The organism is Micromonospora humidisoli, from assembly GCF_016900955.1.
In the GTDB taxonomy this organism is placed as follows: Bacteria; Actinomycetota; Actinomycetes; order Mycobacteriales; family Micromonosporaceae; genus Micromonospora; species Micromonospora wenchangensis.
Genome location: NZ_JAFEUO010000004.1, coordinates 573,460 through 629,941, shown reverse-complemented (window position 1 = coordinate 629,941; position 56,482 = coordinate 573,460). Strand labels below are relative to the sequence as shown.

The following is a 56,482-nucleotide window of genomic DNA, read 5'->3' as shown; positions in this document are numbered from 1 at the left end:
GCTGCTGCTACTTTCCCGCCCCGGACGCCGTCAGCGCGGCGGGCCGACCGTCGCCGGGGACGGGCCGTCCGAAACCGGGCCGGCGGGCCGCCCGCAACCGGGTCGGCGGGTGCGGAGCACCTCAATACCGGCTTACCGGCGGCTTAAGTTTCGCTGTGCCGGTGAACGCCACGTCCCGTGACACGTACCGCCAAAGCGGTACGGCGGGGCTGCGGCCGGACACGTCGTCCCTGCTCGGGACGGTGCGGTCCGGCCGGGGTGGAACCACCCGGCCGGCACCCTCGCACAGCGGCACCTTAAGTGCCCCCGCCGACGGCCGTGACCAGCCTTGTCGGCAGCTCAGCCCTTGACTACCTTCCCGTGGCAACTCCTCCGGCAGCCGCCGCCGCACCCGCCCCCGGTCGCAGCGGTACGGCGCATCGAAAGAAAACGGGACCGGTACATGGCCGACCAGAACGTGCCACCGCATCGACCGCACACCCCCGGCGGACACACCCCGGCGTACGAGGTCCCGGCCGCGCCGTACGGGCCGCCGCCGGTGTCCCGGGGCCCGCAGTGGGTGGGGCCCGAGGGGTTGGGCCGGCAGGCGTTCCACCAGCCGGCCGGTACCGGACTGCCCCACCTGGACGACGACGGCGACGACCGCGACCGGGTCGGCCGGCGGCGCGCCCTGGTCGCGTTGGGCGGCACCGCCGCCGTGGTGGCCGGCGGCGCGGCACTGGCGCTGAGTCCCCAGGTGCGGGGCCTGTTCGGCGACGACGCCGCCGGGGACGCCACCGGCGCGACCACCACCGACGGCACGCCGGCCCGCCCGAGCGGCCAGCAGCCCAGCACGGTACGCACCTACACCGAGCAGAACGAGAGCTACATGGGCTCCCGGGCCGGTGCGGCGCTGAAGCGGAACTCGCCCAGCGGTGGCCGGACCTTCTCCGGCCCGGCCGACGCGGCGGCGCATACCCCGGTGACGGTGAAGACGGTGCTGGCCAAGGACCCGGTCCGGCACCTGGCCAGCCGGGCCACCTTCGGCGCCACCCCGAAGGTGCTCGCCGACATCCGTCGGATGGGCATCGACGCCTGGGTGCGTCAGCAGCTCGACCCGGAGAAGATCGCGCCGAGCGCCGCCGAGCTGAAGCTCGCCGAGCTGCCCACCCTCGCCCTGACCAGCCAGCAGGTACGCGACCAGCGGGAGCAGCTCAACGAGCGGGGCGCGCAGCCGGAGAAGGAGATGGTCGACGGCACGCTGGCCCGGCAGATCTGGTCGGAACGGCAGCTCTACGAGGTGATGGTCGACTTCTGGAACGACTTCCTGCACGTCGCGGCGGACTTCGACGGGGGTGAGGCGTACCGGAACTCGTTCGACCGGGACGTGATCCGCAAGCACGCCATGGGCAGCTACCCGGACATGCTGGTGGCGGCGAACAAGCACCCGGCGCTGCTGCTCTACCTCAACCAGAACGACTCCCGCGCCGACGCGGTCAACGAGAACCTGGCCCGGGAGAACCTGGAGCTGTACTCGGTCGGGGTCGACGGCGGCTACACCGAGAAGGACGTCCGGCAGGCCGCCCTGCTCCAGACCGGCCGGGGCGTCGACGACGGAAGGTACGTCTTCCGCCACGACCGGCACTACCGGGGCAAGGTGAAGATCCTCGGCTTCAGCCACCCCAACGACTCGACCGACCCGAAGAAGGCCGACCAGGTCATCGACGCGTACCTCACCTACCTCGCGCTGCACCCGTCGACCGCCAGGTACGTGGCCCGCAGCCTGGCCACCCGGTTCGTCTCGGACACCCCGCCGAAGTCCCTGGTGGACCGGCTCACCCAGATCTACATCGTCAACAAGGGCTCGGTGAAGCCGCTGCTGATGTCGCTGTTCAGCTCCTCGGAGTTCTGGGCGGCGGTCGGCCAGAAGGTCCGCCGGCCGATGGAGTACCTGGTCGCCACCTACCGGACGTTGGGCGTCGGACCGCAGGCCGGGCCGGGTTTCCGGCAGGGCGACAGCAAGCGCACCGCGTTCGCCCAGGGGCTGCGCCAGATCCACGACAAGCTGCGCGAGCTGGGCCAGTACCCGATGGGCCAGCCCACCCCCGACGGCTACCCGGACGTCTACGTCGCCTGGACGTCGGCCGGCACGATGGTCAACGGGTGGAACGAGGCCGCCGACCTGATCGCCGGCCGCCGCACCCAGTTCACCTACACCAGGCCGGAGAAGCTGGTGGCCAGGCCACCGTCGACCGCCGGGGCGTACGTGGACGCGTTGGCGCAGCGGCTGGTGCACCAGAAGCTGTCGACCCGGGAGCGGAACCTGATCCTCGGGGTGGCCGGCGTGTCCGCCACCGCCAAGGTCGACGCCACGTTCGACGGGGCGATCGCCGCCGTCGCGCGGGCGATCCTCGCGTCCCCCCAGCACCACCTGCGGTGAGGCAGACGATGGAGAAGCCGGTGACGCACCCGATGGAGAAGACCGTGCCCGCGTTCCCCCTGCACCCCGAGTGCCCCGACCTGCGTCGGCTCGCCGACGACCCGGCGCAGGCGCTGCTGCGCGCCGAGGCCGACATCGTCGCCGCCGAGAACGCCGCCGAGGCCGACCGCTACCGCCGACTGGAGGACCTGGAGGAGGCCCAGCAGGACGGGCGCGGGGTGACCCGACGGACCTTCGTCGCCGGGGCCGCCGCCACCGCCACCGCGCTGGCCACCGCCCAGTTCGTCACCACCTCCGCGTCGTTCGCGGCGACGAGGACCGGCACCCTGATCCACGTGTTCCTCTACGGCGGGCTGGACGGGCTGAGCCTGGTCGCCCCGGCCGACGACCCGGTGCTGGCCAAGGCCCGCCCCGACCTGCTGCTCGGCGACGACTCACTGGCCCTGGGCCGGGGCTTCAAGCTGACCAGCGCGTTCGCCCCGCTGGAGAAGTGGCTCAAGGCCGGCCAGCTCGGGTTCGTCCCGGCGGCCTCCGACGAACGGCTGTCCCGCAGCCACTTCCAGGCCGCCGACGCCTGCAACCTGGGCGGCCTGCCCAACGAGACCGGTGGCCGGGGCTGGCTGGACAGCCTGGTCGACTCCCTCGGCAAGGGCACCGCGTTCCGCAGCGTCGGCATCGGCAGCACCCTGCCCCGCTCGCTGGTCGGCACCAACGGCGCGCTGTCGCTCAACAGCGTCGGCTCGCTGCGGCTCAACGGCGACGACCGCTACCGGGCGGCCACCGAGAAGGCGATCCGGGGCCTGTTCACCGGGATCAACCACCCGGTGGAGGAGGCGGTGATCGAGGGGATGGGCGCGTTGTCGACCGCCCAGCAGCTCGCCGCGAAGCCGTACCAGCCGGCGGAGGGCGTGAAGTACGAGGGCGTCGGCTACGCCTTCGGGCAGCTCGCCCAGCTGATCAAGGGCGGGGCGAACGTCCGGGTCGCCACGGTCGGGATGGGCGGCTACGACACCCACGAGAACCAGGGCACCCGCTCCGGTGGCCAGTTGCACCGACGCCTCGGCGAGCTGGCCACCGCGATGGCCGCCTTCTTCACCGACCTGGGCGACCGGGCCGCCGACGTCACCATCATGGTGTCGAGCGAGTTCGGCCGTCGGGTCGCCTCCAACGGCGGCGGCACCGACCACGGCCACGGCGGGGTGGTCACCATCCTGTCCGGGCGTAAGCTCGCCGGCTCACTGCTGGGCCGCTGGGACGGGCTGGGCGATCTGGACTCGGGGGACGTCCCCGAGTACAACAACATGTTCGACGTCTACGGCGCGGTGGCGCAGGGCCGGTTCGGGCTGACCACCGCCCAGGTCGACCGGATCTTCCCGCGGCGCAAGTACACCCCGATGAAGCTCTACGCGTGACCTACCGGGACACGCACGCCGCCGGTCGGCGTACCCGGGAGCCGTCCCGGTACGCCGGCCGGCCGGCTGCGTCCGTATCCCCGCCGCCGGCCCGGCCCCGGCGTGGGTCCGCCGGCCGGCGGGTGCTGTCCGGGCTGTTCTGGGCCGGCCTGGTGGCCGCGGTGCTGCCGTGGTGGCTGGACACCCCGGCCGGCTCGCTGGCCGGCACCGCCGACGTGCTCACCGCCGCCGGTCGGGTCACCGGTCTGGTCGCCGGCTACCTGCTGCTGGTGCAGGTGCTGATGATGAGCCGCCTCGGCGTGCTGGAACGCGGGGTCGGCGGCGAGCGGCTGTCCCGGGTGCACCGGGATCTCGGCGCGACCCTGCTGGTGGCGGTGCTGGCGCACCTGTCGCTGCTGGTGGTCGGCTACGCGCGGACCCAGGGCAACCCGGTTACCGCCCAGCCGGGGGTGCTGCTGCGCGACTTCGACGACATGGTGTCCGCGTTCGCCGCGGCCGGCATCCTGGTGCTGGTCGGCGGCACCGGCATCCGGGCGGTCCGCCGGGCGCTGCCCTACGAACTCTGGTACCACCTGCACCTGACCAGCTACCTGGCGCTGCTGCTCGGCTTCGGCCACCAGTTCAGCAACGGCGCGCAGCTCTTCCCGCCCGGCCCGGTCCGCACCGGCTGGATTGCCGCATATCTGCTGGTCGCCGCCGCCCTGGTGTGGGGTCGGCTGGTCGCGCCGGTGCTGCTCAACCTGCGGCACCGGCTGCGGGTGGCCGACGTGGTGGCGGAGAGCCCGGACACCGTCTCGATCTACCTGACCGGCCGCCGGCTGCACCAGCTCGACCCGCTCGGCGGGCAGTACCTGCGCTGGCGGTTCCTGGCCCGGGGCTGCTGGTGGCAGTCGCACCCGTTCTCGCTCTCCGCCGCCGCGAACGGCCGCTGGCTGCGGCTGACCGTGAAGGTGGTCGGCGGGCACACCAGGGACCTGCGTGACCTCGACCCGGGCACCCGGGTCTGGGCGGAGGGGCCCTCCGGCACGTTCACCGCCGCGCACCGGACCCGGGACCGGGCCCTGCTGATCGCCGGCGGCAGCGGCATCGGCCCGTTGCGGGCGATGCTTGAGGAACTGCCCGCCGGCGCGGCCCTGATCTACCGGGCCCGCACCCCGGCCGACGTGCTGTTGCAGCACGAGCTGGACTGGTTGGCCCAGGCCCGGCGGACTGACGTCTGGTACGTCGTCGGCTCCCGCGACGACGCCGGTCCCCGCCAGGTGATGAACCCGGACGGGCTGCGCCGGCTGGTGCCCGACCTGACCCGCCGCGACGTCTACCTGTGCGGGCCGCAGGGGCTGGTCGACTCCTCGGTGCGGATGCTCCGGCAGGCCGGCGTGCCCCGCCGGCAGATCCACCTCGCCCCGTTCGAGCTGTAGGAGGACACCTGACATGCGTCGCGCGCTGCTCGCGATCACCGGGCTGGCCGCCGGCACCACCGCCCTGGTGGTGCTCAAGGGCGCACCGCAGGACCGCCAGGTCGCCGTGGACCTGCCAGCCGGTGCGCCGGTCGGCACGGCGGACCGCACCGACCCGGTCACCCCCGGTGCGACGCCGCAGCGGACCGCCGCGACACCCCGGCCGACCGGCCGGCCCGACGCCACTGTCAGCCCTACCCCGGCCACCCGACGGACCACCCCCGGCGGGGACGCCGGCGCCCGCCGCACCCCGGCCGCCGGCCGGACCACCGCGCCGAAGCCCACCACCCGTACGGTCACCGGCCCGGTGGTCTCCACCGAGTTCGGCAACGTGCAGGTGCGGATCACCGTCGCCGGCACCCGGATCGTCGACGCGGTGGCCCTGGAACTGCCCCAGGGCGGCCAGTCCGACCTGCGCAGCGACCGGGTCGACGCCGCCTACAGCGGCACCACCGGCGACGTGGTGCGCCAGCAGGACGCCAACCTGGACACCGTCTCCCAGGCGACCGCCACCAGCGACGGCTACCGGCGGTCGTTGCAGGCCGCCCTCGACCAGGCCCGCTAGGTGGGCGCGGCGTCGACCCGGCCCGGCCTGCGCCGGGTCGAACAGGTGATGGGTACGGCGATCAGCCTGGACCTCGCCACCGACCTGCCCGCCGCCACCCTGCGGGAGTTGGCCGACGAGACGTTCCGCTGGCTGCGGGAGGTCGACGCCCGGTTCACCACCTACCGCGAGGACAGCGAGGTGCGCCGCGTCGACCGGGGGGACCTGCCGCCGGCCGGGGCGTCGGCGGACCTGCGCGCGGTGCTGGCCCGCTGCGCCGACCTGTGGGCCGGCACCGACGGCTTCTTCGACGCGTACGCCACCGGCCGGCTGGACCCCTCCGGCTACGTGAAGGGCTGGGCCGCCCAGGTCGCCTCGGACCGGCTGGTGGCCGCCGGGGCGGTCGACCACTGCCTCAACGCCGGCGGCGACGTCCGGGTACGCGGGCACTCGTCGTCCGGGCTGCCGTGGCGGATCGGTGTGCGGCACCCGTGGGACGCGGACGCCACCTGCCTGGTGCTCACCGGCACCGACCTGGCCGTCGCCACCTCGGGCGTCTACGAACGGGGGCACCACGTGCTCGATCCGCGCCGGGGCGTACCGGCCCGGGGGTTGCGTTCGGTCACCGTGGTCGGCCCGGACCTGGGTGTCGCCGACGCGTACGCCACGGCGGCGGTGGCGATGGGCGTGGCCGGCATCGGCTGGCTCGACCGGCTCCCCGGCCACCTGCACGCGGTGGTCACCGACGACGGGCGGCTGCTGCGGTCGACCGCCCTGCCGCTGGCCGACTGAGGCGTCGACGTGGTGGCGGGGTCACCTGCCGGTGGGTGCGTTCACCGGGCCGTGCGGTGGGTGCCGGCCGGTCGGGAGCCGGTCGGCCGGGGGCGACCCGGGCGGGAGCCGGCCGGCCGGGTGTCCGACCAGTGGCGGGGCCGTCGCCGGTACGGCGGTTCGGTGCCGCCGGTGTGCCGCATCTCGTCCCTGGCCATGTCGTACCCCCGCTCCGGTGGCGCGTGCGCGCCGTCGTGGTGTGCAACGAGTCCGGCGTGGGCGGGGACGCTGGCGGGAACCCGACCCGGCCACGTCCCGCCGCCTGCGGCCGGCCGGTCAGCGGCCGTCCGTCCGGTGGCCGGCCGGTGTGGGGCTGGCTGGTCAGTGGCCGCGCCGGGGCAGGGGGAGCTGGCCGGGCAGCAGCTCCGGGGTCAGCGTCACCCCGTCGGCCCGCAGGGCGTCGATCAGGCTGTTCTGCAACAGGTACGAGTCGGGCAGCCGCCAGCGGGCCTGTTCCGGGGCGACCGCCCAGCGCACCGGGCCCTCGGGCAGCCGGGTGGGGGGCGCCGGGATCCACGAGCCGGTGCCGTGCCGGACGACGTGGAAGCAGTGTTCCAGCTCGGGGCGCAGCGGGTCGCCGGGGCGGACCAGGAACATCCACCGCCCGGTCGGGGTCACCACCACCGGACCCCGGACGCCCGGCCCGGCGGGGTGCCCGGGTACGGCGTCGAGCAGTCGCCGGCCCAGGTGCGCCGACACCTCCAGCACGTCGAACGCCCGGCCGGTGGGCAGCAGCACCCCGTGCGGGCGGCTGCGCCACCAGGTGGCCACCCGGGCCGGGTCGGTGCTCGCCCCCCGCTCCCAGTTCTCCAGCGCGGGGTGGCAGCCGACGGTGGGACAACCGGCCCGGCCGCACACGAAACGGCTGCGTGCCAGGCAGGCACCGGGGGTCACCTCCCAGCCGTGCACCGCGTACCGGACGGCGATCCGGCGCAGGCGCACCCGTTCGATCGGTGCCAGCTGGGCGACCCGTGGCCCGACGTTCCCCCACATGTCCCGTGCTCTCCTCTGGCTTCGACCGGTCACCGCCACCCCTCACGTCGAGCGCCGTCACTGTCGTGATCCGGGATCGTTTGACCTGACGAACGGCTCGTGCAACTTGCACGAAGGTATGAGAACTGGCTGTACGTGTGACGTACACGCTGTGCGACCAGCGGCAACCTGGGCGGACGGATCGGAGACGCCCGGCGTGGGGCGTCCGGAGCCCGACCGGACGACCCACGAGGGGGAGGAACGGCAGAAGATGGACGAGCTTCCGATCGGGCGACGGGTGGCCTACTGGCGCGGGCGACGCAAGATGTCCCAGCAGGTCTTCGCCGACCGACTCGGCAAGTCCAAGAGCTGGGTCGACAAGGTCGAACGCGGGGTCCGCCGGCTGGACAAGTTCTCCGTGCTGTACGAGATCGCCGTGATCCTGCGGATCGACGTGCAACTGCTGCTCGGCAAGGACCCGGAACGGCGTACCGACGCGATGAGCTGCATCGACCAGTTCGAGGTGCAGGAGATCCGGGCCGCCCTGGAGCAGTACTCCTCGATGACCGCGTACTTCGACGGGGTGTCGTACCCGCCGCCCCTGACCGACCTGCGCAAGGCCGTCACCCACGCCTGGCTCACCTACCAGTACGGCCGCTACGCGATGCTCACCCGGGCGCTGCCGAAACTGCTGCGCGACGCCCAGGCCGCCGACGCCGGCTACGGTGGCGAGCCGGGCCGCGACGCCGCCCACCTGCTCGGGCAGGTCTACCAGATCGCCTCCTCGGTGCTGCGCAAACTGGGCGAGTGCGAGCTGGCCTGGCTGGCCGCCGACCGGTCGATGGCGGTCGCCCAGCGCGCCGACGACCAGCTGCTGGCCGGTGTCGCCACGGCCCGGGTGTGCAACGCGCTGGTGGCGATGGGCCGGGCCCGGCCAGCGCTGGAGCTGAACCTCAGCATCGCCAACCAGCTCGCCCCCGGCGGCATGAACGACAGCACGCCGGACCGGCTCTCCGTCTACGGCATGCTGCTGTTGCAGGGGGCGATGGCCGCCGCCCGGTTCGGCGACTCCGACGCCGTCGAGGATCTGCTGTACGGGGCAGGCGAGGCGGCGCTGATGCTCGGCAGCGACCAGAACCACTACTGGACCTCGTTCGGCCCGACCAACCTGGAACTACACCGGGCCGCCGCCGCCGTGGAGCTGGGCGACGGCGGGCGGGCGGTGGAGATCCACCAGCGCATCCCCGAGCCGAGCTTCAACGGGCTGCTGCCCGAGCGGCGGGCCCACCACCTGCTCGACCTGGCCCGGGGCTACGCCCAGCTCGGTGACGTCGCGATGGCGGGGGAGATGCTGCTGCGCGGCGACCGGCTCGCCCCGTCCGAGATCCGCTGCCGACCCATCGCCCACGAAGTGATGACCGACGTGCTGCGTCGCACACGTGGTGCGTTGCCCGCGCCGATTGCGGAGTTGGCTGAGCAGATGGGAGTCGGAGTATGAACACGGCGGCGGCCGGATGAGCGGCAGCCCCCACCAGAGCAGTGAGCACCGCGGAGTGCTCTACGTCATCGCCTGCGGTTCGCCGCTGGCCCGTCACCTCGACCGACTCGTCGGCCTGGCCCAGGACGACGGCTGGGAGGTCTGCGTCGTCACCACGCCCGACGGGGCGAAGTTCGTCGACCGGGCCGCGCTGGCCCGGCAGACCGGGCATCCGGTGCGCACCCACTACAAGAACCCGGGCGACCCGGACCTGCTGCCCCCGGCCGACGCGATGCTGGTCTGCCCGGCCACCGTCAACACGGTCAACAAGTGGGCGGCCGGGATCACCGACACGCTGGCGCTGGGTCTGCTCGTCGAGGGGCAGGGCCGGGGCGTACCGGTGGTGGTGGTGCCGTTCACCAACGTGGCGATGGCCGCGCACCCGGCCTTCATCAGCGGCCTGCGCCGGCTGGCCGAGTGGGGCGCCACGGTGCTCTTCGGCGACGACGTCTACCCACTGCACCCACCCGGTACGGGGGAACGGCACCTGCACGCCTTCCCCTGGGAGGCGGCGGTGGCGGCCCTACCGGGCCGCTCCCGGGCCACCTCGGCGGCCTGACCCGGCGACGGGCGTGGGCGTGGCCGGCACCGTGCGCCGGTAAGCTGACCGGCCGTGAGCACAACCGCGTCCCCGCCGTCCGTCGCCGATGTGGTTGCCGAGCTGGATCGGCGTTACCCGCCCGCCTGGGCCGAGGAGTGGGACCGGGTCGGTCTGGTGCTCGGTGAGCCCACCGACCCGGTCCGCCGCGTCTTCGGCACGGTGGACGTCGTCCCCGAGACCGTCGCCGAGGCGCTCGCCGCCGGTGCCGACCTGATCGTCGCGCACCACCCGCTGCTGCTGCGCGGCGTCTCCTCGGTCGCCCCGACCACCTGGAAGGGGCGGATCGTGCACGACCTGATCCGCGCCGGGGTGGCCCTGTACGTGGCGCACACCAACGCCGACATCGCCGCGCCGGGCGTCTCCGACGCGCTGGCCGCCCGGTTCGGGCTGACCGGTCTGCGTCCCCTCGCGCCGTCCGCCCCCGGTTCCCCGTCCGCCGGTGGCGGCCGGGGCATCGGCCGCATCGGCGAGCTGCCCGCCCCGCTGACGCTCGCCGAGCTGACCGGGCACGCCGCCGCCGTCCTGCCGGCCACCGTCTGGGGGGTTCGCGCCGGAGGCGATCCCGCGCGTATCGTGCGTACCCTCGCGGTCAGCGGCGGCTCCGGCGACGGCTTCCTGGCCGCGGCGACCGCCGCCGGTGCGGACGCGTTCCTCACCTCCGACCTGCGGCACCATCCCGCCGGTGAGCACCTCGCCGCCGGTGGGCCCGCCCTGCTGGACGCCGCACACTGGGCGACCGAACGACCCTGGCTGGACGACGTGGCCGCCCACCTGCGGGCCGGCTTCGGCGTCGAGACCGTGGTGTCCGACCTGGACACCGACCCGTGGACCGTGCACGCCGCCGCACCCGCGATGGACGACAAGGAGCCCCGACCGTGAAGGCTGAACCCCAGGTCCAGCGCCGCCTGCTCGACCTCCAGGCGATCGACACCACACTCGCCCAGCTCGCTCACCGCCGCCGGTCGCTGCCCGAGCGGGCGGAGCTGGAGGGGCTGGCCCGGGAGCTGTCCGCCCTGGAGGACGAGCGGGTCCGCGCCCAGGTCGCCGTGGACGACCTGGACCGGGACATCGCCCGCCTGGAGAAGGACATCGACCAGGTGCGGGCCCGCAAGAGCAAGGACGAGGCCCGGCTGGCCAGCGGCAGCGGGCCGGCCCGGGAGTTGGAGGCGCTCCAGCACGAGCTGGTCTCGCTCAACCGTCGCCAGGGTGACCTGGAGGACGCCGAGCTGGAGCTGATGGAGCAGCGGGAGACGGCGCAGGCGACCCTCGACGGGATCGAGACCCGCATCGCCGAGGCCAGGGACCGGCGGGCCGCCGTCGAGCAGCGCCGCGACGAGAACCTGGCCGAGATCGCCAAGGAGGAGGAGTTCAAGCAGGGCGCGCGCAAGCCGCTCGCCGCCGACCTCCCCGCCGACCTGGTCACCCTCTACGACAAGATCCGTGAGGACACCGGCCTCGGCGCGGCGCTGCTCACCGCCGGCCGCTGCGGCGGCTGCCGGCTGGAGCTGTCCGGCGCCGACCTGGCCCGGATCCGCCGGTCGGCCCCGGACGAGGTGGTCCGCTGCGAGGACTGCCGCCGGATCATGGTGCGTACCAACGAGTCGGGGCTGTAGCCCGGTGGCGGTGCGCGCGGTCGTCGTCGAGGCCGACGGCGGGTCCCGGGGCAACCCCGGGCCGGCCGGTTACGGTGCCGTGGTCCGGGACCCGGCCACCGGCGAGGTGCTGCTCGAACGGGCCGAGTCGATCGGGACGGCCACCAACAACGTCGCCGAGTACCGCGGTCTGATCGCCGGGCTGGAGGCCGCCGCCGAGCTGGGTGCGGCCGAGGTCGACGCCCGGATGGACTCGAAGCTGGTGGTCGAGCAGATGTGCGGCCGGTGGCAGATCAAACACCCCGGGCTGCGTCCGCTCGCCGCGCGGGCCGCCGCGCTGGTCGACCGCTTCGAGTCGGTCCGGTTCAGTTGGATCCCCCGCGACCGCAACCGGCACGCCGACGCCCTGGCGAACGCGGCGATGGACACCGCCGCCGGCAAACCGTCCCGCGCGACGCCCGTGCCGGCCGGCGGCGAGGCGTCCCGGGTGGTGGCGGGCGTCGACTCGCCGGGCCGGGCGCAGGCCCGCGAGGTGGCCGCCCGTGCCGCCACCCGGTCCACCGGCACCGACCCGGCGACCACCAAGGCGTCCTGGGAGCCGAGGCCGAGCTTCACCGCCACCCGGCTGATCCTGGTCCGGCACGGGGAGACCGAGTGGACCGTGCAGCACCGCTACGCCGGCCGCGCCGACGTGCCGCTGTCCGAGTCCGGTCAGGCCCAGGCGCGGGCCACCGCCACCCGGGTGGCCGCGCTGGCCCCGTCCGTCGCGGCCGTGCTCAGCTCACCGCTGTCCCGGTGTACGGCCACCGCCGAGGCGATCGCCGCCGCGCTCGGCGGTCTGCCGGTACGACCACAGGACGACTGGATCGAGTGCGACTTCGGCGACTGGGACGGGCACACCTTCGCCGAGGTGCGGGACCGGTGGCCCGGCGAACTGGACGCCTGGCTCGCCTCGACCCGGGTCGCCCCGCCGGGTGGTGAGTCGTTCACCGAGGTCGGGCAGCGGGTCGACCGGGCGATGGTGGAGCTGCGGGAGGCGTACCCGGGGGAGACCGTGGTGGTCGTCTCGCACGTCTCGCCGATCAAGCTGGCCCTGCGCGACGCCCTCGCGGCCGGCGACGCCCTCCTGCACCGGCTCTACCTGGACGCGGCGGGTATCTCGGTGCTCGACATGTGGCCCGACGGGGGCGTCGCGGTCCGTTCCGTCAACGACACCGCCCACCTTCCGGTCCGCTGATTCCGGACCGTCCCGAACCGGCCCGGGATTCCCGGGCCGGTTCGTCGGCGGTCGATGCGCCGCGCCGTTCGTCGTGCCGTTCGGCGCAGCCGGAACACCGTTGGGCGCATCGTCAAGCGCCAATTGATCGTGCTTGGCCGCACCGGGTCGTAGCGTCCGGCCGTTACTGGCCGGAACGACTACCGGAGGTAGGTCAGATGACCGCTGCCGAACCGGAGACGCCGCGCACGGCGTCGTCCAGGGCGAAGGACCACAGCCCCTGGAACTGGTTGCTCTTCATCCCGATCGTGGTGCCGCTGATCCCGGCGCTGTTCAACGCGGACGCGCCCCGGTTGTTCGGTTTCCCGCGCTTCTACTGGCTGCAACTGGTCTGGATCCTGCTCGGGGTGGCCACCACCACGCTGGTCTACCAGATGACCAAGAAGCGGGGAAACCAGTGAGCGCGAGGAGTGAGCCGGTTTTGCGAGCCCCGCAGTCGCGAACGAAAGGGGCCCCAGTGAGCGTGAGGAGTGAGCCGGTTTTGCGAGCCCCGCAGTCGCGAACGAAGGTGGTCTGCTGATGTGGCGTGATCATCTGACCGAGATCATCGTTTTCTCGGCACTCTTTTTGCTGGTCAGCGGGATGGGTTTCGTGGCGGCCCGGTGGCGGGCGCCGAAGGACATGGCACACCTCGACGAGTGGGGGCTGGGCGGGCGCAGCTTCGGCGGCTGGATCACCTGGTTCCTGGTCGGCGGTGACCTCTACACGGCGTACACCTTCGTGGCGGTGCCGGCGCTGATGTTCGGCGCGGGCGCGGCCGGGTTCTTCGCCGTGCCCTACACGATCGTCATCTATCCGCTGGTGTTCCTGGTGCTCTGCCGGCTCTGGTCGGTGTCGCACCGGCACGGGTTCGTCACCCCGGCCGACTTCGTCCGCCGCCGGTTCGACTCGCCGGTGCTGGCCCTGCTGATCGCGATCACCGGCATCGTGGCGACCATGCCGTACATCGCGTTGCAGCTGGTGGGCATCGAGGCGGTGCTCAAGACGATGGGGGTCACCGGGGACAGCGCGGTGGCGCGGCACCTGCCGATCATCATCGCCTTCGCGATCCTGGCCGCCTACACCTACCAGTCCGGGTTGCGCGCCCCGGCGCTCATCGCGTTCGTCAAGGACAGCCTGATCTACGTCGTGATCCTGGTGGCGGTGATCTACCTGCCGTACAAGCTGGGGGGTTGGGGTTCGATCTTCGACGCGGCGGACGCGAAGTTCGCCGCCTCGCCGAACCCGAACGACGGCATCCTGCTCAACGCCAACAACCAGCTCCAGTACGTCACCCTGGCGTTCGGTTCGGCGCTGGCGCTGTTCCTCTACCCGCACAGCATCACCGGCGTGCTGGCCAGCCGGAACCGGGACGTGATCAAGCGGAACATGTCGGCGCTGCCGGCGTACAGTCTGCTGCTCGGCCTGATCGCGCTGCTCGGTTTCATGGCGATCGCGGCCGGGGTGAAGCCGCTGCCCGGGGCGAAGGAGGGCACCGTCGACAGCAACACGGTGGTGCCGGTGCTGTTCGACCAGCAGTTCCCGGACTGGTTCGCCGGGGTGGCGTACGCGGCGATCGGCATCGGCGCGCTGGTGCCGGCGGCCATCATGTCGATCGCGGCGGCGAACCTGTTCACCCGCAACATCTACAAGGAGTACCTGAAGCGGGACGCCAGCCCGGCGCAGGAGGCGAACGTCTCGAAGATCACCTCGCTGGTGGTCAAGGTCGGCGCGGTGGCCTGCATCGTCTTCCTCGACCCGCAGTTCTCCATCGACCTCCAGCTCATCGGTGGCGTGATCATCCTCCAGACGCTGCCGGCGGTGGCGTTGGGCCTCTACACCCGCTGGTTCCACCGGGGCGCGTTGATCGCCGGCTGGGTGGCCGGCATGGGGCTGGGCATGTGGATGCTCTACCAGATCCCCAACCCGGCGTCGAAGCGCGCACATTTCGGTGGGTCGGCGTTCCCGCTGTCCGACTTCGGCTTCGACACCAAGAAGACGATCTACGTGGGCATCGTCGCCGTGCTGGTGAACCTGGTGGTGGCGGCGCTGGTCACGCTGGTGCTGCGGGCGGCGAAGGTGGCCGAGGGCGTGGACGGCACCACCCCCGACGACTACTTCGCCGACGAGGGCGACCCCCGCGTCACCCCCGGCCCCGACCGCGACGCCGACTCCGCCCGCGAACCGGTCGCCTGACCCCCACCCCCGACGCCCCGCTCCCAAAGCGGGCTGCCCCGGTCGGGCTGCCCCGGTCGGGCTGCCCCGGTCGGGCTGCCCCGGTCGGGCTGCCCCGGTCGGGCTGCCCCGGTCGGGCTGCCCCGGTCGGGCTGCCCCGGTCGGGCTGCCCCGGGCTCGCTCCGGGAGCGGGGTGCCCGCCCGCCCCCGTTGATCAAGAGCTTTACGTCAACATCCCGCCGAGAATTGACCCGAACCTCTTGATCACGCGACCGACGTGGCCGTCGGCCACCATCCGGGCGGGTGGGGGCGGGTGGGGGGCGGTGATCAAGAGGTTTGCGTCAACTTCCGGTGTGGAGGTGACGTAAACCTCTTGATCACCGGGGTCGGGCGGGGGAGCGGGGGAGGGGAGCGGGGAAGGGGAGAAGGTCAGCGGCGGCGGGTGCGGGAGTCGAGGGCGTGGTTGAGGCGGGTCAGGAGGGTGGCCAGGGTGTCCCGGTCGGTGGGGGTCCAGTCGGCCAGGATGTCGCCGTAGAGCCGGGTCCGGGCGGCCCGGACGGCTGCCATCCGGTGCAGGCCGGCGGGGGTGGGGGAGATCACCGTGCCCCGCCCGTCAGCGGGGTCGGGGGCGCGGGCGATCAGGCCGTCGCGCTGCAGCGCCGAGACCTGCCGGGTGACCGTGGAGCCGTCCAGGTTGAGCCGGGCGGCCAGCGCCGAGACGTTCTGCGGGCCGGAGGCGTCGAGGTGGCGCAGGATCACGTACGCCGCCCGGTCGAGGACCCGGTGCTCGGCGCTGCCGGTGGCCCGGCGGGTGGCCTCGCCCAGACGCATGAGCAGGGCCACCTCGGTCTCGATCCGACCGAGGGCGGCCTCGTCCGACTCCGTTCGCGTCGCGTGGTCGTCACTCATAGCTGTACGATACAACGGAATTACCTGTACGATGCAGTTATATGCGGCTTCGGCCGGACGGGAGAGCGCGGAGTGGACCGGCGTACCGAGCCCCACCGCAGTGCCATCTACGCCACCACGCTGGTGGCCTTCCTCGCCATCGCCGGCATCGCCGTGGTGGACCCCATCCTGCCCGCCATCGGCACCGCCATCGGCGTCACCGCCTGGCAGGTCGAACTGCTCTTCACCGCGTACATCGCGGTGATGGCGGTCGGGATGATCCCGGCGACCCTGGCCAGCGGACGCTTCGGCTTCAAGCCGGTGCTCGTCACCGGCGTCTCCGTGGTCGGGCTGGCCGCCATCGCCGCCTCGTTCAGCAACGACATCGTGCAACTGTCCGTGCTGCGCGGCGTGTGGGGACTGGGCAACGCGATGTTCTTCGCCACCGCCATGGTGGTCCTGGTCAACCTCGCCAACGACCGGGAATGGGTGGTCGGCCTCTTCGAGACCGCGCTCGGCCTCGGCTTCGCCATCGGACCGCTGATCGGTGGCCTGCTCGGCGAGATCAGCTGGCGGCTGCCGTTCTTCGTCTGCGGCATGTTCATGGTGCTCGCCCTGCTGGTGGCCGCCCGCCGGCTCCGCGAGCCGACCCACCGGCAGTCGCCCGTACGGCTGGGCCAGATCTTCGCCACCTACCGCCGGCCGGCGTTCCTCATCCTCTGCGTGGTCACCGCCGCGTACAACTTCGTCTTCTTCGTGGTGCTCGGCTACACGCCGCTCTTCCTCGGCCTCGACGTCATCCCGCTCGGCCTCGCGTTCACCGGCTGGGGTCTCGGCCTGGCCGCCGGCATCCTGCTCATCGGCCACCGGCTCGCCCACCGGATCGGCGCGGTGCAGACCGTCGGGGTGGCGCTGCTCGGCCTGCTGGCCTGCATGGTCCTCTTCGCCACCTCGACCGGCACCGTCGAGTCGCTGGTGGTGCTCGTCGTCGCCGGCCTGTGCATGGGCCTGGCCAACGCCAACCTCACCGACCTGGCCCTCGGCCTCGGCTCCGCCGACCGGCGGGTCGCCACCGGCGCGTTCAACCTGGTCCGCTGGGGGGCCGCCGCACCCGCCCCGATCCTGTCCGGCAAGCTCGCCGAGCACAGCCTGGCGTTGCCGTTCTGGGTCGGCTTCGGGGTGCTCGCCGTCGGGCTGCTCGTCTACCTGGCCTTCGCTCACCTGATGGCTGCCGGCTACGGCGAACGGCTGCGCTGGTCCCGCTGGAACCGGGCCGCCCGGCAGGCCGAGCACGCCCCCGAGGAACCGGTCGGCGAGGCGTACTGAGCGGGCCGGTGGCCGCTCAGCCCAGCGCCCGCCAGAGCAGGTAGAGGCCGATCGCCGTGCCGAAGCAGACGATCAGGGTCCGGAGCACCACCGGCGGCAGCCGGCGGGTCACCCGGGCCCCCACGTACCCGCCGAGCATGGTGGCCGGCGCGACCACCGCGACCGCCGCCCAGTTGACCGGCCCGAACAGGGCGAACACCACCAGCGTGGTCAACCCCACCACGGCCGAGAGCAGGTTCTTCACCGCCGACACCCGGGCCAGCGTCGCATCCAGCACCAGGGCCAGGCCGGCCACCAGCATCACCCCGAGCGCCGCGCCGAAATAGCCGCCGTACACCGTGCCGACCGCGACCATCGCCTGCACCGTGAGGGTACGGCGGCGCGGGCCCAACTCGGCCGGGTGGCCGACCAGCCGGCGTAGCGGCCCCTGGAAGGCCAGCACCGCAGTGGCTCCGAGCACCAGGAACGGCACCACCAGGTCGAACGCCCGCGCCGGGGTGGCCAGCAGGAGCAGGCAGCCGACCCCTGTGCCGAGCACCGCCGTCGGCAACAACGGCCACAGCGTCCGCCGGGGCGGCAGGTCCATCCGGCTGCCCGCCACACTCGCCGCGTAGCCGGGGAAGACCGACACCGAGTTGCTGACGTTGGCCGCCACCGGCGGGATACCGACCGCGATCATCGCCGGGAAGGTGATCAGGGAACCACCGCCGGCCGCCGCGTTCACCGTGCCCGCAGCGAGACCGGCGACGACCAGCAGTACGGCATCGGAGAGCTCCATGGTGCCCAGAGGCTAGTAGGCCCTGATCAGAGCCCCTCCACCGAGTCGACCGCGTACCATTTTCGGCTTCGTTGCGGCCCGGCCCGGGGTGGGATGGGTGCGGGACGCCGCGCCGTTAGGATGGGAACGCGACGGACGAGTCGACCGGGCGGTCGCGTCGGCGGGCTGCGGCCCGCCGCCGAGGAACGTCCGGACTCCACAGGGCAGGGTGGTTGTTAACGGCAACCCGGGGCGACCCGCGGGACAGTGCCACAGAAAACAGACCGCCGACCCCACTCGGGGACGGTAAGGGTGAAACGGTGGGGTAAGAGCCCACCAGCACCCCGGGTGACCGGGGTGGCTCGGTAAACCCCACCCGGAGCAAGGCCAAGCAAGGGCGTCACCGCACGTTGACGACCCGGCGCAGACGCTTGAGGGCTGCCCGCCCGATGTCTGCGGGTAGGCCGCAGGAGCCTGCCGGCGACGGCAGGCCGAGATGGATGGCCGCCGCCGGTGCGGACCCCGCGAGGGGTACGCGCCGCGCACAGAATCCGGCGTACAGGTCGACTCGTCCGTCGCCCACCAGCTCAGAGCCGTGATCATGGCCCTGAGCTGGTTCTATGTTCGGGCGTCGATGGTCGTCGTTGGTCAACTTTGGCCGGCGTTTGACGCCCTGTGGACGCCCTGACGCCCTGGAGACGCCCTGAGTGCTGTGTCCTTGGGCCGGGTCGTGCTGCATTGTCGTGGGGGCCTTCGTGGGGTCGGCGCGTGCGTTTCCGGGTGCGGCTGGCGGCTGCGGGGGAGGGTCGGGCACGTCCTGGCCGTGGAGCTGGGTACCGCGATGGGATGAGCCAGTGGCAAGCCAGTCCCGGGGTTGGACTGGCGCGGCAGCCGGAAGCCCCGACCATGGGACCAGGCCGACCCGCCGGCTTCCGTCACGGCCTCGCTGGGCCTGGTCCCTCTGTTTGGCGGGCGGTGTCCCGGCGGCTGTCGGCGGCTCACCGCCCCGGTGCCGTAGGCGTCCGGGGCGGCTTGCCGCCGGCCGGGCTTGCCGCCCCGCACCGCGCGGAGCGCGGTGCCTTGATCCATAACAGAGCTATTCGGCAGTTGTGCCTAACCTGTCGCTAGGTGACGATATTTACTGCACCATCTCCATCCACCTCGAACAGTACGTCGCCAGTTTCGTCTGAAGGCTCCGAAAGCTGGCCTGCCTTGATCGCGTCTACTCTGGCCAGAAAGTCTTTATGGGCGCGCTTTGTTAGATCTAAGAGCCCGTGCCAGGTCTGATGTGACACCCGCGGATCCGATGCTAGTGAAGACTTTGCCACCGCTCCGAGGCTGTCGATGTGGTCTGCGACAAACGTCAGGCGACGAATTGGGAACTGGTTGCCAAGTTCGGGGTTGTGGTCGAGGAAATCTTCTAGAGCTTGCAGGTAGTCGACTCCTCGCGCGTACTCGCCATTTGTGAGATGGTAATCGAGCCGCTTGATTTCCACAATCCAAAGAACGCCAGAGTCGTTTAGCATTACAAAGTCTGGCTCTTTCCTCTCGTTGTCGATGGCCGAGGTTACGACAGTTTGACCGAACTTCTTGAAATACCAGGACTCGAAGCTTGCGCGAACGCGTTTAAGCGATTCGTTCATGCCGAGCGGCGTCCACTCTGGTGCAAGAATCCACGGGGCTTGTTCGATCAGTTCTTGCAGGGGTCGTTCCAGGGTGGACCGGTCCGCAACGAGTTCTTCCAGCTTGGCGATAACATCCAGTCGCTCTTCTGCAACCTGGCCGAGTGAGTACATTTCCAATAGGCGGGCGCGTTGGAACAGCACCATCACTGCATCGATTGTCGTAGCTGTCGTTTCTGCGACTTCCCGGAGAGTGCCGAGAAGCGTGCGGTGCGGAGCAATGGCTATAGCGAGGTCGGCAATTCGGTCCACATGGTCCTGATCCTCAAGGGCTTCCGGATCAACATCCTTTACCAGAAGTTTAGCCGCCTCATTTACAGAGTCGCGGAGCTCGGGCTCTTTTGCTGATATCTTTCCCAGCTTTTTGTCAAGCTGGGCCTTCTGTTTGAAATCGGTCCACTTTTCCTTGCTGAGAGCCTTCTCTGCCTGCTTGCCAAGTTCTTTTATCAGGCGCTGGCCCCAGCTCCTTAAGGCTTCACCTTGGTCAGACGCCCATATGATGTCTTGGCGGTCTGAGCGCACGAGATCGTCCTCTTGGTCTAGCCATTCAGCATGGATTTCCCCCACTAGATACGAGCGCATCTTAAATTCGCCAGTGAAGCCCGCTCCGATATCGAAGTCTCTAGTCTGGGCAACGATCTTCCCTCGGGCATAAATGCGGACCCCGGCCATTGCGGGGTCTTTGTATGGCTTGCGTGCGTATGCCACGAAGCCAGTAACGGGCAGGAAGGTATCTTCATACGGGACTGGCCGCCCGCTTAGATCGATTTGCGTATCCTCAAGGTAATCGATCTTAAGCGTGCCTAGCTCAAAGGGGGCACCGCTGCTGAGCGAATCATAGATGGTCACTTTCCAGTCATCGCGGGTTAGACCGAATCGTGCACACAGTTGACGATCTAGTTCTTCTCGACTGGGTACCCGCTTGCGGAAGAAATCCCGAAGCTTAATTGTAGTGCCGGATTCTTCCTTATAAGTGCCGTCAAGCTCGCCCGGCTCTGGGTTGTACTCTGCATCGGTGTCTGCGAGCATTTCCGCAAGCTTCATCACGATGTGAGAAACGCGGTAGCCTCTTGGGCTCTCTTCTCCGCCTGCGGTTATTACTTCGACGGTCTGGCATATGCCAAAGGGCGCGAGCTTCCCGATGCCTTTTCGCCCCATTACGGGCCGTAGTTTATCTCTAGATTTATCGCTGCCGGTGCGCTTGCGACGGTCCGCCCCTACTGATAGGTAGTGACGATTGAGCTCGTCTGCAGTCATCCCGTGGCCGTCATCCACAATGGTGATCTCATAAGTGGCTACAACGGGTTGCGCATCTTCATAGGCTACGAGTGGTGATTGAGGTGGCGCGGCAAAAGTGCCTGAACCAGGCAAGTCGTCAGCGCTTGATACGTCGATCAGGGTGTCTGCCGGGCCTGTTTTTGATCCGCTGGAACTTAGAAATACTCCCCAAGGTAGGGTGATTTCAACCTTTTCGGCGTCCGCGTCATATGAGTTAGCGATCAACTCTGCCAGAACCGCCGTCACGCGGTCGTAAAGCTTGATGCCCAGTTTGTCGATCGTGAGACGGCTAATCTTCATCGTGTACTTGGGCTTCGATGGCTCGGCGTCACCAGGCCGACGCATCGCCGGCACGCGGTGGGATGTAGTCTCGATGGGCTGACCCAAAGCTTCCCCACCTGCAAATTCAGCCGGCTCCTGCATTCGTTGCACCTGACCCTCCATGGTGTAAGGAAGTATCGTTACTCATGGAGTGACGGGAGCGCTACCCGGTTGTAGACGTAAAACTTACAGTACGTCACGCTTTAAGTCTGACCATTGATCATGTATCATCCCCCCCGTGGACCGCCTGACATGCATCGACTTGTTTGCTGGGGCGGGCGGTGCTACCGAAGGTCTTCGTGCTGCCGGCTACGACGTGATCGGCGCAGTGGAGGTCGACCCCACCGCCGCAGCCTCCTATCGGATGAACCACCCTGCTACTAGGTTATGGCAGCGAGATATACGCGAGCTGACCGCTAGCCAGGTCAGGCGTGAGCTAGGGCTTGAGTCAGGCGGTCTAACCCTTCTCAAGGCGTGCCCTCCCTGCCAGGGGTTCTCCACCTTGGCGCGACGTGACGAGTCGCCGAGCGACAGCGCGCGAAATGACTTGGTGCTAGATGTCGTTCGATTCGTTCGAGCTTTGCGCCCTGCCGCCGTTCTATTGGAGAACGTGCCCGGATTGGAGCGAGACTCGCGGTTCAGTCGGATAAAGCTGGCAATAGAGAGAATCGGCTATTCTCTTACCTCCTTCAAGCTGGATGCCGCAGATGTGGGCGTGCCGCAACGGCGGCGTCGCTTAATTATGATTGCGATACGTGGGCGTCGAGCCCAACTTCCGAACTCCCTCCCTTCACTGCTTGGGAACTGGCTTGTTGAAGAGCCTAAAACTGCAAGAGACGCACTGGAAGAACTTGGCAAGAGTGTTCCTGCTGACGACGCGCTCAACAGACACCGCACTCACTCGTCAAAGGTGGTCGCCCGCATTTCGGCGGTCCCCGTCGGAGGCACGCGATTTGACCTGCCGGCAGAGCATCAGCTTAGTTGCCACGTAAACCTTAAGAAAAGAAGCGCGACTGCTTCCTATGGTCGGGTTCGGCTTGATGCGCCTGCTCCAACGATGACGACGCGCTGCGTTACCCCTGCCTGTGGTTCGTTCATACACCCGACCGAACATCGGGGACTTACATTACGCGAAGCTGCAGCATTTCAGACTTTCCCCCCAAGCTACCATTTCTCTGGCGATTTTGGATCTATTGAGCGACAAATTGGAAATGCCGTGCCAGTGCGAATGGCGCAAGTGCTTGGCGAAGCGGTTAAAGAGCTTCTGAAGAAGTCTCTCTGAAGTGACGAATTGCCTGTCAATTGCTGCGAGTTGTTGTATGCTGGACGGATCGAAATATAGCTAAGTCATCGATCTGTCAATCTGATATACGCGGATGACTTTGTGCGCTCTGCCATTTTTTCGCGTCACGAATTCGTGTTCGGTCAAAGGTGATCCTTCGTCTACCCCGAAGATGGCTGCAAGCTTTGAATCTGCGGAAATTTCGCGCTGCGTTGCTTCAAGGTCGTTTGAGTGATCTGACTGGTGGATGATGCGGTGCGGGTTTGCGTAGGTTCCCCTACCGTGTTCGGTAGTCACTGCGCCTGCATCTCGTAATACGGCTATGGCCTGCCGAATGGTGCCGCGGCTTGCCCGGAACTCGGCAGTAAGCGCGCTCTCGGCTGGTAAGAGAGCTCCGGGCGCGATAGTGCCGCCCTCGATGCGGCGTTTAAGTTCGTCGGCGATGGTGCGGTAGCGGGGCTGTCCGTAGTGCGGGGTGGGCACCTGTTCACCGTACCTGGCACTTGTTGTACCAAGTGCCAAGCAAGCGACGTGTTTCGACGTCTAGACAACTCGTCCACTTGTAGATACGTTTCCTGGTGTGCGGCCGGGGTGACGGCTCGTGTCAGGGGTGGTTGCGGTGTCGGCCCTGGCCGCACCTATGCGCGGCGTCCTGTGGGACCGGTTGCGGTAGCCGCGTAGACAAGTTGGCTCGGTGATACCCGACCCGTCCGGCGTCGGACGGTGCGCCGTGCCTTCATCCGGGCCGGCGGTCGGCCACAACCAATCTCGTGGTCGGCCGCCGGTTCCTCGTCTACCTGTGGAGGTGCGATGTCCGGCTCTCATCGTCGACGCGGTTGGTTGTCGTCCTGGTGGCCCCGCAGACGTACGCCGATCCCGACCACCAGCAGCGCCACGCCGTCGGCGTGGTCCGGCGGATCGATGGGCCCTGCGCCGTGGTGGTCGGTCGGTGTTACGCGGGAACTTCCCGTGCTGCGGTATGCGCCGTTGATGACGGTGGCTCAGGCGCACCGGGGGCACGGCGGGCGGTGGACACGATGACCCGCCCGAGCAAGCCGGCCCCGGTGGCGAGTCACCCGGACTGGTGTACGCCGGAGCGGTGCGGTTACCTGGTGCCGCCGGTGATGGCGCACATGGCCCGTCGTCATCGTGGCCACATGCTCCGAGTTGGTGAGAAGCGGGCGAGTGGGCTCGTCGTCACGTACCTGATCAGTGCGGAGACTGCGGGCGCTCCGCTGGTGTGCGTGCACGCGTCGTGTCGGGCGGGGAACGCCTGGGCGGAGTTGTCGCTGTCGGAGGCGGCGGAGCTGGTGGAGCAGTTGCGCGGGTTGCTGGCGCAGGTCGGCGGGCAGGGGGCCGGCGATGAATGAAGGCTTTCCGATGATGAACCGGCGGCTGCCGGCGTGGCCTCGGCCGGTGGTGTGTCCGCCGTGGTGTCGGGGTTGTGGGCCGAACGATCCGATGCACCGGGGGTACCTGGCCACGATCGGGAGGGAGGGGACCGGGTGGGTGAGTCTGCAACTGCTCATCGACCGGTTCACCCGCCGCGACCCGGCGATCAAGCTCGACGCGACCCACTTCGGCACCACGCAAACCGTGCTCCTGACGCTGTCCCACGTCGACCGGCTCATCGAGGAACTGACCCACGCCCGCCAGGCGATGCAGGCACAGACCGGGCGACACGGGCGGACGGGAGAGACGCGGTGAACGCCAACGGCCGGCGGGGCGCTGGGGCGCGTGGTCCTGGTGGGCGTCGTGGGCAGGCTCCGCGAGCAGGGGCGGTGGTGGTGCCGGCGGTGCCGGAGCGGCCGGCTGGGGGGACCACCTGGCAGACGTTGGAACGTCTAGGGGGTACGGTGACCGGTGTGCATGGCCGGGACTGGCGCCCTCGCTACCTGCAACTCGCGGAAGAGTTGCGGGCGAAGATCATGAGCGGGGAGCTTGCCCCCGGCACGCTGATGCCCAGCGAAACCGAGCTGGCCGAGTCGTCTGGGCTGTCCCGCACGAGCGTCCGCAACGCCATCCGCCAGTTGCGCGAATGGGGCCTGGTCCGGGCGGAGCAGGGGCGCGGCACCTACGTGCGGGCACCCCGCCAGCGGGTACGCCGTCGCAACACCGAGCGGTACCAGTGGGAGAAGGACCGGGTCCTGCTCGACGAGGACGAACGGTTGAAGACCGGCGCGACCGAGCACGACACCGGCCTGACCGTCGATGACCTGAAGTTCCACGCCGAGTACACCCGCGTGAATGCCGATGAGGAGATGGCGGCGGCCCTCCAGGTCGAGCCGGGTACGCCGCTGCTGCGCCGGGTCTACTGGACGTCCTCGCGGCACGAGAACGCACCGCTGACCGTGTCGTACTCCTACCTGCCCTACGACCTGGTCGCCGCGAACCCGGACCTGCTCGACGCCGGCAAGGAACCCTGGCCCGGCGGCACGCAACACCAGCTGTACACCCTCGGCATCGAGCTGGACCGCATCGACGACGAGATCCGCGCCCGGCCCCCGTCGCCGGATGAGGCCGAACTGTTGGACATCGACCCGGGCGTCTCCGTGCTCACCGTGCGCAAGACCTCCGTCGACACCACCGGCCGGGTGGTCGAGGTCGCTGACGTGGTGATGCCGGGGGACCGGACCGAGCTTGTCTACTCCCACAAACTCCAGCGGTGGAAAACTTGACGCAGCTCGTCTCGGTCATCACCCCGGTCCACGCGCCCAGCATCGAGTACCTGGCTGGCGCGTACGCATCGCTGGCCAAACAGGAGATGCCGCCGGGGTGGGACTGGCAATGGCTCGTCCAGGAAGACGGACAGACCGGAGCCCTGACCGACATCCTGCCCGACGACCCACGGATCAGCCTCGGCACCGGGCGTCCCGGTGGGCCTGGTGTTGCCCGGACCCTTGCGTTGTCCCGTGTTGACGGTGACCTCATCAAGGTTCTTGACGCTGACGACCAGTTGACCCCCGGCGCGCTTGCTCGGGACATCGCCGCGTTCGACGCGCACCCGCAGATCGGGTGGACCACCTCGCGGGTACTCGACCTGCTTCCCGACGGATCGACCGCCGGATGGGACAAAGACCCGGCCGGCGGGGTCATCGAACGGGGCGCGGTCCTGGCGTTCTGGCAGGCCAACGACTATCGGGCATCCGTCCACCCGGCCACACTGTGCCTACGCCGGGATCTCGTCTTCGCTCTCGGCGGCTGGATGGCCCTACCCGCCTCCGAAGACACCGGCCTGCTCCTGGCCGCGAACGCCGTCAGCGCGGGCTACTTCACCCGCGAATACGGCCTGCTGTACCGCAAGTGGCCCGGCCAGGTCACCAGCCAAGCCGCACACCGCGAACCCGCCGAGTACCAAGCCCGCATGAAGATCATCGAGGCCAGAGCCAACGCCCTGACCTCGATGATCCCCAACGGCTTCGACGGCGAAGCTGAGGCATAGCCCTCGTGCCCCGGGCGTCCCTGGGCATCAGCCTCCTCCAACTCCGTCGCATAGATGTCTCGGCGATTCACGCTTTCAATGCGAATTGAATTCGCCTAACACCCGTCCTTGCCTCTCGCGGCGTAGTCCGTCGCAGCCACAATCCTTCTCGTCGTCCGCGCGTCTTGCGGGCCATCGCCAACTCCTCGGTACGATCATCCTGGCATTTCATCGACCGACCCTGGGCGGAAGTCGTCTTCACGCCCCTCAGGAGGCGAAAGTCGTCCCCCGGAGAAAGAAAGGTCGGTGGAATGCCAAAGAGGGATTGCCAGGTCTGCGGTTGTCGCAGTGTTGGCAGGCACCGGAAGTCCGACAGGGTGTGTCTTGGCAGCCTACTAGAGCTCATGGCTCTCCTCTTCAGGCTGCTGGTGCCGCTCGCGGTCGGGCTAGGTGCAGTCCTTAAGCAAGATGAGCCCGCCTAATAAGACGGGCTCACCCAGCGGGGTAGCCCTCGCCTCTCGCGACCACGGGCGGGCGGGGGCTTCCTCCATGCCGACCGAGTTCGGACGGCAGTCCGGTTGATGCCTTGCAGGGCTTGGCGATGGCTGCTCGCTAAACGTTGAGCGCACCTAACGTTCCTAACCTTACCTTCGGCTCTTGCTCCAAGTTACACACCGCCATAGTGGATGGACTGCCATACGCGCCGTTATGGCAGTTATTAATCGCTCACGTATGAGGTGTAGGTGTGTAGCTCGCCGTCATGTGTGACTCGCCCAGCCGGGTGGCAGGCAGTCGAGGCGCGGGCGGCCTGAGGGGCAACAGTAGACAGAGGTCAGTCAAGGTCACCTCCATCAAGCTCGGTCAGGCTAGTCCTGCTCATCAGCAGAGCCAGGCCGTCTAGAGCCTCGCCGACTTTCACGGTTTACTTGTTGACTTGTCTGCCAAGTGGGCTCTACCTTGGAGTCTCCACTTGGCAGACATGCCAACAACATGGAGGTTGAGCGATGGCTCTGCGTGGCGGTACGAGGTTCGCCGTGCGTTGTGAGGACGTCTTCCCGGCGGGGTGCGCCCTGGTCCCTGAGTCGCTGGGTGAGGTCGAGGACTACGACGAGAAGACCGGGCGGCGTAGCCCGGCGAAGGACAAGTTGACCGGTCAGCGGGTGTGGCAGGTGCGGGTGATGGACCTGGACCCGGAGCTTGGCAAGCGTTCCCGGGAGACGACGGTCAAGATCTCCGCCGACTACCAGCCGGTGCCGCCGACGGGTGCGCCGTTCGAGGCGGTGGAGTTCGAGGGCATGACGGTGACGCCGTACGTGACCAACAACAACCGGATGGCGTACTCGCTGCGGGCGACCGGGATGCGTGCCCCGGCGGGTGTGGCGAAGAAGGCGGCGGCGTAGCCGCTGAAGGTTGGGGGCGGGGCTGTCTGGTCTTGGCGGACGGCAGCCCCGCCCCCTTGGTGTCTCTTTCCCCTGCTCTGTCGAGAGAGGTAGTGACGTGTCCAAGCGTAGGCGTTCGGCTGCCCCGGCTTCGCCTCGGTGCGAGGTGTGTCAGTCCCGGTTCGACCCGGCCACCGGTGCCGACGGCCGGTGTGCCGGGTGTGTCGGGCAGCTCGTTCTTCCGTTTCCTCCGGTCCGGGACGCGTCGGGCCGGTTCGTGTCCCTGCGGGGTGGGCGATGATGCGCCGGCCTCGGGGCGGGGTGGTGATGGTGACCGCCGGGGATCTGATGGTGGTCCGGCCGAAGCGGTTCGTCCTGCCGATGTGGCTGGTCGTGCTCGGCCTGGTGCTGCGCTGGGCCGCCCGGTTCTGCTGGTGGTGCCTGCGTCACCCGGTCACCGTGGGCATGGTCGTGACCGCCGTCGTCCTCTACGCCGATTACGGCTGGCCGGGCCTGGTGGTGCCGCTGGTGCTGGCGTCGGCGGTTTCGGCGGTGTGGCGATGGCGCGATGAGACGTCCTGGTGGCGATGGTGCGCCGGGCCGCTGCTCGGCCGGTTCCGTCAGGTTTTCGTCTACCGGTGGGCGTGGCAGGAGGCGATGACCCTGTGCGGCCTGGCCGCAACGTATGACCACCTGCCGGTCCTGCCGCAGTTGCTGCGGGTGCGCTCGGATCAGGCCCTGGACGTGCTGACCGTGCGGATGGTCCGGGGGCAGACCCCGGCCGACTTCCAACAGGTCACCGCGAACCTCGCGTACGCCTTCGGCCGGCGGCACGCCCGGGTCTAGTCCGAGCGGCCCGACACCCCGCCGACCCGTACCGGCTACTGGTCGCTGCTCCTCGGCTGGGTCGACCGGCTGCGGTTCCGGGACCGGCCCACGCTGGTCTACCTGGTGCTCGTCCGTACCGATGCGCTGCGGCCGGTCGTGCCGCCGTTCGACACCCCGACCGTCCCCGACTTCACGGCGTTGCCGTTGGCGCGGCGGGAGGACCTGGGGACCTGGTCGCTGCACCTGCTCGCCACCCATGTGCTGATCGGTGGGGCCACCCGCTCCGGGAAAGGCTCGGTGCTGTGGTCGCTGGTCCGGTCGCTGGCCGGTGGCATCACGTCGGGCCTGGTGCGGCTGTGGGTGATCGATCCCAAGGGCGGGATGGAGTTCGCCATGGGTCGGCCGTTGTTCGCCCGGTTCGCCTGCAAGTCGTTCGAGGCCATGGCCGATCTCCTCGACGAGGCCGTGTCCGTGATGCGGGAGCGTCAGACCCGACTCGCCGGCACCGTGCGGGCGCACACCCCGACCGAGGCTGACCCCCTGGTCGTGGTCGTCATCGACGAGATGGCCGCACTGACCGCGTACCTGCAAGACGTCGACCTCCGCAAGCGCATCGCGGGCTCCCTGGGGTTGCTGCTGTCGCAGGGCGCGGGGGTTGGGGTGCTGGTGGTGACGGCGTTGCAGGACCCGCGCAAGGAGGTGTTGCCGTTCCGGGACCTGTTCCCGACCCGCATCGCCCTCGGCCTCACCGAAGCCGCTCAGGTTGACCTCGTGTTGGGTGACGGTGCCCGCAACCGGGGCGCCCTCGCCGACCAGATGCCCCGATGGGCCAAAGGCGTCGGCTACGTGATCCTCGACGGCACCCCGGAACCCATGCGGGTCCGGTTCTCCTACATCACCGACGACGACATCCGCGACCTGGCCCACCGGTACCCGGCCCCGGCCGACGCGGCGGACATCCTCGCCCAGGTCGGCCGCGAGTCCACCCCGGAACCGGCCCGGCCGGCGCTGCCCCGGCCCCGACGCGGGCCACTGCTGCCCGACGCGCTGCGCACCATCCTCGACGCCGACCAGGGCGAACCCCGATGACCGGCCCGACCGACGGCCGGCGCTTCTACCGGCTGCGTACCCCCGAACCGGTCACCGCCGTGTCCGTCCGCGTCGACCCCGACCGACCCGACCCGTACCCCGTCTATCTCGCGGTCGGGGCGGGCCGGCGGCGGATGTCCCTGACCCCCAATGAGGCGTGGGCGCTGTGGCGCTGCCTCTCCGAAGCCGTCGCCACGCTCGGCACCCCTCCCGACTACATCCGCACTGACATCCGTCCGGCCCGGAGGTAACCGCCATGACCACCCTCGCCCGCGTCATCAACCGGCTCCGGCGTCCGCTGCGCATCCGGCTCGTCGGCCCCGCCGACCAGACCGCCGCCGCCCTGCACGGCCTCGCGCACATGGTCAACCGCCGCCCCGACATGGCCGACCGGCGCATCCGCATCGACCTGACCATCCGCGAAAAGCCGATGCAGGAGTGGCGATGACCGAGCGCACCGAATCCGCCGTACGCCTGGTGATCCTGCTCGCCATCGGCACCATGGCCGGCGCTGCCGCCTTCACCCACGTCCACGACCTGTCCGTAGCCCACGGCCAACCCGACTGGATCGGCTGGGCCAACGCCGTAGCCGTCGAGCTGATGGCGATCTACCTCGGCCTGGAACTCCGCGCCCGCCGTCGCACGGGTCGGCCCGTCGGCCTGGTCGGCTCGCTCCTGGTCGCGTTCGCGCTGCTCTCCCTCGCCGCCCAGGTCGCCGAAGCGGAACCGTCGGTGTGGGGCTGGACCGTGGCGGCCGTGCCGTCGCTGGCGTTCCTCGCCCTGTTCAAGGTCGTCCTGTCCAACGCCCCGGCCACCCCGCCTGCTCCTGCACCGGACCAACCCCCGGGCGACTGGTACAAGGTGCCCGAGCAGGCCACCACCGAACCCGAACGCCCGGCTGACCCCGTGCCGCCGGCTGTCCCGGCTCCGGCTGCCATCTCTGCCCCGGCAGCCGTGCTGCCTCCGCGTGTCGTCCCTTCGAACCGGCCGCACGTCGTCGGGATCATCCGATGACCGCCCCGACCCTGCCGGGCCTCGAACCCGTCGCCCCGACCCCGGTTGCTGTTCCTCGGCCGGGGTCGCGGGCGGCCCGCATGGCGTTACCCCGCTCGGTCGACGTCCTCAAGGAGATCGCCGCCGAGTACGGCGTCTGCGTGCGTCCCCTCGCCATGCGCCGTACCGACCTCGACACGGGCTTGACCGAGGTCATCGACCTGCCGTGTGGGGCCACCCGGGAAGACAAGTGCGCCCCGTGCGCGAAGAAGAACCGCCGACTGCGGCAGGCCCAGATCCGGGAGGGCTGGCACCGCGACGACGAACCTCTACCGCCGCCGGAACCGGCGACCGAGGAACAGAAGGCGCTCATCCTGCTGCGCGGGCATCTGGAGTTCTCCCGTGACGAGGCGTCCCGGGCGTGCCAGTGGGACCAGGTCGAAGACCTCGACGAGGCTATCCGCGAGGTGGAAGAGGCGATTGCGGCCGAAGGGCTCCGGGGTCGGGTCGCCCCGCCGCACGCGACCGGCGACGACGACCAGGGCGACGACGACACCGGCCCGCGCCGCAAGCGCTCGACCCGGCGTCGGCAGGATGCCCCGGAGCTGCCCCGCCGGAAGGTCGAGCGGCGCACGGTCGGCAGGACGTACACCGCTGCGGACGGCACCACCTACCGGCCGTCGATGTGGCTGACCCTCACCCTCGACTCCTACGGCCCGGTGCGCCCCGACGGCACTCCGGTCAACCCCGACCGGTACGACTACCGCCGTGCCGCCTGGGACGCCGTGCACTTCCCCCGGCTGCTGGATCGGTTCTGGCAGAACCTGCGCCGGTGTGAGGGCTGGAACGTCCAGTACGCCGGCTGCGTCGAGCCGCAACGTCGTCTTGCGCCTCACGCGCACTTCGCCATCCGGGGCACGATCCCCCGGGACACCCTGCGCACCGTGGCGGCGGCGACCTATCACCAGGTGTGGTGGCCGGCGGTCGACGTCCAGCGCTACACCGCCGACCGACCCCCCGTGTGGGACGAGCAGGCGGCGGCGTGGGTCGACCCGGACACCCGGTGCCCATTGACTACCTGGGGCGAAGCACTCGACACCATCGACGACAACCCGCACGCCGAACCGGTGCACGTCGTCCGCTTCGGTACCCAGGTCGACGCGCGGGGCGTCATGCCCGGCACCACCGACGCCGAACGGACCATCCGGTACGTCACGAAGTACATCACCAAGCACACCGGCGACGTGCACAAGGCAACCACCGACCGGCAACGCAAACACCTCGACCGGCTCTGGCGGGAACTGCGCGTCACCCCCTGCACCGACCGGTGCGCGAACTGGCTGCTCTACGGTGTTCAACCCAAGAAGGCACACGCCAAGCTCAAGCCGGGCCGCTGCAAGGGCAAGGTCCACCAGCGGGACACCCTCGGCATCGGCGGCCGACGCATCCTCATCTCCCGCGACTGGTCCGGCAAGACGCTCAGCGACCACAAGCACGACGTCCGGGCCTGGGTGCGGTCGCTGCTCGGTGTCACGGTCGGCCTGGATGGGGCCGACGACCAGGGCGCCACCGTCGAACCGGTCCGGCACGCCTGGGAACTCGCCCGACCCGATGACCCCGACGTACCGGCCATGGCTCATCGGCTGCTGCGGTCGATCAGCGAGCGTGCCCGCTGGCGCTCCGAACTGCTCGCCGCCAAGGACCGAGCCGCGCAACTCCCCGACGACGGATCAGCAACGGGAACGGGCGACACGACGGGGGAGGGGCTGTGACGGTGGTGAACGATGGGCTCTGGACGGTGCGGGAGGTGGCGGCCTACCTGCGGGTGCCGCAGGAAACGCTGTACCGCTGGCGCAAGGTCAAGTACGGGCCGCCGGCGGCCCGGGTCGGTCGACACCTGCGGTACGAACCGGAGACGGTCCGGGCGTGGGTACGCGCGCAGGCGGCGGCCTGATGGGGCACGTGGAGGATCGCTGGTACAAGACGGTTCACCACCCGGGCGGGCGACGGGAGCGGGTCAAGACGAACCTGTTCGGCAAAGGGCTGCGCTACCGGGTGCGGTACATCGGGCCGGACGGCAAGGAACGGAAGAAGTCCTACCCCGACCGGGCCAAGCGCGAGGCTGACGCGTTCCTCGTGTCGACCGAGACGGACAAGCTCCGGGGCTCCTACGTCGACCCGGTCGCTGGCCGGATGACCTTCGCCGAGTACGCCGAAACCTGGCTCCGTACCCGCTCGTTCGACGAGTCGACCCGGGAGAGCACGGAGTTCCGGGTACGGAAACACCTGCTCCCGTTCTTCGGCGCGCGGAAACTGGCCGAGATCAAGCCGGGGCACGTCCGGGAGTGGGACGCCGCGATGGTCGGCAAGCTGGCCCCGGCAACCCGGGCCGTCGTCTTCGCGCACCTGCGCACCATCCTCGGGGCGGCCGTCGACGACGAGCGGATCGCCAAGAATCCGTGTTCGGCAAAGTCGGTCACGCCGCCGCGACCGGTGCAGCGTCGGGTGGTGCCGTGGCGGTACGAACAGGTTTCGGCAATCCGCGGTGGCCTCGCCCGGCGGTACCGCCCGATGGTCGACCTCGGCGCGGGCTGCGGGCTCCGGCAGGGGGAGATCCTGGGGCTCGGTGTCGACGACATCGACCTTGACGCGGGGTGGGTGCACGTCTCGCGTCAGGTCAAGCTCGTCCGCTCCCGGCTCGTCTTCGGGCTGCCCAAGAATGACCGGGACCGGCGGGTGCCGTTGCCCGACTCTGTCGCCCAGGTGCTGCGCCGGCACCTCGACGACTTCGCTCCGGTGCCGCTCACCCTGCCGTGGGAGAACCCGGCCGATGACGAGCGGGTGACGGTGCCGCTGCTGTTCACCACGACCCGGCGGGGTGCGATCAACCGGCGCACCTTCGACGACAAGAGTTGGCGACCGGCTGTCGTGGCGGCCGGCATCACGCCGACCCGGTCCACCGGGATGCACGCGCTACGCCACTTCTACGCCTCGTCGCTGCTCGACGCGGGGGAGAGCATCAAGGCGCTCGCGTCGTACCTCGGCCACGCCGACCCCGGTTTCACCCTCCGCGTCTACACGCACCTGATGCCGGCCAGCGAGGAACGCACCCGCAACGCGATCGACGATCTGTTCAACCCGCCCGAGAAGCCCTGACGCCCTGGCGACGCCCTGAGCGGGCTTCAGCCGAACAAAACGCCTGGTCAGAGCATGAATCAGCTTCGGAATCCGGCGTACAGGTCGACTCGTCCGTCGCCCACCAGCTCAGAGCTTCGATCGCGGCGCTGAGCCACCTGCTTCGCGAGTTGTCGTGATGGGGTGCGACGACACGACCCGCACTCCTTCCTTCAGGACGTACAACTCCCGGCGCGCCACCGCATTGCCCTTCTCGTCCAGTCGATAGCCGTCAAGCCACGTCCAGCCGTGGTAGGCGCAAGGTTCTGCGCGGATCTTGATAAGGCGGACGAATACCGGCCGGACGAACTGGGGGCCAGCTGCGCGGGTCAGATGCAGCACGTCACCGGGCTTCACGTCGGTGCTCCCTGTCCCGCCAGGCGCGTAGCGTCCTGCCTGCCGTGGCCAGTCGCGGGCAGCCTTCGTCGGAGAACTTGGTGCAGGTGGAACGGTGGTGGAAGTCGACGACGTAACCGGCCATCAGTACGGAGAACGGAGGCTCGGCCGGCCTCTGTGGCATGGGCACGGTTCACCTCCGGCTGGAGCGCATGATGATCCTGGCCCAGCGCCAGACTCCGGCGTTGGCCATCGTCCGCAGTTCTGCGTCCGGGGCGGTGGACAGGTCGGTCCGCCGCCCCGCATCCGGACCGCTCGGGGTGGCGGCGGGTTCGACCGTGACGACGTCCACCGGTTGGTGGGGGCGCTGGAACCACTTGACTCTAGTCATACGTAAAGATTAAACGACTAGAGCGAGTATGAACTAGCCCTCCGTCAAGTTGATACATGCCTAGTCGACGGATGCCTAGCGTCAGCGTCATGGGTAAGAAGCTGCGGTTGGTGGGTTCCGGGGAGATCCGGACCATGCTCGGCGGCGTCTCCCGGCAGCGCGTCTACCAGATCACCAACCGCAGGGACTTCCCCGAGCCGGTGGCCAGCCTCCAGATGGGCAACGTCTGGCTGGCCGAAGACGTCGAGGCGTGGATCGCCACCCGGCGGGGGGACCTGGACTGACTGTGAGCCGGCCTCCGAAGGGTCGCCGTCGCGTGCCGGGTTGACTCCACCCGCTGCCGATAGGCCGGCCGTAGCGCCCGTATCAGTCATGGTCGCGGCAGCCGACCTGGTCGCCGATCTCCTTCGGGATGCCGTACGGGCTGCACTCCAGCGCGCTGCCTTCACCGATCTTCTTCCACCCCTTCGTCGAGTGCGCGAACACCAGCACCCCGTCCCCCTGCTGCGACGGGTCGACGGCGATCACCCCGGCGGTCGCCCACTGCCGGGCGCACTTGATGTGGTCGGGGTCGATCTTGTGCGTCTTCCTGTCCAGCCCGGACACCTGCTGAAGGGTCGCGGCATCGACCGGGCAGGCCGCTTGGGTGGCCACCGGGGTGGCGGACGCCGTGCCGCGCGTCGGCGACGGGCTGCCGGGGGAGGAGGGGGAGGCCGTGCCGCCGGGCGGGGACGACGCGGCGTCCGAACCGGTCACCGGGCCGGACGGCGCGGGGTCGCAGGCGGCGACCGCCGCCAGCAGGGCGAGGGGTACGAGGGCGCGCAGGGCGTTCAGGGACATCGTTCCTCCGGATCGGACGTCGCCGGGACTCTGTGGAGTACACCCCTGGACGGCGGGCGAGGTTGCCGCTGTCGGGCATCCGATCGGGCGGGTGCTTCGCGGTGCAACGACGGGAGTGTCCGGGCGTCGGCGACGCCCGGACGACCTGTTGTCCGTTCAGTTCAGGCGGTGCACACGCGGCCCCCGTCAGCGGTCAGGCTGGCCAGGGAGCACACCTTCAGCAGCGGATAGTGCGGCCCCATCACGGTGGCGGCGGTCTCCGCCGAACTGTCCACCGGCACGTTCTGGGTGGCGTGCGGGAAATTGGCCACCGGTAGCAGGTTCCGCAGCAGCACCATGTGCGGGGCCACCGGATACGAGACGGAGAACGGCAGGAAGGTCGCGTCGTCGACCGCCTCGATGGCCGTCCGCTGCTGCTCCCGGCCGATCACGTACGTGTAGTAGCCGTGTCGGTCGAGGCGGGTGTCGTCGTCGTAGCGGCAACCGAGGCTCGGCGGCGCGTCGGTGAACCGGTTGATCACGACGGGCTTGACCTGGCCGCCGAGGTTGGTGCACATCGAGAAGTAGCGTAGGTCGGCGTGTCGGCGTGGCCAGACGTCCGGATGGTTGCCGGTGACCGCCCGGGGCGCCCTACCCCGGATCACCAGCACCTGGTCCGCCGCAGGCGGGGTGATCCAGGTGCCCAGGTAGGCATTGTCCGGGTTGGGGGCGAGGTTCTCCACCTCCGAGGTCCGGGTGAAGAGCTTCTGCCCGGTCTCCTCCGGCACCCCCGGCCCGCCGGGTCCGCCAGGCCCGCCAGGCCCCCCGGGTCCGTGGGGTCCGCCAGGCCCACCCGGCCCGCCGGGTCCGTGGGGTCCGCCAGGCCCACCCGGCCCGCCGGGTCCGTGGGGTCCGCCAGGCCCACCCGGCCCGCCGGGTCCGTGGGGTCCGTGGGGTCCGCCAGGCCCACCCGGCCCACTGGGTCCGCCGGGTCCGCCGGGTCCACCCGGCCCGCCGGGCCCGTGCGGCCCGCCAGGCCCACCCGGCCCACTGGGTCCGCCAGGTCCACCGGGATGCCCAGGCCCTCCGGGATGCCCAGGCCCTCCGGGATGCCCGGGGCCGCCGGGTCCGCCGGGGTGACCAGGCCCACCCGGCCCGTCGCCGGGACCGCCCGCGCCGGACAGCCCCGCCTCCCGGGCGTTCGCGGGTGCCGGGGTGGTGGTGGGGGTGCCACCGCCTCCCGGCGGGCAGGGCGGCAGGGTCTGCGACACCCCGTCGAGGGTGAGGGTCATGCTGGGCAGGGTGACGGCCGCGTCACCGCCGGCCGGCAGATAGACCCGGAAGATGACCGATGCCTTCGCGCCGGGCAGGGCGTCCTCCCGGGCCAGGGGCAGCCGGTTGGTCTGTCCGAAGGCCACGTCGGGGGTGATGGTGAGGGTGAACCGCCCACCCGGCGCGGCACCGGTCTGCCACGGATTCTGGCTGCCCGCGTCCGGCGTGATGAGGTAGTCCGGCATGCTGGAGCTGACGCCATTGCGGGTGAAGTACGTGGGCTTGTCGTCGTACACGTTGAAAGACGCGTATCTGGCGTCGGGAAAGGCCCCGGAGAGGGTGATTTCCAGGCCCGGCGTGACCGGATAGATGGTCGACCAGTACGTGGCGGCGGTGTCCGGCCAGTAGGCGTTCAGGCTTGTCGCCCCGTACTTCGACGACCAGGCGCAGGTGGGCATGGTGACGGCGGTGCCGGCGACGCGCTCCGCCTCGGCGGGGGTGGCTACCAGGGGGGCGGCCAGGGCGATCAGCCCGGACAGCAACAGAAACGGTCGACGCGTGGCCCGCGTAGCCGGTGTGGATACAGAGAGTGGCATGCGTCGACTTGATCAGAAATATGTGTCGACATGGTTACTTTCACGGTCAATTATCGTTGCTGTGTCGCACGTTTCAGCGTGTCTGGGATTACTATTTCCCGGCAGTGGAGTTTATTTCGGAAAAGCTACTTCCAGGGGATCTGGTCGGCTGCTGCGGTGGAGTGTGGACAGAGGTCGGGATTCGCCCGTTACCGTAGGTCTTCGTCCCGGCCGGGAGGGGGCACGGCGCGCTCGGCCGTGCCCCCACCGGGTGGCTCAGGCCTCCGTCGGTACCCGGGTCAGCAGGGCCGCGATCCGGCCGGCCACCCCCGGGGCGTGCAGGTGCAGCCGGGCGACGTTGACGGCGTCCGTGCCGATCACGGCGAGCAGGGCCTGCTCGCTGACCGCGTAGACGCTCAGGTAGCCGCCCTGGTTGCGGACCGTGGACTGTTGGAAGTCGCCCTGCCCGAGGCGCATGCCGACCTGCCGGCCGAGGCCGAAGGTGGTCGCGGCGAGCGCGGCCAGATCGTTCGGGTCGACCTCGTTCTGCAGGTTGTGCGTGATGAGCAGGCCGTCGACGCCCCCCAGCACGCAGCCGTGCACCCCGGGGATCTCGTGCCGCAACTCCGCCAGTTCGCGACTGATCGCCGGGTACGGCAGCGAACGGTCCCCGGCCAGCGACGGCGGGAGCTGCCGGGCGGCGGGCGGGGCGGCGGTGCGGGCGGTACGGGCCGAGCGGCGGGGCAGGACGGTTTCGGTCTTGTCCGTGGTCACAGTTCCAGGCTCTCCTCGATGCTGCGCAGCTGGTGCCGGGCCATCGCCAGGTTGGCCCGGCTCTTGCTCACCATCAGGTAGAGGAAGAGGCCCTTGCCGGTGCGGCCGGTCAGCGGGCGGATCAGGTGGTACTGGCTGCCGAGGGTGATCAGGATGTCCTCGATCTCGTCCTCGATCTTGAGCATCTCCAGGGTGCGCATCTTGGCGCGGACGACGTCGGTGTTGCCGGCGGCGGCGACGGTCAGGTCGATCTCGCCGGTGCCGCCGGCCACGCCGAGGGTCATGCCGCTGCTGTAGTCGACGAGCGCCACCCCGATCGCTCCGTCGATATTCATCGCGTTCTTCAGGGCGACGTCCAGGCTAGCCACGGTGGTGTTCTCCCGCTTCGACAGGGCGGCGCCGTCGACATCGTCGTCGTCCCGCCCAGGTGACGGGCGGTGGCAGCGCCGCAAGAGGTCTGACGAGGCTCGCACACACCCCCGGGTGGTCGCACTCGGGGCCGCCGCATCGGGGCTGTCCGGCCGACCCGCAGCGGCCGGCGGTCCCGTCAAGAGGACCGGGCCGAGGGATGGTCCGGCTCGGGGTGACCTGATACCAAGTACCTGGTTGATGCGGTAGGGCCGGAAGTCCCGGCCCGGTCCGCCAGCGCGCGCCACGGCCGGGCGACCGTCCCGACCGTGGACACCACGCACGACGGTTCAGCCGGACCGGGCGACGGTCCGCGCCATCCGGTCGAAGTGCCGGATCGACTCCGCGTCGAGGCGTTCCATCCGGCTCCCGGAACAGGCCGGCGGCGTCACCGGGCATGGTCAGCGCAGGCTGGGTGACCAGCCCGAGCAGGACCGCGAGATACGGACACCGTCGCCGTCGTGCAGCGCGGACACGTCCCTGTGCTGTCGCGATGTTCGATCCTGCCGGGGCGTCCGGCGTCGTACCACCGGCTTTCCGGCTCACCCCGCGCGGCGTCGCGGCGGCCCCGCAACCCGGGCCGACGCGGTGCCGGCGGGGCTGTCTCCGGCGGTGTCCGGGCAGGTCAGGGCCGATTTCGCGATTCTGCCCCGGACGCCGCCGGACACGTCTACTGTGGATGTGGTCGCGACCAATTGTGGCGATCCGGTGGCGGTCGGGCTGCGCCCGGTGCACAGTGATCTCATGAACGACAGCGGACGTGGTGGGCACTACTACTGGTGCACCCGACACCACCGGGTCGAGACCGATGCCGACGTGTGCCCTGCCAAGCACGTTCTCGGACCGTATCCCTCGGCTGCCGACGCGGAGAACGCCCTGCAGAAGGTGCAGGAGCGCAACGAGGCGTGGGAGGCCGAAGACGCCCGCTGGGCCGGGGAGGGCAACTGAACGGCGCGGGACGGCCCGCGCCGAGGACTCCGTGCCTCCGTGAGGGGGCACGCGGGAGCATGTCCCCAAGGAGGGAACCGAGATGGCCGAAGCAGCAAAGGCCACCACCCGCCCGGCCGCGACGAAGACCGCAGCCGCGCAACGGACCGCAGGCGCGACCCGGAGCACCGCGGCCCGCCGCTCGACTACGACCACGACCGCGGCCCGCAGGGCGTCGGCCGGCCGGGCCACGGCGAGCGCGGCGGGTGCCGGCTCGGGCCGGACCCCGTCTACCGGCACCGCCCGGACGGCGGCGACCGGCACGGCGAAGAAGGCCCCGGCCACCCGGAGCACCGCCTCGAAGTCCGCTGCCTCGAAGGCGCCCGCCTCGAAGTCGACGGCGAAGAAGGCCCCGGCGGCCAGGAGCACCGCGTCGAAGTCGACCGCGCGCAAGGCCCCGGCCAAGAAGACCGCCGCCCGCACCACCGCCGGGGTGGCCAGGAAGACCACCACCGCCGCCCGGAGCACGGCGGCGAAGAAGGCCACCGCGGCGAAGCGGACGACAGCGGCGGCGGCGAAGAAGACCACCGCGACCGCCCGGACCGCCGCCAGGAAGACCACCGCCGCGACGAAGACCACGGCCGCCCGGAAGGCGATGCCCGCCGGTAAGGCGACGGCCGCGTCGAAGACCACGGCCGCGAAGAAGGCGATGCCCGCGAACAAGGCGATGCCCGGCACGAGGAGCACGGCCGCCACGAAGAGCACGGCCGCCAGGAAGACGACGCCGACGAAGACCACTGCGGCGAAGAAGGCCACTGCGGCGAAGAGGGCCACGCCCACGAAGAGGGCCACGCCCGCGAAGAAGACCGCCACGGCCACGAAGGCGCCGGCCGGCAAGTCGACCGCGAAGACCGCTCCCGCGTCGAAGTCGACTGCGAAGGCGGCACCGGCCCGCAGGACCAGCGCGCCGGCCACCCGTAAGGCGGCGGTGAAGAAGACCACGGCCACCACCGCCCGCAAGGCCACCGCCCGTAAGGCCACCGCCCGCACCGCGCCCGCGCGGACGGCGCGGGCCACCACACCGGCGCGCGCCCGCAAGGCCACCGGCTGACCGTACGGAGGCTGCGGTCCGCCCGCCGGAGAGCGGATCACGCGGCACGCTGCCAGGATTGACCCGTGGTCATCCGACGTGTGCTCGCGCCCCGCATCGACTTCGGCGCGCTGCGCCGTGAGCTGGGACTGCCTGACGGCTTCCCGGCCGCGGCGCAGCGCGAGGCCGACGAGGCGGCCGACGCCCCACCGCCCGCCGTGGCCGACCGTACCGACGTCCCGTTCGTCACGGTCGACCCCGCCACCTCCCGCGACCTTGACCAGGCGATGCACCTCAGCCGTCGCCCCGGCGGCTACCGGGTGCGGTACGCCATCGCCGACGTCGCCACCCACGTCCGCCCCGGCGGGCCGCTGGAGGAGGAGACCTGGCGGCGCGGGCAGACTGTCTACCTGCCCGACGGCAACGTGCCGCTGCACCCGCACACCCTCAGCGAGGGGGCCGCCAGCCTGCTGCCCGACGTCGACCGGGCGGCCGTGCTGTGGACCATCGACCTGGACGCCGACGGGGCCACCGTCGCCGTCGGGCTGGAACGCGCCCTGGTCCGCAGCCGCGCCAAGCTGGACTACCCGGGTGTGCAGGTGGCCGCCGACGCCGGCCGGCTGCCCGACCCGATCGCGCTGCTGCCCGAGATCGGCGCCCTGCTCACCGCCCGTGGCCTGCGCCGGGGCGCGGTCAACCTGCCGCTGCCCGAGCAGGACGTCGAACCCGACGGGGACGGGTGGCGGCTGGTGCTGCGCGGTCCCGGCCCGATGGAGGACCACAACGCCCAGATCTCGCTGCTCACCGGGATGGCGGCGGCGGACATCATGCTGGCCGGCCGGATCGGGTTGCTGCGCACCATGCCCGCCCCGAAACCGGAGGCGGTGGCCCGGCTGCGCGCGGCGGCGGCCCCGCTGGGCGTGCACTGGCCGGACGGGGTACGGGTCGGCGAGGTGCTGGCCGGGTTGGACGCCTCCCAGCCCCGGGCTGCCGCCTTCGTCGACCAGGCGGCCGAGCTGATGCGCGGTGCGGCGTACACGGCGTTCGACGACGAGCTGCCCGAGCAGCCGGAGCACGGCGGGGTGGCCGCCGCGTACGCCCACGTCACCGCCCCGTTGCGCCGGCTGGCCGACCGGTACGCCACGGAGGTGTGCCTGGCCCTGCACGAGGGCCGCGACGTGCCGGAGTGGGCCCGGTCGGCGCTGCCCCGGCTGCCCGAGGTGATGGCCTCGACCGACCGGACGGCGGGCGCGGCCACCCGGGGCGCGATCGAACTGGCCGAGGCGGTGCTGCTGGAACACCGGGTGGGGCAGACGTTCTCGGCGGCGGTGCTGGACACCGACACGCCCCCGAACGGCCCGGCGAAGCCCGGCCGGGTGCCCGGCGGGACGGTGGCGTTGGACGAGCCGCCGGTACGGGCCCGCTGCACGGGGGAGCTGCCGTTGGGGGAGCGGGTCACCGTACGCCTGGTCACCGCCGACCCGGCCGGCCGGAAGGTGCTCTTCGAACGGGCCTGAACCCGGCCCGGCCCGGCGGGGCGGTCGGCGTCACAGCGCCTTGCGCCGCTGGTGGCGTGGCGGTTTGCGAGGATGACGCCATGGCATACGACGCGAGCACCCTCCCCGACGTGTCCGGGCTGACCGTCGGCATCATCGGCGGCACCGGCGACCAGGGACGGGGGCTGGCCTACCGGTTCGCCCGTGCCGGTCAGCAGGTGCTGATCGGGTCCCGTTCCGCGGAGCGGGCGGCCGAGGCGGCGGCCGAGATCGCCGCGCTGCCCCGGCTGCCCGCCGGGGTCGACGTGACCGGCGCGGACAACGACGAGGTGGCCCGCCGTAGCGACGTGGTGGTGATCGCGGTGCCGTGGGACGGGCACGCGGCCACCGTCGGCGCGCTGGCCGGACCACTGGCCGGCAAGATCGTCGTGGACTGCGTCAACCCGCTCGGCTTCGACAAGCAGGGCCCGTACGCGCTGCCGGTCGCCGAGGGCAGCGCGGTGCAGCAGGCGGCGGCCCTGCTGCCCGACTCCCGGGTCTGTGCGGCGTTCAACCACGTCAGCGCACCGCTGCTGGCCGACCCGGAGATCGACCGGATCGACCTCGACGTGCTGATCTGCACCGAGGAACGGGAACTGGTCGACATCGTCGGTGCGTTGGCCGCCCGGATCCCCGGCATGCGCGGCATCTACGCCGGCCGGCTGCGCAACGCCCACCAGATCGAGGCGTTCACCGCCAACCTGATCGCCATCAACAAGCGCTACAAGGCCCACGCCGGCATCCGGGTCACCGACCTCTGAGACCCGACCCCCGCTTCCCGCCGCCGTCCTGGAGGGAAAGTGCCCCCAGGGGGCCGGTGCCCTCCGAGATGGCGGCGGGTGGGGCGGCGGTCAGAAGTTGGTGTCGACGCCGGCCTTCTTGCAGGCGGCGTTCGCCATCGCGCTGGTCTTCTGGAACTCGGGGGCGTCGGCGGCGGTGTCCAGGTTCGGCGCGGTCGCCGCCCGGCCGGACGCGGCCCCGAACGCGGCCAGCGCGGTGACCGCCTCGCTGGTGGGGATGCCGGCGGTGGCCTTCGCCAACTCCTGCGCCATCTCCGTGTAGGCCTTCCGGATGGTCGGCGTGGGGTCGCCACCCGACGTCGCGGCCTTCACCACGTCGGCCTTCGTCGTGTCGGCGATCTTCTTGGCCGCCGTGCAGAGCTTCTTGTCGGCCGCCGGGTCGGCGGCGGCGGTCGGGCCGCCGGTGCCGGGGTCGGTGGTGGTCGGGTCGGTGGCGGCCGACGGGGTGGCGGCGGTGGCCGACGCACCGGCGGATGTCGACGGTGCGGCCGTGGTCGACGGTTCCGCCTCGCTGCACGCCGCGAGGGCCAGTACGGAGACACAGGTCAGGACGACTGTTGACAAGCGAACATGATCCACGGGCGGAACCCTAACCGCTTTTGCCGCACCACGGTCACCCCCGGTCGGTGGGTCGTTCCAGGGCGGTGGGGCGGGGGTGCCGCCCCACCGCCCGTACTCAGAAGGTGTGCTCGGTGGCGGGGAAGTCGCCGCCGCGCACCTCGTCGGCGAACCGGCGGGTCGCCTCGGTCAGTGCCCCGGCCAGGTCGGCGTAGCGCTTGACGAACCGGGGGGCCTTCCCGGTGCGCAGCCCGGCCATGTCCTGCCAGACCAGCACCTGGGCGTCGGTGTCGGGGCCCGCGCCGATGCCGACGGTGGGGATCGCCAGTTCGGCGGTGACCCGCTTGGCGACCTCGCCCGGCACCATCTCCAGCACCACCGCGAACGCGCCCGCCCCGGCCACCGCCCGCGCGTCGGCGAGCACCTTCTCGGCGGTGTCGCCGCGCCCCTGCACCCGGTAGCCGCCCAGGGTGTGTTCGCTCTGCGGGGTGAAACCGATGTGCGCCATCACCGGGATGCCCGCCCCGGTGATCGCCGCGATCTGGTCGGCGCAGCGCCGGCCGCCCTCCAGCTTCACCGCGTGGCAGCCGCCCTCCTTCATGAACCGCACCGCCGTGCGCAACGCCTGCGTCGGCCCCTCCTCGTACGAGCCGAAGGGCAGGTCGCCGACGACCAGGGTGTGCCGGGTGGCCCGGACCACGGCGCGCACCAGCGGCAACAGCTCGTCGACCGTCACCGGCAGGGTGGTCTCGTAGCCGAACACGTTGTTCGCCGCCGAGTCGCCGACCAGCAGCGCCGGAATCCCCGCCTGGTCGAAGATCCCGGCGGTGTACTGGTCGTACGAGGTGAGCATGGCCCACCGGTCGCCGCGCTCCTTGGCGGCGATCAGGTCGCGGGTGCGGACCCGGCGGGTGGCCGGCCCGCCGTACAGGGCGGTCACCTCGGTCGGGGTGGGCTCCACCATGACTGTCTCCTTTCCTCGAGGCCGCTGTCGCGGTCCCCGGGTTCTGCCGCGATCGTCGCACCGCGCGACGGGTCGACGGCAGGGAACAGTGCAGGATTTCACTCCGCCGGGGCGACACCGGCCGACCGGAGCCGGTCGGTGTCGGTCGGGCCCGGCTGCTCAGCCGTCCTCGCGCCAGCGGTTGGTGATCGGCAGCCGACGGTCCCGGCCGAACGCCTTCATCGAGATCTTCGTGCCCGGCGCGGACTGCCGGCGCTTGTACTCGGCGGTGTCCACCAGCCGCAGCACCCGGTCGACGACCGCCGGGTCGTGGCCGGACTCCACCAGGCCGGCCCGGCCCAGGTCGCCGTCGACGTAGCCGATCAGGATCGGGTCCAGCACGTCGTAGTCGGGCAGGCTGTCGCTGTCGAGCTGGCCGGGGCTCAGCTCGGCCGACGGGGGCTTGCCGATGGAGTTCTCCGGGATCGGCGGGGTCTCGCCCCGGCGGGCCGCGTCAGCGTTGCGCCACTTCGCCAGCCGCCAGATCAGCGTCTTCCAGACGTCCTTGACCGGGTTGAACCCGCCGACCGAGTCGCCGTAGAGGGTCGAGTAGCCGACCGCCAGCTCACTCTTGTTGCCGGTGGTGAGGACCAGGTGGCCCTCCTGGTTCGACAGTGCCATCAGGATCACCCCGCGTACCCGGGCCTGGAGGTTCTCCACCGCCACCCCGGACAGCGAGATGTTCGCCAGGAAGGTGTCCACCATCGGCTGGATCGGCTCGACCCGGTAGTCCAGGCCGGTGCGCTTGGCCAGGTCCTCCGCGTCGGCCCGGGAGTGCTCCGAGGAGTGCTGGCTGGGCAGTGACACGCCGACCACCCGCTGCGGCCCGAGCGCGTCGACGGCCAGCGCGGCCACCACCGCCGAGTCGATGCCGCCGGACAGGCCCAGCACCACCGAGGGGAACCGGTTCTTGTTGACGTAGTCGCGCAGGCCCAGCACCAGCGCCTGCCACACCTCGGCCTCGTCGGCCACCGGGGCCAGCAGGCCGCCGTCGGCCGCCGGCCCGCTCGGGGCCGCCGGCACCACCTCGACGGTACGGCGGACCACCCGCATCCCGTCGGCGAGATCCTCGGTGTCGGCCGAGTGCCGGCCCGCCCCGGCCAGCTCCACGTCGTGCACGAGCAGGTGCTCGACGAACTGCGGCGCGCGGGTGAGCAGGTCGCCGTCGGGGGTGACGATCATCGAGTCGCCCTCGAAGACCAGCTCGTCCTGGCCGCCGACCATGTTGACGTACGCGATAGGTGCGCCGGCCTCGGCGGCCCGGCGGCGCACCAGCGGCAGCCGGACGTCGTCCTTGTTCAGCTCGTACGGCGAGCCGTTGATGTTGACCACCAGCCCGACGCCGGCCTGCCGGGCCACCGCGAACGGGCCACCGGCCTGCCACAGGTCCTCGCAGATGGTCAACGCCACGTCCACCCCGCCCACCCGGACCACGGTCAGGGTGTCACCGGGCACGAAGTAGCGGTCCTCGTCGAAGACGCCGTAGTTGGGCAGGTGGTGCTTGAAGTAGTGGGCCACCACCCCGCCCCGGTGCAGCAGCGCGGCGGCGTTGCGGGCCCCCCGGCCCGGTTGGGCGTCCCCGCTGACCTGCGGCGGCCCGTCGGCGTCCAGGTAGCCGACCACGACCGGCAGGTCGCCGAGGCCGTCGGCGGCCAGGTCGGCGGCGAGCTGCCGCAGCGCGGCCTGCGAGGCGGCGACGAAGGAACGACGGAAGACCAGGTCCTCCACCGGGTAGCCGGTGAGCACCATCTCCGGGAAGGCGACGAGTTGGGCGCCGGCGTCGGCGGCCCGACGGGTCCAGGCGCGGATCAGCTCGGCGTTGCCGGCCGTGTCGCCGACTGTCGGGTTGACCTGGCACAGGGCCAGACGCAGGGTGGGCATGCCCTCATCTTGCCCCAGCGGCAGCCGGTCGACCCGGCGGCTGCGACGAGACGACGGCCACCCTTTCCCGGTCCCCGGCGGGCCCGGTGCTGGTGACGGGGCCGCCCGTTGATCCGGCCGTCGGGACACCGCAGGACGAGCGAGGGCAGGTCGCGTAACGTCTGCTTAACCAGGCCGGTGAAGACTGGGCGGTCAGGACGGACCGGCCGACCGGTGCCGGACGTACGTGGCGAGGGGTTGGGGAAGTGGACCGTCAGCAGGAGTTCGTCCTCCGTACGCTGGAAGAGCGGGACATCCGGTTCGTCCGGCTGTGGTTCACCGACGTGCTGGGCACGCTCAAGAGCGTCTCAGTGGCCCCGGCGGAGCTGGAGGCGGCCTTCGAGGAGGGCATCGGGTTCGACGGTTCGGCGATCGAGGGCTTCGCCCGGGTCTTCGAGTCCGACATGGTCGCCATGCCGGACCCGACGACCTTCCAGGTGTTCCCGTTCGAGGGCGGGGTCAGCGGCGAGAGCGCCCGGATGTTCTGCGACATCCTGCTGCCCGACGGCGGCCCGTCCTGGGCCGACCCGCGGCACGTGCTGCGCCGGATGCTGTCCAAGGCGGCCGAGAAGGGCTTCACCTTCTACACCCACCCGGAGATCGAGTTCTTCCTGCTGGAGAACGGCCCGCAGGACGGCTCGGTGCCCACCGCCGTGGACACCGGCGGCTACTTCGAGCACACCACGCACGCCGTCGCGCGGGACTTCCGCCGCCAGGCCGTGCTGGCGCTGGAGCGGATCGGCATCTCGGTGGAGTTCAGCCACCACGAGGTCGCCCCCGGCCAGCAGGAGATCGACCTGCGGTACGCCGACGCGCTGACCACCGCCGACAACATCATGACCTTCCGGCACGTGGTCAAGGAGGTGGCGCTCTCCACCGGCGTGCAGGCCAGCTTCATGCCGAAGCCGTTCACCGACCAGCCGGGCAGCGGCATGCACACCCACCTGTCGCTGTTCGAGGGGGAGCGCAACGCGTTCCACGACTCCGGCGACCCGATGAAACTGTCGAAGGTGGCGAAGTCGTTCATCGCCGGCCTGCTGATGCACGCCCGCGAGTACACCGCCGTCACCAACCAGTGGGTCAACTCGTACAAGCGGCTGTTCCCGCAGGCGCTGCCGGACCGGATCACCGAGAGCCCGGCGTACGTCTGCTGGGGGCACCTGAACCGGTCCGCGCTGGTCCGCGTGCCGGCGTACGGCAAGCCGAACTCGGCCCGGGTGGAGGTCCGGTCGCTGGACTCGGCGACCAACCCGTACCTGGCGTTCGCCGTGATGCTCGGTGCCGGCCTCAAGGGCATCGAGGAGGGCTACGAACTGCCGCCCGGCGCGGAGGACGACGTCTGGTCGCTGAGCAGCGCCGAACGCCGCGCGATGGGCTACGAGGCGCTGCCGGAGAACCTGTCCGAGGCGATCGACGTGATGGCCGGTTCCGAGCTGGTCGCCGAGGTCCTCGGCGAGCACGTGTTCGACTTCTTCCTGCGCAACAAGCGGGCCGAGTGGGAGCAGTACCGCCGCGAGGTCACCCCGTACGAGCGGCAGCGCTACCTGTCGCTGTAGCGCGGAGCGCCGCCGGCCTGGTCGTCCGTACCGGGCCGGCGGCGGGACGGCCGGCTGCTGCGCCGGTCCGGGGGGTGTCGGGGGTTGCCCGGGGCCGCTATCGTCTCGATCACCGTGCCGGCACCTCCGCCGGACGCAGGAGGTCGGGAGGCTGTCGGTGCTGGAAGATCTGCTCACCGGAGCATGGCAGAGCGTCGTGTTCGGTGTCGTCGGGGTGGCGCTGATGGCGGCCGGCTTCGTGCTGGTCGACGTGCTCACCCCGGGCAAGCTGCGCGAGCTGATCTGGGTGCAGCGCAACGGCAACGCCGGGCTGCTGCTGGCCGCCAACCAGCTGGGTGTCGCCGGCATCGTCTTCACCGCGATCGTGACCAGCTACGACGACTTCGCCAAGGGGCTCGCCTCGACGGTGCTCTTCGGGCTGATCGGGCTGGCCGTGATGGCGCTCGCCTTCGGCGTGCTGGACCTGCTCACCCCGGGCAAGCTCGGTGAGGTCATCTGCTCGGACCAGCCGCACCCGGCGGCCCGGGTCAGCGCCGCCACCCACTTCGGCGCGGCCCTGATCGTCTGCGCCTGCATCGCCTGAGCCGGGGGCCGGGTGTCGTCCGTCCCTGCCGGGGTGGCCGGGGTCGGGTGTCGTACCCCCGTCGTAGCGTGCGGGGGTGAACCGGACGGATCGTCTCTATGCCCTGGTGGAGGAGCTGCGGGCGGTCTCGCCCCGGCCGCGCAGCGCCCGCTGGCTGGCCCACCGGTTCGAGGTGAGCACCCGCACCGTCGAACGTGACATCGTCGCCCTCCAGGAGTCCGGCGTGCCGATCTGGGCCGAGCCCGGTCGCACCGGCGGTTACGTGGTCGACCGGTCGCACACCCTGCCGCCGGTCAACCTGACCGCCACCGAGGCGGTGGCGATGGCGGTGGCCCTGCACCGGCTCGCCGGCACCCCGTTCGCCGTGGCCGGTGGCACGGCGCTGCGCAAACTGCTCGCGGTGCTGCCGGCCGCCGACGCCGCCGACGCGCGCCTGCTCGCCGGCCGGGTGCTGCTGGCCGGCACCGGGCCGACCACGTCCGTCCCGGCCGTCGTCGCCGACGCGGTCGCCGCCCGCCGGGTGCTACGCCTGCGGTACGCCGACCGCTACGACGTGCCCTCGTCGCGCGAGGTCGAGCCGCTGGGCTACCTCGGCAACGACCGGCACTGGTATCTGCTCGCCTGGTGCCGGCTGCGCGCCGGGCTGCGCTGCTTCCGTACCGACCGGATCGTCGGGGTCGAGGCGTTGTCGGAGCGGGTGACCCGGGAGTTCTCCCCGGCCGATCTGGACGTCCCCGCCGCGCGGGTGCGCCGGCTGACCCTGGTCTGACCCGGCATGCCGGCTGCCCGGGTCGGCCGGCGCGTGAGCCGCCCAGGCCGGCCGCGTTGGCCGCCCAGGCCGGTCGGTGCGGGGCTGTCCGGACGGATCGGTGCGGGGGCTGTCCGGAGGGATCGGTGTGCGTGGCCGGGTGGACCGGGCGGTAAACACCGACAGGACGGTGTCGCGGACACCCGGGAAGCTGGCTGCGAGCCCGCCGGCCGCCCGGTCGGCGGGGGAACAGGAGGCAACGCGTGACCAGCACACCCGTCACCTGGTTCGAGATCGGCACCGACCGGCCGGACGAGACGCAGAGCTTCTACGCGGAGCTGTTCGGCTGGACCTTCACCGAGGAGGGCACGGCCGAGGGCGGTTCCTACCGGACGACCCCAGCGGGGGAGTCGACCGGCATCGGCGGCGGCATCCGGGCTCTCGCCGAGGGCACACCCGGCTACGCGATCCTCTACGCCGAGGTGGCCGACGTGGCGCAGACCTGCAAGCGGATCGAGGCGGCGGGCGGCACGGTGCTGACCCCGCCCCGGACCACGCCGAGCGGCCTGACCCGCGCCGTGGTGCGTGACCCGGTGGGCACCCACCTCGGTCTCTTCTCCTCGGGCGACCGCGCCTGACGCCAGGGGGCCGACGTTGCGGTGTCCCAGTGCGTCGGACACCACAACGTCGGCCCTGTCGCGTCGATCTTCGGCCCGCCCGGGTCGGTCGGCCCGCAGCGGGTCACTTGTCGGGCGTACCCTCCGGGCCGCCGTGGTGGCCGCGACCGGCCGGACCCGGGAAGACCCCGGCCTCGACGGCCTTGGTGATCGCGTCGGCCTGCTCCTGGGTGAGCTTGCCGTCCTTGACCGCCTGGGCCAGCCGCTCGGCCAGCTTCTCCTGCCGGTCCTGCGGCGACGGGCGCTCCGGCCGGTCACCCTTGGGCCGGTGCTGCTCGCGCACCTTCTCCAGGGCGGCGGTCACCTTGTCGGTGTCCACCCCCAGTTCCTTGGCGAGCGCCTCGGCGAGCTCGTTCTTGCGGTCGGCGCGCTGCTGCTGGTCGGCACCCGGCTCGGCCTCGCTGCTGACGCCGGCGGTCGGGGTCGTCGACTCCTCGGCGAAGGCCACCGTCGGAGCGGCGATCCCCACCCCGAGCACGCCGGCGGCAGCGAGGCCGACCAGCAGCTGCTTCTTCGACATCGTGCGGGACATCAGTCCTCCATGGGTCGGTGGTGATGTTGACGTCACCGACAGTGACCACTGAACCTGGAAAACTCCCGTCCCGACCCTGTCCGCCAGCTGAAAGTTCCACCGCCTCGCCCCGGTGATCAAGAGGTTTCGGTCAGGAACGCGCTTTCCCGTGACGCAAACCTCTTGATCACCGAGGCAAGGCGAGGCGAGGCGAGGCGGGAGGAGGGCAGGGCGGGACGGAGCGGTGGGCGGGAGTAGGGGTGGGGTCAGCGGACGGCGGGGGTGGTGGTGAGGGTGCCGGCGGTGGCGTCGAGGGTGGCGGTGGTGCCGACCGGGACGGTGAGCTGGCCGGGGCCGTGGCCGATCGGCAGGCCGCCGAGGACCGGCACGCCGAGGTCGCCCAGCCGGTCGGTGAGCACGTCCACGACGGTCGTGTCCCAGCCGTCGGCGCAGTCGGTGAACTGGCCCACCGCCACCCCGGCCAGGCCGTCGAGCACCCCGGCGCGGCGCAGGTGGGTGAGCATCCGGTCGACCTTGTACGGCGGCTCCTGCACCTCCTCGACGAGCAGTACCGCCCCGGTCAGGTCCGGCATGTCCGGGGTGCCGAGGGTGGCGGTGATCAGGCAGAGGTTCCCGCCGAGCAGCCGGCCCACCGCCCGGCCGGGAACCCGCACCGGGTAGGTCTCCTCGGTAGGCACCGCCGCGACGGTCACCGGCGCGGTGGTCATCAGCGCGGCGTGCAGCGACTCCGCCGAGCGCAGCGGGGTCCGCTCGTCCACCCAGGCCGCCCCGGGGCCGTGCACGCCGGCCAACCGGGCACCCCGCCAGAGCGCGAACTGTAGGGCGGTGATGTCGGAGAACCCGGCCACCACCTTCGGGTCCCGCCGGACGGCGGCCATGTCGATCAGGTCGACCACCCGCTGTGCGCCGTACCCGCCCCGGGTGCAGATCACCCCGCGCACCTGCGGGTCGGCGAAGGCGGCGTTCAGGTCCGCGGCGCGCAGCGCGTCGTCACCGGCGAGGTAACCCCGCCTGGCGTACGCGTTCGGCGCCACCTGCGGGCACAGCCCCCAGCCGGTCAGCAGCTCGATGCCCCGGGCCACCCGCTCCGGCCGGGTCGGCCCGGACGGCGAGACCAGCAGCACCGTGTCGCCCTCGCGCAGCACGGGCGGGCGCAGGACGGACGGGTCGTCGGCGATCACAGCGGCCGAGCATAGCCGCCCCGCCGGGCGGACCGAGGCGTTCCCGGCGGCGGTCGACGCACCCGATAGCCTCGACGGCGTGGGAACCGCACTGGTGATCGAGAACGACCCGACCGACGACCCCCGACGGCTGGGGGAGTGGCTGGCGGAGGGGGGACTTGAGCTGCGGGTGCTGCGCCCGCACGCCGGCGACGAGATCCCCGACGACCTCACCGGGTACGTGGCGCTGGTGGTGCTCGGCGGTGACCAGCACGCCTACCCGGCCCCCGACGGCACCCCCGGCGCACCCTGGTTCCCGAAGCTCGAAGGGCTGCTGCGCAAGGCGGTCCGGCACCGGGTGCCGACCCTCGGCGTCTGCCTCGGCGCACAGCTGCTCGCCACCGCGCACGCCGGCCTGGTCGAGCGCAGCCCGTCCGGCCCCGAGGTGGGCCCGGGAGTGGTCGGCCGGCGCGACGCCGCCGAGAGCGACCTGCTGTTCCGGTACGTGCCGCTGATCCCGGACGTGCTCCAGTGGCACGCCGACGAGATCACCGAGCTGCCCCGGGCCGCCACCCTGCTGGCCGCCTCGACCCGCTACCCGCACCAGGCGTTCCGGCTCGGCGACCGGGCCTGGGGTCTCCAGTTCCACATCGAGTGCGACACCGCCATGATCGCCGAATGGGCGCACGGCTCCGCGCTGCTCGCCGAGCTGGGCTACGACGAGGACCTGGTGGTGGCCGCCTGCGGCCGGGTGATGGCCGACGTCGAGGAGGTGTGGCAGCCGTTCGCCGTCCGGTTCGCCGCCCTCGCCCTCGGTGAACTGGACGACGACACCCGCCGCAGCCTGCCCCTGCTCGGGCACTGAGATGAGCAGACCGACCAGGGGACGGTTGGCCCGCTACGGGTTCGCCGAGGGTGACGGTGGGGTCCGCGCCGCCGACCTGCTCGGGGCGGACGGCCTCGGGCTGTGGCAGGCCGACGAGCAGGAACCCGCCGACCGGTCGGCGGCCGACCTGCTGGCCGCGCTCTCCCGGGCCGCCGACCCGGATCTGGCGCTGCGCCAGCTGCACCGGATGGTGGAGACCGAACGCCGTACCGCCGACGACGGGGCGACCGGGTCGGAGCTACTGGCCGCGCTCGCCGCCGACCCGGGGCTGCGCCGCCGGCTGGTCGCCGTCCTCGGGGCCTCCTCCGCCCTGGGTGACCACCTGGTCGCCAACCCCGGACAGTGGACGGTACTCGGCACCGCCCCGGACGGGCTGGCCCCCACCGCCGACGGGCGGCTGGACCTGGCGCTCGCCGGCCGGCTGACCACCGCCACCGCGCCGGTGGCGGTGCTGCGGCAGGCGTACCGGCTGGCGCTGCTGCGGATCGCGGCGGCCGACCTGACCGGCGGACGCGGCCTGGAGCAGGTGATGTCGGCGCTGTCCGCACTGGCCGACGCCACCCTCGCGGCGGCGTACGAGATCGCGGTGGGCGAGCTGCCGGCGGGCACGCCCCGGCCCCGGCTGGCCGTGGTGGCGATGGGCAAGTGCGGGGGCGACGAGCTGAACTACGTCTCCGACGTCGACGTGATCTTCGTGGCCGCGACCGACGAGGACCTGCCCGCCGCGACCACCGTCGCCGCCCGGCTGATCCACGTCTGCGGGCTGGTCGCCTGGCCGGTGGACGCCGCGCTGCGCCCCGAGGGCAACCGGGGGCCGCTGGTGCGCACCCTGGCCAGCCACCTCGCCTACTACCAGCGGTGGGCCCGCACCTGGGAGTTCCAGGCGCTGCTCAAGGCCCGGCCGGCCGCCGGTGACCTGGCGCTGGCCGGCGAGTGGATCGACGCCCTCGCCCCGCTGGTCTGGCGGGCGTCCGAACGTCCCGAGGCGGTCTCCGACGTACGCGCCATGCGCCGCCGGATCATCGACAACATCCCGCCGAAGGAGCTGGACCGCGAGATCAAGCGGGGTCCGGGCGGGCTGCGGGACATCGAGTTCGCCGTCCAACTGCTGCAACTGGTGCACGGTCGGGGTGACGAGTCGCTGCGGGTGCCGGGCACCGTGCCGGCGCTGCGCGCGCTGGTGGCCGGTGGCTACGTCGGGCGGGCCGACGGCGAGGCGCTGCTGCGCGGGTACCGCTTCCTGCGCGGTGTCGAACATCGGCTCCAGCTCCAGGCGCTGCGGCGCACCCACACCGTGCCGACCGAGCCGGCCGCGCTGCGCTGGCTGGCCGCCGCGCTCGGCTACGCCGCCATCCCCGGCCGCAGCGCCGTGGAGAGCTTCCGGGCCGACTGGGTCGCCCACGCCACCGAGGTACGCCGGCTGCACGCCAAGCTGCTCTACCGGCCGCTGCTGGAGTCGGTGGCCCGGGTGCCCGCCGACGGTCTGCGGCTCACCCCGGAGGCGGCCCGGCACCGGCTGGAGGTCCTCGGCTTCGCCGACCCGGCCGGGGCGCTGCGGCACCTGCAGGCCCTCACCGGCGGGGTGAGCCGGACGGCGGCCATCCAGCGCACCCTGCTGCCGGTGCTGCTCAGCGAGTTCGCCGACGCGCCCGAACCGGACCGGGGGCTGCTCAACTACCGCCAGGTCTCCGACAAGCTCGGCAGCACCCCGTGGTATCTGCGGCTGCTGCGCGACTCCGGCCCGGTGGCCCGCCGGCTGGCCCGGGTGCTGTCTTCGTCCCGGTACGCGGCCGACCTGCTGGCCCGGGAACCGGAGGCGCTGCGGCTGCTGGCCGAGGAGCACGAACTGACCCCCCGGCCCCGGGAGGTGCTCTGCGACGGGTTCGCCGCCGCCGCGGCCCGGCACGCCGACCCGGTCGAGGCGACCCGGGCGGTACGCGCGCTGCGCCGCCGGGAACTCGTCCGGATCGCCTGCGCCGACGTGCTCAGCCGGGCCGGCGGGTTGGCCCCGCGACCCGAGCGCGGCGCACCTGCCGGCCCGCTGGCCGACGTCACCCGGGTCGGCACCGGCCTGTCGTACGTCACCGACGCCACCCTGTCCGCCGCGCTGCGCGCCGTCCGGGCCGCCCAGCCTGAGCTGCCCGGCCTGCGGTTCGCGGTGATCGGCCTCGGTCGTCTCGGCGGGTACGAGTCGAACTACCTCTCCGACGCCGACGTGCTCTTCGTCTACGACCCACCGGCCGGGACGGCGGAGAGCACGGCCAGCGCCGCCGCGCACGCGATCGCCGAGGAACTGCGCCGGCTGCTCGGTGCCCCCGCCCCCGACCCGGCGCTCGGCGTCGACGCCGACCTGCGTCCCGAGGGACGGCAGGGCCCGCTGGTGCGCAGCCTCGCCGCGTACGCCCAGTACTACGCCCGCTGGTCGCGGGTCTGGGAGGCGCAGGCGCTGCTGCGGGCCCGGTTCGTCTGCGGCGACGCCGACCTGGGCACCGAGTTCGAGCAGATGGTCGACCCGGTCCGTTACCCGGCCGACGGGTTGACCCGGGAACAGGTGGTCGAGATCCGCCGGATCAAGGCCCGGGTGGAGAACGAACGGCTGCCCCGGGGCGCCGATCCGGCCACCCACACGAAGCTCGGCCGGGGTGGCCTCGCCGACGTCGAGTGGGCGGTGCAACTGCTCCAGCTCCGGCACGCCGGGGCGTACCCGCAGCTGCGCGGCACGCGTACCCTCGACGCGCTCGCGGCGGCCCGGGACGCCAAGCTGGTCGACCCGGCGGACGCCGTCGCGATGACCGCCGGGTGGACCCTCGCCGCGCAGGTCCGCAACGCGTTGATGCTGGTCCGGGGGCGCGCCGGTGACCAGCTTCCCCGGCACGGGGTGGAGCTGGCCGGGGTGGTGCGGCTGCTCGGCGCGGACGACCCGGGTGAGTTCCTCGACGACTACCTGCGCACCGCCAGGCGTTCCCGGGCCGCGATGCAACGCGTCCTCGACGCCGGGGTCTGAGCCCCGGCGTCGGGGACGGGTACGCCGGGCCTACCGGCGGCGCACCAGCACCAGGTGGTCGACCAGGGTGCCGGTCTGGCCGTCGGGGCCGGTCGCCTGCCGCTGCGGCACGTCGAGCCGCTCGACGTGCCAGCCGTCCGGGTCGAGGTCGAGGACGGCCAGGGTCTCCTGCGGGGTGGGGAACCGGGTGTGGTGGTGCGCGGCGTTGCCCCACGGCGGCACCGCCCCGTGCTCGACCACCAGCAGCCGCCCGCCCGGGGCGACCGCCCGCGCCGCCGCCCGCAGCACCTCGGCCCGGGGAAACTCCAGCGGCGACTGGAGGAACTGCGCGGAGACCAGGTCGAACACGCCGGTCGGGAAGGTCCGGGCCAGGTCGTGCCGCTGGAAGTCGACCAGTGCCGCCATCCCGGCGGCAGCCACCGCGGCGGCCGACCGCTCCAGGGCGGCGGTGGAGACGTCGACGGCGGTCACCCGCCAGCCCTGCCGGGCCAACCACACCGTGTCGCCGCCCTCGCCGCAGCCCAGGTCCAACGCGGTGCCCGGCGGCAGCGCCCCGGCCACGTCGACCAGGTGCGGATTGGGCCGCCCGCTCCAGTACCGCTCCCGGCCCCGGTACAGCTCATCCCAGTGCCTGGCGGTCGCCTCGTCCACCGGGCCGGCCTGCCCCCCGTCCGGCCCGGCCTGCCCGGCCACGACCCCGGTCTGCGTGTGCGCCGCCCCGGCCTGCCCGGCGGCGGTACGTCGTGCGGCGACGGCCAGGTCGGTGTCCTCCGCGATCAGGTCGGCGTTGAGCGCGGCGGCGGCCTTCAGCCCCGCCGCCGCCGCGGCGATGACGGTGGCCTGCGGATCGGTGACGTTGCCGGCCACCCAGACCCCGGGCACCCCGGCCGCGCCGCTGGCGTCGGCGGCGATCCGGTCGCCGGCGGCGTGCCCGCCGACGACGAAGTCCTCCGGGGCCAACCCCAGCCCGGCGAGGAAGGCGGCCCGGACGCCGAACCGGGGCGCCACCACCAGCGCCTCCCGGGGGACCACCCGCCCGGACCGCAGCCGTACGCCGGTGAGCCGGTCGGCGGTGACCTCCAGCTCCGCCACCTCGCCGTCGACCACGGTGACGCCCCGGGCGGCCAGCCGCTCGGTCTCGTCGGCGGGCAACGGCCCGGCGGTGTGGGTGAAGACCACCACGTCGTCGGTGAGCTGCCGGAACAGCAGCGCCTGGTGGGCGGCCATCGGGCCGGTGGCGAGCACCCCGACGGCCTGGTCGCGCACCTCCCACCCGTGGCAGTACGGGCAGTGCAGCACGTCACGGCCCCACCGCCCGGCCAGCCCCGGCACGTCGGGCAGCTCGTCGACCAGGCCGGTGGTGACCAGCAACCGCCGGGCGTGCAGCACCCGGCCGTCGGCCAGCGTCACGGCGAACCGCGCCGGCCCGGCACTGTCGGCCGGGCTGCTCTCTCCTGCGCTGCTCTCTCCTGCGCTGCTCCCGCCTGCGCCACCGGTCGGGTTCGCACCGGTGGTCGCGGGTGCGCCGTCGAGCGGGTGGGCGGCGGTGACGGTGGCGTCGAGCAGGGTCACGCCGTACCGGGCCACCTCGGCCCGGCCCGTCGCGTACAGGCTGGCGGGTGGGACGCCCTCGTTGGTCAGGAAGTTGTGCACGTGGTCGGCCGGGGCGTTGCGCGGGGCGCCGCCGTCGACCACCACCACGTCGCGGCGGAACC

At 71.5% G+C, this 56,482-nt stretch carries 53 protein-coding genes, 1 other RNA gene and 2 pseudogenes (1 of these 56 cut by a window edge); 38 read left to right on the top strand and 18 right to left on the bottom strand.

The window, feature by feature from the left end; genetic code table 11:
• The first annotated feature begins 442 nt into the window (after nt 1–442).
• The 5 genes from JQN84_RS17635 to JQN84_RS17615 are packed head-to-tail and all read left to right on the top strand — an operon-like array spanning nt 443 to nt 6,624.
• Complete coding sequence (locus JQN84_RS17635) at nt 443–2,419, top strand: DUF1800 domain-containing protein (protein ID WP_204959429.1); 1,977 nt, start codon at nt 443–445, stop codon at nt 2,417–2,419.
• Nucleotides 2,420–2,439: 20 nt separating this feature from the next.
• Nucleotides 2,440–3,831, top strand: coding sequence for a DUF1501 domain-containing protein (locus JQN84_RS17630; protein ID WP_307821280.1), 1,392 nt, complete (start codon nt 2,440–2,442; stop codon nt 3,829–3,831).
• Complete coding sequence (locus tag JQN84_RS17625; RefSeq protein ID WP_204959428.1) at nt 3,828–5,249, top strand: ferredoxin reductase family protein; 1,422 nt, start codon at nt 3,828–3,830, stop codon at nt 5,247–5,249. Before JQN84_RS17630 ends, JQN84_RS17625 begins: the two co-directional genes overlap by 4 nt.
• A 13-nt stretch (nt 5,250–5,262) precedes the next feature.
• Nucleotides 5,263–5,853 (top strand): FMN-binding protein, encoded by a 591-nt coding sequence (locus JQN84_RS17620; protein ID WP_204959427.1) that lies wholly within the window; start codon nt 5,263–5,265, stop codon nt 5,851–5,853.
• A 48-nt stretch (nt 5,854–5,901) separates the two neighbouring features.
• Entirely contained in the window at nt 5,902–6,624 is a 723-nt protein-coding gene (locus JQN84_RS17615; protein WP_204959657.1) for an FAD:protein FMN transferase, read from the top strand.
• A 360-nt stretch (nt 6,625–6,984) separates the two neighbouring features.
• Here the strand turns inward: JQN84_RS17615 and JQN84_RS17610 are convergent, their stop codons facing one another.
• A complete protein-coding gene (locus tag JQN84_RS17610) occupies nt 6,985–7,656 on the bottom strand; it encodes a bifunctional DNA primase/polymerase (protein WP_204959426.1) in 672 nt (223 codons plus the stop codon).
• Between the two features lie 250 nt (nt 7,657–7,906).
• Between JQN84_RS17610 and JQN84_RS17605 the strand changes: the two genes are divergently transcribed.
• The 7 genes from JQN84_RS17605 (at nt 7,907) to mctP (ending at nt 14,816) form a co-directional block, all read left to right on the top strand.
• Nucleotides 7,907–9,133: a helix-turn-helix domain-containing protein gene (locus tag JQN84_RS17605; protein ID WP_204959425.1), complete on the top strand. Its 1,227-nt coding sequence runs from the start codon at nt 7,907–7,909 to the stop codon at nt 9,131–9,133.
• Nucleotides 9,134–9,149: 16 nt separating this feature from the next.
• Nucleotides 9,150–9,731, top strand: a complete 582-nt coding sequence (locus JQN84_RS17600) for a flavoprotein (protein WP_204959424.1) — start codon at nt 9,150–9,152, stop codon at nt 9,729–9,731.
• Between the two features lie 90 nt (nt 9,732–9,821).
• Complete coding sequence (locus JQN84_RS17595) at nt 9,822–10,652, top strand: Nif3-like dinuclear metal center hexameric protein (RefSeq protein ID WP_204959656.1); 831 nt, start codon at nt 9,822–9,824, stop codon at nt 10,650–10,652.
• Nucleotides 10,649–11,386, top strand: a complete 738-nt coding sequence (locus JQN84_RS17590) for a zinc ribbon domain-containing protein (protein ID WP_204959423.1) — start codon at nt 10,649–10,651, stop codon at nt 11,384–11,386. Before JQN84_RS17595 ends, JQN84_RS17590 begins: the two co-directional genes overlap by 4 nt.
• A gap of 4 nt (nt 11,387–11,390) precedes the next feature.
• On the top strand, nt 11,391–12,602 hold the full coding sequence (locus tag JQN84_RS17585) for a bifunctional RNase H/acid phosphatase (RefSeq protein WP_204959422.1): 1,212 nt from the start codon (nt 11,391–11,393) through the stop codon (nt 12,600–12,602).
• A gap of 197 nt (nt 12,603–12,799) precedes the next feature.
• Entirely contained in the window at nt 12,800–13,042 is a 243-nt protein-coding gene (locus JQN84_RS17580) for a DUF3311 domain-containing protein (protein WP_204959421.1), read from the top strand.
• Between the two features lie 118 nt (nt 13,043–13,160).
• A complete protein-coding gene (gene mctP / locus JQN84_RS17575; protein ID WP_204959420.1) occupies nt 13,161–14,816 on the top strand; it encodes a monocarboxylate uptake permease MctP in 1,656 nt (551 codons plus the stop codon).
• Nucleotides 14,817–15,224: 408 nt separating this feature from the next.
• On the opposite strand, the gene JQN84_RS17570 is transcribed toward mctP, so the two are convergent.
• Nucleotides 15,225–15,704, bottom strand: a complete 480-nt coding sequence (locus JQN84_RS17570; RefSeq protein WP_204959419.1) for a MarR family winged helix-turn-helix transcriptional regulator — start codon at nt 15,702–15,704, stop codon at nt 15,225–15,227.
• Between the two features lie 72 nt (nt 15,705–15,776).
• Here JQN84_RS17570 and JQN84_RS17565 point away from each other — a divergent pair, with 72 nt between their 5' ends.
• Entirely contained in the window at nt 15,777–17,009 is a 1,233-nt protein-coding gene (locus JQN84_RS17565; protein ID WP_204959418.1) for an MFS transporter, read from the top strand.
• 16 nt (nt 17,010–17,025) lie between these two features.
• Here the strand turns inward: JQN84_RS17565 and JQN84_RS17560 are convergent, their stop codons facing one another.
• Nucleotides 17,026–17,787, bottom strand: a complete 762-nt coding sequence (locus JQN84_RS17560; RefSeq protein WP_204959417.1) for a sulfite exporter TauE/SafE family protein — start codon at nt 17,785–17,787, stop codon at nt 17,026–17,028.
• Between the two features lie 136 nt (nt 17,788–17,923).
• Between JQN84_RS17560 and rnpB the strand changes: the two genes are divergently transcribed.
• An RNA gene (gene rnpB, locus JQN84_RS17555) (RNase P RNA component class A) lies at nt 17,924–18,341 on the top strand.
• A gap of 549 nt (nt 18,342–18,890) precedes the next feature.
• Here the strand turns inward: rnpB and JQN84_RS17550 are convergent.
• Nucleotides 18,891–21,149 carry an ATP-binding protein gene (locus JQN84_RS17550; RefSeq protein ID WP_239485695.1) on the bottom strand — a complete coding sequence of 753 codons (2,259 nt, stop codon included), beginning with the start codon at nt 21,147–21,149 and terminating at the stop codon, nt 18,891–18,893.
• Between the two features lie 136 nt (nt 21,150–21,285).
• On the opposite strand from JQN84_RS17550, the gene JQN84_RS17545 reads away from it, so the two are divergent.
• Nucleotides 21,286–22,329, top strand: a complete 1,044-nt coding sequence (locus JQN84_RS17545; RefSeq protein WP_204959415.1) for a DNA cytosine methyltransferase — start codon at nt 21,286–21,288, stop codon at nt 22,327–22,329.
• A gap of 60 nt (nt 22,330–22,389) precedes the next feature.
• Here the strand turns inward: JQN84_RS17545 and JQN84_RS17540 are convergent, their stop codons facing one another.
• Nucleotides 22,390–22,812, bottom strand: a complete 423-nt coding sequence (locus JQN84_RS17540; protein ID WP_204959414.1) for a GntR family transcriptional regulator — start codon at nt 22,810–22,812, stop codon at nt 22,390–22,392.
• A 674-nt stretch (nt 22,813–23,486) separates the two neighbouring features.
• Between JQN84_RS17540 and JQN84_RS17535 the strand changes: the two genes are divergently transcribed.
• The 12 genes and pseudogenes from JQN84_RS17535 to JQN84_RS17480 all read left to right on the top strand — a co-directional run bounded on the left by JQN84_RS17535 (nt 23,487) and on the right by JQN84_RS17480 (nt 33,195).
• A complete protein-coding gene (locus tag JQN84_RS17535) occupies nt 23,487–23,699 on the top strand; it encodes a hypothetical protein (protein WP_204959413.1) in 213 nt (70 codons plus the stop codon).
• Between the two features lie 139 nt (nt 23,700–23,838).
• Entirely contained in the window at nt 23,839–24,036 is a 198-nt protein-coding gene (locus JQN84_RS17530) for a precorrin-4 C11-methyltransferase (protein WP_307821278.1), read from the top strand.
• Between the two features lie 149 nt (nt 24,037–24,185).
• Complete coding sequence (locus tag JQN84_RS17525) at nt 24,186–25,007, top strand: GntR family transcriptional regulator (protein WP_204959411.1); 822 nt, start codon at nt 24,186–24,188, stop codon at nt 25,005–25,007.
• Nucleotides 24,995–25,771 (top strand): glycosyltransferase family 2 protein, encoded by a 777-nt coding sequence (locus tag JQN84_RS17520; RefSeq protein ID WP_307821277.1) that lies wholly within the window; start codon nt 24,995–24,997, stop codon nt 25,769–25,771. The genes JQN84_RS17525 and JQN84_RS17520 overlap by 13 nt, the downstream gene beginning before the upstream one ends.
• A 983-nt stretch (nt 25,772–26,754) precedes the next feature.
• Nucleotides 26,755–27,150 (top strand): transcriptional regulator, encoded by a 396-nt coding sequence (locus JQN84_RS17515; protein ID WP_104113758.1) that lies wholly within the window; start codon nt 26,755–26,757, stop codon nt 27,148–27,150.
• Between the two features lie 306 nt (nt 27,151–27,456).
• Nucleotides 27,457–29,046: pseudogene (locus tag JQN84_RS32595) on the top strand (FtsK/SpoIIIE domain-containing protein).
• Nucleotides 29,043–29,297: a hypothetical protein gene (locus JQN84_RS17505; protein WP_204959409.1), complete on the top strand. Its 255-nt coding sequence runs from the start codon at nt 29,043–29,045 to the stop codon at nt 29,295–29,297. The pseudogene JQN84_RS32595 and the gene JQN84_RS17505 overlap by 4 nt, the downstream one beginning before the upstream one ends.
• Before the next feature lie 5 nt (nt 29,298–29,302).
• Complete coding sequence (locus JQN84_RS17500) at nt 29,303–29,494, top strand: hypothetical protein (protein ID WP_145921118.1); 192 nt, start codon at nt 29,303–29,305, stop codon at nt 29,492–29,494.
• Nucleotides 29,491–30,060, top strand: a complete 570-nt coding sequence (locus tag JQN84_RS17495; RefSeq protein ID WP_204959408.1) for a DUF2637 domain-containing protein — start codon at nt 29,491–29,493, stop codon at nt 30,058–30,060. Before JQN84_RS17500 ends, JQN84_RS17495 begins: the two co-directional genes overlap by 4 nt.
• Entirely contained in the window at nt 30,057–31,811 is a 1,755-nt protein-coding gene (locus JQN84_RS17490) for a replication initiator (protein WP_204959407.1), read from the top strand. The genes JQN84_RS17495 and JQN84_RS17490 overlap by 4 nt, the downstream gene beginning before the upstream one ends.
• Nucleotides 31,812–31,813: 2 nt before the next feature.
• Nucleotides 31,814–31,993: a helix-turn-helix domain-containing protein gene (locus tag JQN84_RS17485; RefSeq protein ID WP_204959655.1), complete on the top strand. Its 180-nt coding sequence runs from the start codon at nt 31,814–31,816 to the stop codon at nt 31,991–31,993.
• On the top strand, nt 31,993–33,195 hold the full coding sequence (locus JQN84_RS17480; RefSeq protein ID WP_204959654.1) for a site-specific integrase: 1,203 nt from the start codon (nt 31,993–31,995) through the stop codon (nt 33,193–33,195). Before JQN84_RS17485 ends, JQN84_RS17480 begins: the two co-directional genes overlap by 1 nt.
• 108 nt (nt 33,196–33,303) lie before the next feature.
• On the opposite strand, the gene JQN84_RS17475 is transcribed toward JQN84_RS17480, so the two are convergent.
• Entirely contained in the window at nt 33,304–33,570 is a 267-nt protein-coding gene (locus JQN84_RS17475; RefSeq protein WP_204959406.1) for a hypothetical protein, read from the bottom strand.
• A gap of 172 nt (nt 33,571–33,742) precedes the next feature.
• A complete protein-coding gene (locus JQN84_RS17470) occupies nt 33,743–33,940 on the bottom strand; it encodes a hypothetical protein (protein ID WP_204959405.1) in 198 nt (65 codons plus the stop codon).
• Between the two features lie 89 nt (nt 33,941–34,029).
• Between JQN84_RS17470 and JQN84_RS17465 the strand changes: the two genes are divergently transcribed.
• The gene (locus JQN84_RS17465; protein WP_228543537.1) at nt 34,030–34,224 is read left to right on the top strand and encodes a helix-turn-helix transcriptional regulator; all 195 of its coding nucleotides are present in this window, start codon (nt 34,030–34,032) and stop codon (nt 34,222–34,224) included.
• Nucleotides 34,225–34,306: 82 nt separating this feature from the next.
• On the opposite strand, the gene JQN84_RS17460 is transcribed toward JQN84_RS17465, so the two are convergent.
• The 4 genes from JQN84_RS17460 to JQN84_RS17445 form a co-directional block, all read right to left on the bottom strand.
• The gene (locus JQN84_RS17460) at nt 34,307–34,780 is read right to left on the bottom strand and encodes a hypothetical protein (protein ID WP_204959404.1); all 474 of its coding nucleotides are present in this window, start codon (nt 34,778–34,780) and stop codon (nt 34,307–34,309) included.
• Nucleotides 34,781–34,941: 161 nt separating this feature from the next.
• Complete coding sequence (locus tag JQN84_RS17455; protein WP_204959403.1) at nt 34,942–35,547, bottom strand: hypothetical protein; 606 nt, start codon at nt 35,545–35,547, stop codon at nt 34,942–34,944.
• 1,335 nt (nt 35,548–36,882) lie between these two features.
• Complete coding sequence (locus JQN84_RS17450; RefSeq protein WP_204959402.1) at nt 36,883–37,380, bottom strand: roadblock/LC7 domain-containing protein; 498 nt, start codon at nt 37,378–37,380, stop codon at nt 36,883–36,885.
• Nucleotides 37,377–37,748, bottom strand: a complete 372-nt coding sequence (locus JQN84_RS17445; RefSeq protein ID WP_204959401.1) for a hypothetical protein — start codon at nt 37,746–37,748, stop codon at nt 37,377–37,379. The genes JQN84_RS17450 and JQN84_RS17445 overlap by 4 nt, the downstream gene beginning before the upstream one ends.
• Nucleotides 37,749–38,400: 652 nt before the next feature.
• Here JQN84_RS17445 and JQN84_RS31430 point away from each other — a divergent pair.
• The 4 genes from JQN84_RS31430 to npdG all read left to right on the top strand — a co-directional run bounded on the left by JQN84_RS31430 (nt 38,401) and on the right by npdG (nt 42,101).
• Nucleotides 38,401–38,736: a hypothetical protein gene (locus JQN84_RS31430; protein WP_239485530.1), complete on the top strand. Its 336-nt coding sequence runs from the start codon at nt 38,401–38,403 to the stop codon at nt 38,734–38,736.
• Nucleotides 38,737–38,818: 82 nt separating this feature from the next.
• Complete coding sequence (locus JQN84_RS17435; RefSeq protein WP_204959400.1) at nt 38,819–39,826, top strand: histone; 1,008 nt, start codon at nt 38,819–38,821, stop codon at nt 39,824–39,826.
• A 65-nt stretch (nt 39,827–39,891) separates the two neighbouring features.
• Nucleotides 39,892–41,322 carry an RNB domain-containing ribonuclease gene (locus tag JQN84_RS17430; protein WP_204959399.1) on the top strand — a complete coding sequence of 477 codons (1,431 nt, stop codon included), beginning with the start codon at nt 39,892–39,894 and terminating at the stop codon, nt 41,320–41,322.
• Between the two features lie 80 nt (nt 41,323–41,402).
• A complete protein-coding gene (gene npdG / locus JQN84_RS17425; protein ID WP_204959398.1) occupies nt 41,403–42,101 on the top strand; it encodes an NADPH-dependent F420 reductase in 699 nt (232 codons plus the stop codon).
• 90 nt (nt 42,102–42,191) lie between these two features.
• Here npdG and JQN84_RS17420 read toward each other — a convergent pair whose 3' ends face one another.
• From JQN84_RS17420 to JQN84_RS17410, 3 genes are all read right to left on the bottom strand, one after another.
• Nucleotides 42,192–42,704: a hypothetical protein gene (locus JQN84_RS17420; protein ID WP_204959397.1), complete on the bottom strand. Its 513-nt coding sequence runs from the start codon at nt 42,702–42,704 to the stop codon at nt 42,192–42,194.
• A 112-nt stretch (nt 42,705–42,816) separates the two neighbouring features.
• The gene (gene panB, locus JQN84_RS17415) at nt 42,817–43,662 is read right to left on the bottom strand and encodes a 3-methyl-2-oxobutanoate hydroxymethyltransferase (protein WP_204959396.1); all 846 of its coding nucleotides are present in this window, start codon (nt 43,660–43,662) and stop codon (nt 42,817–42,819) included.
• A 159-nt stretch (nt 43,663–43,821) separates the two neighbouring features.
• Nucleotides 43,822–45,582: an NAD+ synthase gene (locus JQN84_RS17410; RefSeq protein WP_204959395.1), complete on the bottom strand. Its 1,761-nt coding sequence runs from the start codon at nt 45,580–45,582 to the stop codon at nt 43,822–43,824.
• A gap of 245 nt (nt 45,583–45,827) precedes the next feature.
• Here JQN84_RS17410 and glnA point away from each other — a divergent pair, with 245 nt between their 5' ends.
• From glnA to JQN84_RS17390, 4 genes are all read left to right on the top strand, one after another.
• Nucleotides 45,828–47,177, top strand: coding sequence for a type I glutamate--ammonia ligase (gene glnA, locus JQN84_RS17405; protein ID WP_088644813.1), 1,350 nt, complete (start codon nt 45,828–45,830; stop codon nt 47,175–47,177).
• A 157-nt stretch (nt 47,178–47,334) separates the two neighbouring features.
• Nucleotides 47,335–47,760, top strand: coding sequence for a DUF350 domain-containing protein (locus JQN84_RS17400; protein WP_088644812.1), 426 nt, complete (start codon nt 47,335–47,337; stop codon nt 47,758–47,760).
• 76 nt (nt 47,761–47,836) lie between these two features.
• Nucleotides 47,837–48,529, top strand: coding sequence for a helix-turn-helix transcriptional regulator (locus tag JQN84_RS17395; protein WP_204959394.1), 693 nt, complete (start codon nt 47,837–47,839; stop codon nt 48,527–48,529).
• A gap of 242 nt (nt 48,530–48,771) precedes the next feature.
• Nucleotides 48,772–49,146 carry a VOC family protein gene (locus JQN84_RS17390; RefSeq protein WP_204959393.1) on the top strand — a complete coding sequence of 125 codons (375 nt, stop codon included), beginning with the start codon at nt 48,772–48,774 and terminating at the stop codon, nt 49,144–49,146.
• Between the two features lie 103 nt (nt 49,147–49,249).
• Here the strand turns inward: JQN84_RS17390 and JQN84_RS17385 are convergent, their stop codons facing one another.
• Together JQN84_RS17385 and JQN84_RS17380 are read right to left on the bottom strand one after the other, a co-directional pair.
• Nucleotides 49,250–49,717 carry a hypothetical protein gene (locus JQN84_RS17385; RefSeq protein WP_204959392.1) on the bottom strand — a complete coding sequence of 156 codons (468 nt, stop codon included), beginning with the start codon at nt 49,715–49,717 and terminating at the stop codon, nt 49,250–49,252.
• 245 nt (nt 49,718–49,962) lie between these two features.
• Nucleotides 49,963–50,898 (bottom strand): S66 peptidase family protein, encoded by a 936-nt coding sequence (locus tag JQN84_RS17380; RefSeq protein WP_204959391.1) that lies wholly within the window; start codon nt 50,896–50,898, stop codon nt 49,963–49,965.
• A gap of 79 nt (nt 50,899–50,977) precedes the next feature.
• Between JQN84_RS17380 and JQN84_RS17375 the strand changes: the two genes are divergently transcribed.
• Together JQN84_RS17375 and JQN84_RS17370 are read left to right on the top strand one after the other, a co-directional pair.
• Nucleotides 50,978–51,742 carry a type 1 glutamine amidotransferase gene (locus JQN84_RS17375; protein WP_204959390.1) on the top strand — a complete coding sequence of 255 codons (765 nt, stop codon included), beginning with the start codon at nt 50,978–50,980 and terminating at the stop codon, nt 51,740–51,742.
• A gap of 1 nt (nt 51,743) precedes the next feature.
• Nucleotides 51,744–54,767 (top strand): bifunctional [glutamine synthetase] adenylyltransferase/[glutamine synthetase]-adenylyl-L-tyrosine phosphorylase, encoded by a 3,024-nt coding sequence (locus JQN84_RS17370; RefSeq protein ID WP_204959389.1) that lies wholly within the window; start codon nt 51,744–51,746, stop codon nt 54,765–54,767.
• Between the two features lie 30 nt (nt 54,768–54,797).
• Here the strand turns inward: JQN84_RS17370 and JQN84_RS32670 are convergent, their stop codons facing one another.
• Both JQN84_RS32670 and JQN84_RS32665 read right to left on the bottom strand, forming a co-directional pair.
• Nucleotides 54,798–55,418, bottom strand: coding sequence for a class I SAM-dependent methyltransferase (locus JQN84_RS32670; protein ID WP_204959652.1), 621 nt, complete (start codon nt 55,416–55,418; stop codon nt 54,798–54,800).
• Nucleotides 55,419–55,448: 30 nt separating this feature from the next.
• Nucleotides 55,449–56,482 (bottom strand): annotated as a pseudogene (locus tag JQN84_RS32665) (NAD(P)/FAD-dependent oxidoreductase); its annotated part runs 79 nt beyond the window's last position; the annotation flags it as partial.

Excerpts from the sequence above, each read along its gene's own strand:
- JQN84_RS17635 (WP_204959429.1), top strand. The coding sequence starts at position 443 with ATGGCCGACCAGAACGTGCCACCGCATCGACCGCACACCCCCGGCGGA.
- JQN84_RS17620 (WP_204959427.1), top strand. The coding sequence starts at position 5,263 with ATGCGTCGCGCGCTGCTCGCGATCACCGGGCTGGCCGCCGGCACCACC.
- JQN84_RS17615 (WP_204959657.1), top strand. The coding sequence starts at position 5,902 with ATGGGTACGGCGATCAGCCTGGACCTCGCCACCGACCTGCCCGCCGCC.
- JQN84_RS17610 (WP_204959426.1), bottom strand. The coding sequence starts at position 7,656 with ATGTGGGGGAACGTCGGGCCACGGGTCGCCCAGCTGGCACCGATCGAA.
- JQN84_RS17605 (WP_204959425.1), top strand. The coding sequence starts at position 7,907 with ATGGACGAGCTTCCGATCGGGCGACGGGTGGCCTACTGGCGCGGGCGA.
- JQN84_RS17600 (WP_204959424.1), top strand. The coding sequence starts at position 9,150 with ATGAGCGGCAGCCCCCACCAGAGCAGTGAGCACCGCGGAGTGCTCTAC.
- JQN84_RS17580 (WP_204959421.1), top strand. The coding sequence starts at position 12,800 with ATGACCGCTGCCGAACCGGAGACGCCGCGCACGGCGTCGTCCAGGGCG.
- mctP (WP_204959420.1), top strand. The coding sequence starts at position 13,161 with ATGTGGCGTGATCATCTGACCGAGATCATCGTTTTCTCGGCACTCTTT.
- JQN84_RS17570 (WP_204959419.1), bottom strand. The coding sequence starts at position 15,704 with ATGAGTGACGACCACGCGACGCGAACGGAGTCGGACGAGGCCGCCCTC.
- JQN84_RS17560 (WP_204959417.1), bottom strand. The coding sequence starts at position 17,787 with ATGGAGCTCTCCGATGCCGTACTGCTGGTCGTCGCCGGTCTCGCTGCG.
- JQN84_RS17550 (WP_239485695.1), bottom strand. The coding sequence starts at position 21,149 with ATGCAGGAGCCGGCTGAATTTGCAGGTGGGGAAGCTTTGGGTCAGCCC.
- JQN84_RS17535 (WP_204959413.1), top strand. The coding sequence starts at position 23,487 with ATGCTCCGAGTTGGTGAGAAGCGGGCGAGTGGGCTCGTCGTCACGTAC.
- JQN84_RS17515 (WP_104113758.1), top strand. The coding sequence starts at position 26,755 with ATGGCTCTGCGTGGCGGTACGAGGTTCGCCGTGCGTTGTGAGGACGTC.
- JQN84_RS17505 (WP_204959409.1), top strand. The coding sequence starts at position 29,043 with ATGACCGGCCCGACCGACGGCCGGCGCTTCTACCGGCTGCGTACCCCC.
- JQN84_RS17500 (WP_145921118.1), top strand. The coding sequence starts at position 29,303 with ATGACCACCCTCGCCCGCGTCATCAACCGGCTCCGGCGTCCGCTGCGC.
- JQN84_RS17495 (WP_204959408.1), top strand. The coding sequence starts at position 29,491 with ATGACCGAGCGCACCGAATCCGCCGTACGCCTGGTGATCCTGCTCGCC.
- JQN84_RS17490 (WP_204959407.1), top strand. The coding sequence starts at position 30,057 with ATGACCGCCCCGACCCTGCCGGGCCTCGAACCCGTCGCCCCGACCCCG.
- JQN84_RS17480 (WP_204959654.1), top strand. The coding sequence starts at position 31,993 with ATGGGGCACGTGGAGGATCGCTGGTACAAGACGGTTCACCACCCGGGC.
- JQN84_RS17470 (WP_204959405.1), bottom strand. The coding sequence starts at position 33,940 with ATGACTAGAGTCAAGTGGTTCCAGCGCCCCCACCAACCGGTGGACGTC.
- JQN84_RS17465 (WP_228543537.1), top strand. The coding sequence starts at position 34,030 with ATGGGTAAGAAGCTGCGGTTGGTGGGTTCCGGGGAGATCCGGACCATG.
- JQN84_RS17460 (WP_204959404.1), bottom strand. The coding sequence starts at position 34,780 with ATGTCCCTGAACGCCCTGCGCGCCCTCGTACCCCTCGCCCTGCTGGCG.
- JQN84_RS17435 (WP_204959400.1), top strand. The coding sequence starts at position 38,819 with ATGGCCGAAGCAGCAAAGGCCACCACCCGCCCGGCCGCGACGAAGACC.
- npdG (WP_204959398.1), top strand. The coding sequence starts at position 41,403 with ATGGCATACGACGCGAGCACCCTCCCCGACGTGTCCGGGCTGACCGTC.
- panB (WP_204959396.1), bottom strand. The coding sequence starts at position 43,662 with ATGGTGGAGCCCACCCCGACCGAGGTGACCGCCCTGTACGGCGGGCCG.
- JQN84_RS17410 (WP_204959395.1), bottom strand. The coding sequence starts at position 45,582 with ATGCCCACCCTGCGTCTGGCCCTGTGCCAGGTCAACCCGACAGTCGGC.
- JQN84_RS17385 (WP_204959392.1), bottom strand. The coding sequence starts at position 49,717 with ATGTCCCGCACGATGTCGAAGAAGCAGCTGCTGGTCGGCCTCGCTGCC.
- JQN84_RS17370 (WP_204959389.1), top strand. The coding sequence starts at position 51,744 with ATGAGCAGACCGACCAGGGGACGGTTGGCCCGCTACGGGTTCGCCGAG.